The 55,204-nt window shown below is 63.9% G+C and carries 51 protein-coding genes, 2 tRNA genes, 2 pseudogenes and 1 riboswitch (1 of these 56 cut by a window edge); of the genes and pseudogenes, 18 read left to right on the plus strand and 37 right to left on the minus strand.

The annotated features are described in order from the left end of the window. Window positions 1-13: 13 nt before the first annotated feature. Both ACFY68_RS23995 and ACFY68_RS24000 read right to left on the minus strand, forming a co-directional pair. Window positions 14-90 (minus strand) — tRNA-Asp (locus ACFY68_RS23995). A gap of 13 nt (window positions 91-103) precedes the next feature. Continuing rightward, window positions 104-179: transfer RNA gene (locus ACFY68_RS24000), tRNA-Val, on the minus strand. Window positions 180-394: 215 nt separating this feature from the next. Between ACFY68_RS24000 and rdgC the strand changes: the two genes are divergently transcribed. The 3 genes from rdgC (at window position 395) to sugE (ending at window position 2,818) form a co-directional block, all read left to right on the plus strand. Then, window positions 395-1,315, plus strand: a complete 921-nt coding sequence (gene rdgC, locus ACFY68_RS24005; protein ID WP_387532594.1) for a recombination-associated protein RdgC — start codon at window positions 395-397, stop codon at window positions 1,313-1,315. 104 nt (window positions 1,316-1,419) lie between these two features. Then, window positions 1,420-2,385 carry a bile acid:sodium symporter family protein gene (locus tag ACFY68_RS24010; RefSeq protein WP_387532597.1) on the plus strand — a complete coding sequence of 322 codons (966 nt, stop codon included), beginning with the start codon at window positions 1,420-1,422 and terminating at the stop codon, window positions 2,383-2,385. A gap of 115 nt (window positions 2,386-2,500) precedes the next feature. Further along, entirely contained in the window at window positions 2,501-2,818 is a 318-nt protein-coding gene (gene sugE, locus ACFY68_RS24015; protein ID WP_054900524.1) for a quaternary ammonium compound efflux SMR transporter SugE, read from the plus strand. A 13-nt stretch (window positions 2,819-2,831) separates the two neighbouring features. Here the strand turns inward: sugE and ACFY68_RS24020 are convergent, their stop codons facing one another. After that, window positions 2,832-4,709: an MFS transporter gene (locus tag ACFY68_RS24020; protein WP_387532600.1), complete on the minus strand. Its 1,878-nt coding sequence runs from the start codon at window positions 4,707-4,709 to the stop codon at window positions 2,832-2,834. Window positions 4,710-4,966: 257 nt separating this feature from the next. On the opposite strand from ACFY68_RS24020, the pseudogene ACFY68_RS24025 reads away from it, so the two are divergent. Both ACFY68_RS24025 and ACFY68_RS24030 read left to right on the plus strand, forming a co-directional pair. Further along, window positions 4,967-6,031: pseudogene (locus ACFY68_RS24025) on the plus strand (methyl-accepting chemotaxis protein); the annotation flags it as partial. Then, the gene (locus ACFY68_RS24030) at window positions 6,023-6,886 is read left to right on the plus strand and encodes a methyl-accepting chemotaxis protein (protein ID WP_387532749.1); all 864 of its coding nucleotides are present in this window, start codon (window positions 6,023-6,025) and stop codon (window positions 6,884-6,886) included. The pseudogene ACFY68_RS24025 and the gene ACFY68_RS24030, both read left to right, overlap by 9 nt. Window positions 6,887-6,993: 107 nt before the next feature. On the opposite strand, the gene ACFY68_RS24035 is transcribed toward ACFY68_RS24030, so the two are convergent. The 3 genes from ACFY68_RS24035 to ACFY68_RS24045 all read right to left on the minus strand — a co-directional run bounded on the left by ACFY68_RS24035 (window position 6,994) and on the right by ACFY68_RS24045 (window position 9,994). Next, window positions 6,994-7,827, minus strand: coding sequence for an amidohydrolase family protein (locus tag ACFY68_RS24035; RefSeq protein WP_387532752.1), 834 nt, complete (start codon window positions 7,825-7,827; stop codon window positions 6,994-6,996). A gap of 27 nt (window positions 7,828-7,854) precedes the next feature. Continuing rightward, the gene (locus tag ACFY68_RS24040; RefSeq protein ID WP_346615750.1) at window positions 7,855-9,129 is read right to left on the minus strand and encodes an MFS transporter; all 1,275 of its coding nucleotides are present in this window, start codon (window positions 9,127-9,129) and stop codon (window positions 7,855-7,857) included. 133 nt (window positions 9,130-9,262) lie between these two features. Continuing rightward, window positions 9,263-9,994: a GntR family transcriptional regulator gene (locus ACFY68_RS24045; protein WP_387532603.1), complete on the minus strand. Its 732-nt coding sequence runs from the start codon at window positions 9,992-9,994 to the stop codon at window positions 9,263-9,265. 226 nt (window positions 9,995-10,220) lie between these two features. On the opposite strand from ACFY68_RS24045, the gene ACFY68_RS24050 reads away from it, so the two are divergent. Further along, complete coding sequence (locus ACFY68_RS24050; protein WP_387532606.1) at window positions 10,221-13,697, plus strand: NahK/ErcS family hybrid sensor histidine kinase/response regulator; 3,477 nt, start codon at window positions 10,221-10,223, stop codon at window positions 13,695-13,697. Here ACFY68_RS24050 and rmuC read toward each other — a convergent pair. Together rmuC and ACFY68_RS24060 are read right to left on the minus strand one after the other, a co-directional pair. After that, window positions 13,669-15,042: a DNA recombination protein RmuC gene (gene rmuC / locus ACFY68_RS24055; protein ID WP_346615778.1), complete on the minus strand. Its 1,374-nt coding sequence runs from the start codon at window positions 15,040-15,042 to the stop codon at window positions 13,669-13,671. The two genes, ACFY68_RS24050 and rmuC, sit on opposite strands and share 29 nt — an antisense overlap. Window positions 15,043-15,214: 172 nt before the next feature. Next, a pseudogene (locus ACFY68_RS24060) lies at window positions 15,215-15,556 on the minus strand (sel1 repeat family protein); the annotation flags it as partial. On the opposite strand from ACFY68_RS24060, the gene ACFY68_RS24065 reads away from it, so the two are divergent. The 4 genes from ACFY68_RS24065 to ACFY68_RS24080 all read left to right on the plus strand — a co-directional run bounded on the left by ACFY68_RS24065 (window position 15,483) and on the right by ACFY68_RS24080 (window position 18,878). After that, on the plus strand, window positions 15,483-15,683 hold the full coding sequence (locus ACFY68_RS24065) for a hypothetical protein (protein WP_387532755.1): 201 nt from the start codon (window positions 15,483-15,485) through the stop codon (window positions 15,681-15,683). The pseudogene ACFY68_RS24060 and the gene ACFY68_RS24065 sit on opposite strands and share 74 nt — an antisense overlap. Before the next feature lie 827 nt (window positions 15,684-16,510). Next, complete coding sequence (locus ACFY68_RS24070) at window positions 16,511-16,735, plus strand: hypothetical protein (protein ID WP_346615753.1); 225 nt, start codon at window positions 16,511-16,513, stop codon at window positions 16,733-16,735. Between the two features lie 248 nt (window positions 16,736-16,983). Further along, the gene (locus ACFY68_RS24075; RefSeq protein WP_387532609.1) at window positions 16,984-17,466 is read left to right on the plus strand and encodes a hypothetical protein; all 483 of its coding nucleotides are present in this window, start codon (window positions 16,984-16,986) and stop codon (window positions 17,464-17,466) included. Between the two features lie 146 nt (window positions 17,467-17,612). Further along, window positions 17,613-18,878: an OmpP1/FadL family transporter gene (locus ACFY68_RS24080; RefSeq protein WP_387532612.1), complete on the plus strand. Its 1,266-nt coding sequence runs from the start codon at window positions 17,613-17,615 to the stop codon at window positions 18,876-18,878. A gap of 121 nt (window positions 18,879-18,999) precedes the next feature. Here ACFY68_RS24080 and ACFY68_RS24085 read toward each other — a convergent pair whose 3' ends face one another. Continuing rightward, window positions 19,000-19,929: a LysR family transcriptional regulator gene (locus ACFY68_RS24085; RefSeq protein ID WP_387532615.1), complete on the minus strand. Its 930-nt coding sequence runs from the start codon at window positions 19,927-19,929 to the stop codon at window positions 19,000-19,002. Window positions 19,930-20,043: 114 nt separating this feature from the next. Here ACFY68_RS24085 and ACFY68_RS24090 point away from each other — a divergent pair, with 114 nt between their 5' ends. Further along, a complete protein-coding gene (locus ACFY68_RS24090) occupies window positions 20,044-20,304 on the plus strand; it encodes a DUF2798 domain-containing protein (protein WP_346615757.1) in 261 nt (86 codons plus the stop codon). A gap of 90 nt (window positions 20,305-20,394) precedes the next feature. Here the strand turns inward: ACFY68_RS24090 and ACFY68_RS24095 are convergent, their stop codons facing one another. From ACFY68_RS24095 to ACFY68_RS24170, 16 genes are all read right to left on the minus strand, one after another. After that, entirely contained in the window at window positions 20,395-20,946 is a 552-nt protein-coding gene (locus ACFY68_RS24095) for a glutathione peroxidase (RefSeq protein ID WP_387532618.1), read from the minus strand. 46 nt (window positions 20,947-20,992) lie between these two features. Continuing rightward, window positions 20,993-21,115 carry a hypothetical protein gene (locus ACFY68_RS24100; protein ID WP_346615759.1) on the minus strand — a complete coding sequence of 41 codons (123 nt, stop codon included), beginning with the start codon at window positions 21,113-21,115 and terminating at the stop codon, window positions 20,993-20,995. Then, a complete protein-coding gene (locus ACFY68_RS24105; RefSeq protein ID WP_387532621.1) occupies window positions 21,112-22,314 on the minus strand; it encodes an MFS transporter in 1,203 nt (400 codons plus the stop codon). The genes ACFY68_RS24100 and ACFY68_RS24105 overlap by 4 nt, the downstream gene beginning before the upstream one ends. A 62-nt stretch (window positions 22,315-22,376) precedes the next feature. Further along, window positions 22,377-22,781: a MarR family winged helix-turn-helix transcriptional regulator gene (locus ACFY68_RS24110; RefSeq protein ID WP_346615761.1), complete on the minus strand. Its 405-nt coding sequence runs from the start codon at window positions 22,779-22,781 to the stop codon at window positions 22,377-22,379. Between the two features lie 42 nt (window positions 22,782-22,823). Next, a complete protein-coding gene (locus ACFY68_RS24115; protein WP_387532625.1) occupies window positions 22,824-24,011 on the minus strand; it encodes a glycoside hydrolase family 5 protein in 1,188 nt (395 codons plus the stop codon). 105 nt (window positions 24,012-24,116) lie between these two features. After that, window positions 24,117-24,851: an adenosylcobinamide-GDP ribazoletransferase gene (locus ACFY68_RS24120; protein WP_387532628.1), complete on the minus strand. Its 735-nt coding sequence runs from the start codon at window positions 24,849-24,851 to the stop codon at window positions 24,117-24,119. 1 nt (window position 24,852) lies between these two features. Next, entirely contained in the window at window positions 24,853-25,422 is a 570-nt protein-coding gene (cobC, locus tag ACFY68_RS24125) for an alpha-ribazole phosphatase family protein (protein ID WP_387532631.1), read from the minus strand. Continuing rightward, window positions 25,419-26,474 (minus strand): nicotinate-nucleotide--dimethylbenzimidazole phosphoribosyltransferase, encoded by a 1,056-nt coding sequence (cobT, locus tag ACFY68_RS24130; protein ID WP_387532634.1) that lies wholly within the window; start codon window positions 26,472-26,474, stop codon window positions 25,419-25,421. Before cobT ends, cobC begins: the two co-directional genes overlap by 4 nt. Beyond that, on the minus strand, window positions 26,471-26,992 hold the full coding sequence (gene cobU, locus ACFY68_RS24135; RefSeq protein ID WP_387532637.1) for a bifunctional adenosylcobinamide kinase/adenosylcobinamide-phosphate guanylyltransferase: 522 nt from the start codon (window positions 26,990-26,992) through the stop codon (window positions 26,471-26,473). Before cobU ends, cobT begins: the two co-directional genes overlap by 4 nt. Window position 26,993: 1 nt before the next feature. Further along, complete coding sequence (locus ACFY68_RS24140) at window positions 26,994-28,448, minus strand: cobyric acid synthase (protein ID WP_387532640.1); 1,455 nt, start codon at window positions 28,446-28,448, stop codon at window positions 26,994-26,996. Beyond that, entirely contained in the window at window positions 28,445-29,437 is a 993-nt protein-coding gene (cobD, locus tag ACFY68_RS24145) for a threonine-phosphate decarboxylase CobD (RefSeq protein ID WP_387532643.1), read from the minus strand. The genes ACFY68_RS24140 and cobD overlap by 4 nt, the downstream gene beginning before the upstream one ends. Continuing rightward, complete coding sequence (cbiB, locus tag ACFY68_RS24150) at window positions 29,430-30,338, minus strand: adenosylcobinamide-phosphate synthase CbiB (RefSeq protein ID WP_387532646.1); 909 nt, start codon at window positions 30,336-30,338, stop codon at window positions 29,430-29,432. Before cbiB ends, cobD begins: the two co-directional genes overlap by 8 nt. Then, window positions 30,335-30,985, minus strand: coding sequence for a 5,6-dimethylbenzimidazole synthase (gene bluB / locus ACFY68_RS24155; RefSeq protein ID WP_387532649.1), 651 nt, complete (start codon window positions 30,983-30,985; stop codon window positions 30,335-30,337). The genes cbiB and bluB overlap by 4 nt, the downstream gene beginning before the upstream one ends. Further along, on the minus strand, window positions 30,982-32,277 hold the full coding sequence (locus ACFY68_RS24160) for a cobyrinate a,c-diamide synthase (protein WP_387532652.1): 1,296 nt from the start codon (window positions 32,275-32,277) through the stop codon (window positions 30,982-30,984). Before ACFY68_RS24160 ends, bluB begins: the two co-directional genes overlap by 4 nt. Continuing rightward, window positions 32,274-32,885 (minus strand): cob(I)yrinic acid a,c-diamide adenosyltransferase, encoded by a 612-nt coding sequence (cobO, locus tag ACFY68_RS24165; protein ID WP_387532655.1) that lies wholly within the window; start codon window positions 32,883-32,885, stop codon window positions 32,274-32,276. The genes ACFY68_RS24160 and cobO overlap by 4 nt, the downstream gene beginning before the upstream one ends. A 123-nt stretch (window positions 32,886-33,008) precedes the next feature. After that, window positions 33,009-33,230, minus strand: a riboswitch (cobalamin riboswitch). Between the two features lie 84 nt (window positions 33,231-33,314). Then, window positions 33,315-34,373, minus strand: coding sequence for a tartrate dehydrogenase (locus ACFY68_RS24170; protein ID WP_387532658.1), 1,059 nt, complete (start codon window positions 34,371-34,373; stop codon window positions 33,315-33,317). A 124-nt stretch (window positions 34,374-34,497) separates the two neighbouring features. On the opposite strand from ACFY68_RS24170, the gene ACFY68_RS24175 reads away from it, so the two are divergent. Together ACFY68_RS24175 and ACFY68_RS24180 are read left to right on the plus strand one after the other, a co-directional pair. Beyond that, window positions 34,498-35,415 (plus strand): LysR family transcriptional regulator, encoded by a 918-nt coding sequence (locus ACFY68_RS24175; protein ID WP_387532661.1) that lies wholly within the window; start codon window positions 34,498-34,500, stop codon window positions 35,413-35,415. A gap of 58 nt (window positions 35,416-35,473) precedes the next feature. Further along, a complete protein-coding gene (locus ACFY68_RS24180; RefSeq protein ID WP_387532664.1) occupies window positions 35,474-36,790 on the plus strand; it encodes a PQQ-dependent sugar dehydrogenase in 1,317 nt (438 codons plus the stop codon). A gap of 12 nt (window positions 36,791-36,802) precedes the next feature. On the opposite strand, the gene ACFY68_RS24185 is transcribed toward ACFY68_RS24180, so the two are convergent. The 5 genes from ACFY68_RS24185 to ACFY68_RS24205 form a co-directional block, all read right to left on the minus strand. Further along, window positions 36,803-37,336, minus strand: coding sequence for a C40 family peptidase (locus ACFY68_RS24185; protein WP_387532667.1), 534 nt, complete (start codon window positions 37,334-37,336; stop codon window positions 36,803-36,805). Window positions 37,337-37,476: 140 nt separating this feature from the next. Next, the gene (locus ACFY68_RS24190) at window positions 37,477-38,121 is read right to left on the minus strand and encodes a C40 family peptidase (RefSeq protein WP_346615776.1); all 645 of its coding nucleotides are present in this window, start codon (window positions 38,119-38,121) and stop codon (window positions 37,477-37,479) included. 126 nt (window positions 38,122-38,247) lie between these two features. After that, window positions 38,248-38,955, minus strand: a complete 708-nt coding sequence (gene hda / locus ACFY68_RS24195; RefSeq protein WP_346615777.1) for a DnaA regulatory inactivator Hda — start codon at window positions 38,953-38,955, stop codon at window positions 38,248-38,250. Window positions 38,956-39,280: 325 nt separating this feature from the next. Further along, window positions 39,281-40,354, minus strand: a complete 1,074-nt coding sequence (locus ACFY68_RS24200; protein ID WP_387532672.1) for an AI-2E family transporter — start codon at window positions 40,352-40,354, stop codon at window positions 39,281-39,283. A 12-nt stretch (window positions 40,355-40,366) separates the two neighbouring features. Further along, the gene (locus ACFY68_RS24205) at window positions 40,367-41,431 is read right to left on the minus strand and encodes a DUF2066 domain-containing protein (RefSeq protein WP_387532675.1); all 1,065 of its coding nucleotides are present in this window, start codon (window positions 41,429-41,431) and stop codon (window positions 40,367-40,369) included. A 411-nt stretch (window positions 41,432-41,842) separates the two neighbouring features. On the opposite strand from ACFY68_RS24205, the gene purM reads away from it, so the two are divergent. From purM to ACFY68_RS24225, 4 genes are all read left to right on the plus strand, one after another. Further along, the gene (gene purM, locus ACFY68_RS24210; protein WP_008092173.1) at window positions 41,843-42,901 is read left to right on the plus strand and encodes a phosphoribosylformylglycinamidine cyclo-ligase; all 1,059 of its coding nucleotides are present in this window, start codon (window positions 41,843-41,845) and stop codon (window positions 42,899-42,901) included. Next, window positions 42,901-43,554 (plus strand): phosphoribosylglycinamide formyltransferase, encoded by a 654-nt coding sequence (gene purN, locus ACFY68_RS24215; protein ID WP_387532678.1) that lies wholly within the window; start codon window positions 42,901-42,903, stop codon window positions 43,552-43,554. Before purM ends, purN begins: the two co-directional genes overlap by 1 nt. A gap of 8 nt (window positions 43,555-43,562) precedes the next feature. Then, a complete protein-coding gene (locus ACFY68_RS24220; RefSeq protein ID WP_346616095.1) occupies window positions 43,563-44,273 on the plus strand; it encodes a DUF3108 domain-containing protein in 711 nt (236 codons plus the stop codon). A gap of 249 nt (window positions 44,274-44,522) precedes the next feature. Next, window positions 44,523-44,705, plus strand: coding sequence for a hypothetical protein (locus ACFY68_RS24225; protein ID WP_027595853.1), 183 nt, complete (start codon window positions 44,523-44,525; stop codon window positions 44,703-44,705). A 44-nt stretch (window positions 44,706-44,749) separates the two neighbouring features. Here the strand turns inward: ACFY68_RS24225 and ACFY68_RS24230 are convergent, their stop codons facing one another. The 7 genes from ACFY68_RS24230 to ACFY68_RS24260 form a co-directional block, all read right to left on the minus strand. Beyond that, entirely contained in the window at window positions 44,750-45,289 is a 540-nt protein-coding gene (locus tag ACFY68_RS24230; protein WP_346616096.1) for a DUF2058 domain-containing protein, read from the minus strand. 26 nt (window positions 45,290-45,315) lie between these two features. After that, on the minus strand, window positions 45,316-46,149 hold the full coding sequence (gene mazG, locus ACFY68_RS24235) for a nucleoside triphosphate pyrophosphohydrolase (RefSeq protein WP_387532683.1): 834 nt from the start codon (window positions 46,147-46,149) through the stop codon (window positions 45,316-45,318). 106 nt (window positions 46,150-46,255) lie between these two features. Further along, the gene (gene relA, locus ACFY68_RS24240) at window positions 46,256-48,496 is read right to left on the minus strand and encodes a GTP diphosphokinase (RefSeq protein WP_346616098.1); all 2,241 of its coding nucleotides are present in this window, start codon (window positions 48,494-48,496) and stop codon (window positions 46,256-46,258) included. 96 nt (window positions 48,497-48,592) lie between these two features. Next, window positions 48,593-49,951 (minus strand): 23S rRNA (uracil(1939)-C(5))-methyltransferase RlmD, encoded by a 1,359-nt coding sequence (gene rlmD, locus ACFY68_RS24245; protein WP_387532686.1) that lies wholly within the window; start codon window positions 49,949-49,951, stop codon window positions 48,593-48,595. After that, complete coding sequence (gene cysM / locus ACFY68_RS24250; protein ID WP_346616100.1) at window positions 49,952-50,851, minus strand: cysteine synthase CysM; 900 nt, start codon at window positions 50,849-50,851, stop codon at window positions 49,952-49,954. It lies immediately after the preceding gene. 87 nt (window positions 50,852-50,938) lie between these two features. Further along, window positions 50,939-52,333, minus strand: a complete 1,395-nt coding sequence (locus ACFY68_RS24255; RefSeq protein WP_387532689.1) for a histidine kinase sensor domain-containing protein — start codon at window positions 52,331-52,333, stop codon at window positions 50,939-50,941. 3 nt (window positions 52,334-52,336) lie between these two features. Further along, window positions 52,337-53,053 carry a response regulator transcription factor gene (locus ACFY68_RS24260; RefSeq protein WP_387532692.1) on the minus strand — a complete coding sequence of 239 codons (717 nt, stop codon included), beginning with the start codon at window positions 53,051-53,053 and terminating at the stop codon, window positions 52,337-52,339. 194 nt (window positions 53,054-53,247) lie between these two features. On the opposite strand from ACFY68_RS24260, the gene ACFY68_RS24265 reads away from it, so the two are divergent. Further along, window positions 53,248-55,204 carry the 5' portion of a response regulator gene (locus ACFY68_RS24265; protein ID WP_387532695.1) on the plus strand. It continues 803 nt past the right edge of the window, so 1,957 of the gene's 2,760 nt are visible here — the first part of the coding sequence; its start codon is at window positions 53,248-53,250; its stop codon lies off the right edge, out of view.

Here is a 55,204-nt window from a genome sequence, read left to right on the forward strand (position 1 = left end):
TGGAAGTTGAATATGGCGCAGCGGACGGGACTCGAACCCGCGACCCCCGGCGTGACAGGCCGGTATTCTAACCGACTGAACTACCGCTGCGCTATACATCGAGTGGTGGGTGATGACGGGATCGAACCGCCGACCCTCTGCTTGTAAGGCAGATGCTCTCCCGGCTGAGCTAATCACCCTTCGTCTCGGTGTGGCGCGCATTCTACGGAGGGAGTGCCACCCTGGCAAGCACATTTTTCAACTTTTCTAAAAAAAATTCCCAGGCCTTTCAAAGACCTAGCGTAATCAGCCGTTTCCTGCCGCTTTACCGCTGCTGGCCCTGTGACAGGGCTGGCCTGGAACGGCCGCTCGGAGAATAATGCCCCCCTTATGCATTAAGGAGAGACTCACCCTCATGTGGTTCAAGAACCTGCTGTCCTACCGCCTCACCCAGGAAGTGCCGTTCGAGGCTGAAGCACTGGAAGCCGCCCTGGCCAGCAAGCCGGCCCGCCCCTGCGCCAGTCAGGAGCTGACCACCTATGGTTTCGTCGCGCCGTTCGGCAAAGGCGAAGACGCTCCCCTGGTGCATGTCAGCGGCGAATTCCTGCTGATTGCCGCACGCAAGGAAGAACGCATCCTGCCAAGCAGTGTCGTCAACGATGCGGTTAAAGAGAAAGTCGAAGAGATCGAGACCGAGCAGATGCGCAAGGTCTATAAAAAGGAACGCGACCAGATCAAGGACGAGATCATCCAGGCGTTCTTGCCGCGTGCGTTCATCCGCCGCTCGATGATCTTCGCGGCCATCGCCCCGCGCCTGGGCATGATCCTGGTCAACTCGGCCAGCGCCAAGCGTGCCGAAGACCTGCTGTCGACCCTGCGCGAAGTGATGGGCTCGCTGCCGGTGCGCCCGGCCACCGTGAAAATCGCGCCGGTCGCAACCATGACCGACTGGGTCAAGTCGCAACAGGCCGCCGAAGGCTTCTATGTACTGGACGAATGCGAACTGCGCGACACTGCAGAAGACGGCGGCATCGTGCGCTGCAAGCGCCAGGACCTCACCGGCGAGGAAATCCAGCTGCACCTGAGCACCGGCAAGGTGGTGACCCAGCTTGCCCTGGCCTGGCAGGACAAACTGTCGTTCGTGCTGGACGACAAGATGGTCATCAAGCGCCTGAAGTTCGAGGAACTGCTGCAGGAGCAGGCCGAACAGGATGGTGGTGATGAAGCCGCGCAGCAGTTCGATGCCAGCTTCCTGCTGATGATGATGACCTTCAGCGAATTCCTGCCGGTGCTGTTCGAAGCACTGGGTGGGGAAGAGATTCCGCAAGGCGTCTGAGCAGGATGATCGACCGGTGCTGGCCTTGAAGCATGCTGCGCCAGCACCGGCCTTTCGCGGGCAAGTGAAAATAAGCCGGAAACAACTATAAAAGGACCTCTGCCATGCGCGCCCTCGCCGCCTTCAGCCGCTTCGTCGGCAACACCTTCGCGCTATGGGTGCTGGTGTTCGCCTGCCTGGCCTTCCTCCAACCGCAATGGTTCATCGCGCTCAAGGTGGCCATCGTGCCGCTGCTGGGCCTGGTGATGTTCGGCATGGGCCTGACCCTCAAACTCGACGACTTCGCCGCCCTCGCCCGCCAGCCCTGGCGCGTGGCGCTCGGGGTGGTCGCGCACTTCGTGATCATGCCCGGCATGGCCTGGCTGCTCTGCCAGTTGTTCCAGCTGCCAGCGGAAATCGCCGTGGGCGTGATCCTGGTCGGCTGTTGCCCGAGCGGCACGGCATCGAACGTCATGGTGTGGCTGTCCAAGGGCGACCTGGCGCTGGCAGTGGCGATCGCTGCGGTGACCACCCTGCTGGCACCACTGTTGACCCCGACGCTGATCTGGTTCCTGGCCTCGGCCTGGCTGCCGGTGTCCTTCATGGACATGTTCTGGTCGATCTTGCAGCTGGTGATGCTGCCGATCGTGCTCGGCGTGCTGGCCCAGCGCCTGCTGGGTGCGCGGGTGCAGCTGGCAGTGCAGGTGCTGCCGCTGGTGTCGGTGGTGAGCATCGTCATGATCGTTTGCGCGGTGGTGGCAGCCAGCCAGGCGAAGATCGCCGAATCGGGGCTGCTGATCATGGCGGTGGTGGTGCTGCACAACAGCTTTGGTTACCTGCTGGGCTACCTCACCGGCAAGTTCTGCAAGCTGCCACTGGCGCAGCGCAAATCGCTGGCACTGGAGGTGGGCATGCAGAACTCGGGGTTGGGGGCGGCGCTGGCAGCGGCGCACTTCTCGCCGCTGGCGGCAGTGCCGAGTGCGTTGTTCAGCGTTTGGCACAATATTTCCGGGGCGCTGCTTTCGACCTGGTTCCGGCGCATGGAGGCGCCTTCACCTGAAGCTGAAAACGGCGAGCCTGTGCGCCACTGACTTGCCATCTCACCTGCGAATGGGCACTCTGGTGCCCACTGTGAGGACGGCCTCACGACGCACCGCGTGACCATTCCGGGGACGGCCCCATCATTGAAACGATGGAGACACACTCATGTCCTGGATCATCCTGTTCTTCGCCGGCCTGTTCGAGGTTGGCTGGGCTGTCGGCCTCAAATACACCGACGGCTTCACCCGCCCACTCCCCACCGTGCTCACCGTCGGTGCCATGGTCATCAGCCTGGGCCTGCTGGGCCTTGCCATGAAAGAACTGCCACTGGGCACCGCCTATGCCATCTGGACCGGCGTGGGCGCAGTGGGCACGGTGATCGCGGGGATCATCCTGTTCGGCGAATCCATGGCCCTGGTGCGGCTGGTCAGTGTGGCGCTGATCGTCTGCGGCCTGATCGGCCTGAAAGTCAGCGCCAGCTGACCCCACCCCCCGCTTAGCGCAGGTCGCCGCGCAAGCGGCTGACTTGCTCACGCAACAGCTCTGGCTGCGCAGCCTCCACCGGGATGGCGGCACCCGCCACGATGGTCACGCGTGACCACAAGCGCTTGAAGAAGCCCTTGCCGGGATCGCGGCTGAAGAAACTCCCCCACAGCCCCCGCAGCGCCAACGGGATCACCGGCACAGGGGTTTCTTCCAGAATGCGGCTGACACCGCCCCTGAATACATCGATCTCGCCATCGCCGGTCAGCTTGCCTTCCGGGAAGATGCACACCACCTCCCCCGCCGCCAGGTATTGGGCGATGCGGGCGAACGCGCGTTCATAAATGGCAGCGTCCTCATTGCGCCCGGCAATCGGAATGGCGCCTGCGGTGCGGAACACGAAGTTGAGCACCGGCAGGTTGTAGATTTTGTAGTACATGACGAAACGGATCGGCCGGCGAATCGCCCCGCCGAGCAGCAGCGCATCGACGAACGACACATGGTTGCACACCAGCAGCGCGGCGCCTTCGTCCGGGATGCGCTCGAGGTCACGGTGCTCCACGCGGTACATCGAATGGCTGAGCAGCCAGATCAGGAAGCGCATGGTGAATTCGGGCACGATCCTGAAGATATAGGCGTTGACCAGGATATTGAGCAGCGACACCACCAGGAACAGCTGCGGGATGCTCAAGTCGGCGAGGCCCATCAACACGATGGTAAGGACCGCCGACACCACCATGAACAAGGCATTGAGGATGTTGTTAGCCGCGATCACTCGGGCCCGCTGGTCTTCGGCGGTACGCGCCTGGATCAGCGCATACAGCGGCACGATATAGAAGCCGCCGAACACCCCCAACCCGACGATCGACACGAGGATCCACCAGGCCTGGCCCATGCCTAGCAACTGCAACCAGTCGTGCGGCACTGCCGCAGCCGGCACATCGCCGGAATGCCACCACCAGAGCAGGCCGAACAGGGTCAGGCCAAACGAGCCAAACGGCACCAGGCCGATCTCGACCTTGCGCCCACTGAGGCGTTCGCACAGCAGCGAGCCCAGGGCGATGCCGACCGAAAACAGGGTCAGCACCAATGTCACTACGGTGCCGTCACCGTGCAGCCAGTCCTTGGCGTAGGCCGGGATCTGGGTCAGGTAGATGGCGCCGACAAACCAGAACCATGAGTTGCCGACGATCGAACGCGACACCGCTGGCGGCTGGCCAAGGCCCATGCGCAGGATCACCCAGGACTGCTTGAAGATGTTCCAGTCCAGCGGCATCTGCGGTGATACCGCTGCGGCGCGGGGGATCCAGCGGCTGGCCAGGTAGCCCAGCACTGCGGTGCCGACCACCCCGCCCGCCACCACCGTGGCATAGCTGTCGCTGGCCATCATCACCCCAGCGCCGATGGTGCCGGCCAGGATGGCAAGGAAGGTACCCATCTCCACCAGGCCATTGCCGCCAACCAGCTCTTCTTCACGCAGGGCCTGGGGCAGGATCGAGTATTTCACCGGGCCGAACAACGCCGAGTGGGTGCCCATGCCGAACAGGGCCACCAGCATCAGCGCCAGGTGGTTGGTGACAAAGCCCAGCGCGCCGATGGCCATGATGGCGATTTCGGCCAGCTTGATCGCGCGGATCAGCGCGTCCTTGGCGAACTTCTCGCCAAACTGGCCACCCAGCGCCGAGAACAGGAAAAACGGCAGGATAAACAGCAAGGCGCAGAGGTTGACCCAGATCGAACGGTCGCCATCGCCAAGGCTGAGCTTGAACAGGATCGCCAAAATCAGCGACTGCTTGAACAGGTTGTCGTTGAAGGCACCCAGTGACTGGGTGATGAAAAACGGCAGGAAGCGCCGTTTGCCGAGCAATGTGAATTGCGAGGAATGACTCATCGTCCTTGTTCCCTGAGGGGCTTTAGTCATTGGAGGCCCGTAGGCCGCAAGAAGCCACAAATCTGCACGGGAAACCCTGGCGATGGCAAGCAGTGCGCGCCGGGGCCAACAATCCCTGGACGGCCTGATGGCAGATTGCCCCAAATTGATTACAGATTTTGTTACATCTGCCGATAATTCATATAGATGACTATATCTGACAGAAGTAACGGACCTACGGTCTCCTCCAACGCATAAGAAAAGGAGCTCAGCAGTATATGTTTACCTGGTTCGGCGACGTGAAAATCGCCCACAAACTTTTCCTCGGTTTCGGCCTGGTGCTGTGCCTGACCTTGATCCAGTCGCTGATCGGTTGGAATGGCCTCGGTAGCCTGGTGCGGCGCAGTGAAGTGGTCAGCGACGTCTCGCGCCTCAACGATGCACTCGGCGACCTGCGCGAAGCCCGCCTGCGCCATGCCTTGGCCAACGGCGGGGAAAACGAAGGCAAGGCATTGCAACAGGCACTGCAGGCATTTCAGGCGCCGCTGGCGCAATTGCGCGGGACGCTGGTCAAGCCACAAAGCCTCGCGCTGGTCGGCAAGGCCGAGCAGACGCTGAACAGTTATGCCGCCGACCAGGCACGCAGCTTCCAGTCGTACCAGAAGATGCGCGCAGCGCAGAAGGAAATGGGCACCCTCGCCAGCAATGCGTTCGCCAGCATCGAGGCAATTCGCAAGCAGGTCCGCGCCCTGCCCGACGCCGAGCAGCGCTTTGTGCGCAGCGAAGCGATCAACCAGATCCGCGAAAACCTGATCCTGCTGCGCTACCACGTGCGCGGCTACACGGGTAATACCAACGCTGACACCGAACAGCTGATGAACGCGCAGATCGCCACCACGGTGAACGACCTGCCCGGCCTGGTGGCGCGGTTCAATGGCGGCTTCGCCGAGCAATTCACCACGATGAACCAGCAGGTGCGCGCTTATGCCGAAGCGGTAGAGGCGTTTCGTGGTGAAGTCAGCAAACTGGTCGAGTACCGCGCCGCCATGGCTGCAGGCATCGACACGCTTAACGGCCTGATCGGCCAACTGCTCGATGCCCAGGCGGTGTCGGTGGTCAGCGACAGCCAGTTCGCCAGGAACCTGCAGATCATCACCACGGTATTGGCGCTGTTGATCGGCATCCTCGCCGCCGTGGTCATCGCCCGGCAAATCAGCACCCCGCTGCAACAAGCCTTGCGCGCCATGCAGCAGGTGGCTGCAGGCGACCTCAGCGAGCAACCTGCCAGCCGCCGCCGCGACGAAGTCGGGCAGTTGCAGAATGCCCTGCAGGGCATGACCCGCAACCTGCGCGAGCTGATCGCCCAAGTGCGCGACGGCATTTCGCAGATTGCCAGTGCCACCGAGGAGCTGTCGGCGATCACCGAGCAGACCAGCGCCGGGGCCAACAACCAGAAGGTCGAAACCGACCAGGTGGCCACCGCCATGCAGGAAATGGCCGCCACCGTGCACGAGGTGGCGCGCAATGCCGGCGAGGCCTCGCTCGCGGCCAGTGCCACGGATGAAGAAGCCCGCGAAGGCGACAGCGTGGTCAACCGCGCCGTCGCGCAGATCGGCCGCCTGGCCAGCCAGGTGGACGCCACCGGCGAAGCCATGGGTGCACTGCGCAGCGAAAGCCAGCGCATCGGCAAGGTGATGGACGTGATCAAGGCCGTGGCCGAGCAGACCAACCTGCTGGCGCTCAATGCCGCGATCGAGGCGGCCCGTGCTGGTGAGGCAGGCCGGGGCTTTGCCGTGGTGGCGGATGAAGTGCGCAGCCTGGCCCAGCGCACCCAGGCGTCGACCCTGGAGATCGAGTCGGCGATCGGCAGCCTGGAGCAAGGCACCCGCTCGGTGAGCGAGCTGATGGAACAGAGCCAGAGCCTGACCGAGAGCAGCGTGACACTGGTGCGTGAAGCGGGTGTGGCGCTGGAGGGGATTACCCAACGGGTGTCGGGGATCCAGCTGATGAACCAGCAAATTGCTGCAGCCTCGGAGCAGCAAAGTGCGGTGGCCGAAGAGATCAGCCGCAGCGTGGTGACGGTGAGGGATATTTCAGAGCAGACGGCTGAGGCCAGCCAGCAGACTTCTGCGTCCAGTGTCGAGCTGGCGCGCCTCGGTGGGCAGTTGCAGCAGATGATCAGCCGGTTCCGGTTCTGATAGTGGGCGGGCAGTAACGGCCCTATCGCGGGCAAGCCCGCTCCTACAGGCTGCGCGATACCTGTAGGAGCGGGCTTGCCCGCGATAAGGCCAGCACTGACGCTGCATCACTCGAACCCGAACAACCCCCGCGCCGTATCCACCAACAGCGCCCGACGCAGTTCGGCCGAACACCCCAGCGCCTCGAACTGCTCGACCACCGCGGCAAAGCTCACCGCCGATTCATGCTGGGTATGCGGCCAGTCACTGCCCCACATCAAACGCTCGGCACCATAGTGCGCCTCAAGGGCCCCCAGCGCCTGGCGCGCAAACGCCAGGTTCTGCTCCGGCGAACCCTCCAGGCGATAGATGCCGGACACCTTGACCCAGACCTTGCCCTTGCCACCCAGTGTCAGCAGCTCGGCGAACCCTGGCTGCCCCAAGCCCAGGCGTGCGTCGGGCCGGCCAAAATGGTCGACGACGAGGTTCAGGCCATACGGCTCCAGCGCCCGAACCAGCCCCGGAATATCCGCCACATGGCGGTGCAGCTCCACGTGCCAGCCCTGCTCGCCGATGCGCTCCAGCAAGGTTTGCCATTGCCTGGCACGCAGATCAGGCAAGGCCTGGCCCATGAGGTTCAGGCGCACGCCCCTGACCCCAAGGCCGGCCATTTCTTCCAGGGTTTCGCGCTCGACGTCCTGCTCCAGCATCACCACCCCGCGCAACTGCCCCGGCACGGTCTGCAGGGCGCTGAGCAGGTAACGGTTGTCGGTGCCCAGGAAACTAGGCTGCACCAGCACGCCATGGCTGAAGCCATGGCCCTGCAACTGGCCCAGGTAATCGCCCAGCGGCGCGTCGTAGCTCGGCGCGTAGCGGCGCTCGCTGGCCAGGTTCAGGCCACGGCTGAAGACGTGGGCGTGGCTGTCGATGGCGGTAATCAATGAAGGTGGAACGTCGGGCATGGTTTTCAGTCGGGACAAGGGTCAAGGTTACTTGGCGGCAGCGCCGGCCAGGTGGGGCGCGGGGGTGGCCTCAAGGTTGCGGCCGCGGGTTTCCGGCAGGCACAGTGCGGCGATCATGGCTACGCCGTAGGCGATGCCAGCGTCGATGCCGATCGCGCTGCCCAGCGACATGGACTCGCTCATGTGGCCGACCAGAAACGGGAACACTGCCGACAGCACACGGCCGAAGTTGTAGCAGAAGCCAACACCGGCGCCGCGCACATCGGCCGGGTACAGCTCGTTGAAGAACGACCCCAGGCTGGCCGGAATACCGGCGGCGAAGAAGCCCAGCGGGAAGCCCAGGAACAGCATCTGGGTGTTGGTCAGCGGGAAGAACACATAAGCCTGCACAGTCAGCACGCAGCACAGGGCGAACAGCAGGATGTTCTTGCGTCGGCCGATGCGGTCGATCAGCAGGCCGCTGATCACGCAACCGCACCAGAAGGCGAAGATGATCACCGCCAGGTAGCCGCCGGAGTTCAGCACCGAAAGGTTGCGTTCAGTCTTGAGGAAGGTCGGCAACCAGGTCATCACCGCGTGGTAGCCGCCGTGAGCACCCAGCCCCAACAGGCCGCCAAGCAGGGTCACACGCAGCAGCTCGGGGCGGAAGATGCCCGCCATCGATTTGAAGAAGCTGACCGGAATGGCCTTTTCCTTCTGCAGGCGTTGGAAGCTGTCTGGCTCTTCCACGTTGCGGCGCACCCAGATAATCAGCAGCGACGGCAGCAGGCCGACGAAGAACATCACCCGCCAGGCGTATTCCGCCGGCACCAGCGAATAGATCAGCGTGAACAGTGCTACCGCCAGCCCCCAGCCCACGGCCCAGGCGCTCTGCACCGTGCCCATGACCTTGCCGCGGTATTTCGGGTTGATGGTCTCGGCCATCAACACCGCCCCCGCCGCCCACTCACCACCAATGCCAAAGCCTTGCATGGCCTTGACGAACAGCAGCGGGTAGAAGCCGGTAACGAATGCCGACAGGAAGGTAAAGAAGGAGAACCACAGGATCATCCACTGCAGGGTGCGCACGCGGCCATAACGGTCCGACAGGGTGCCGCCGAGCCAGCCACCGATGGCCGAGGTGACCAGGGTGAGGCCGCTGATCAGGCCGGCGTCGCCCTTGGTCAGGGAGAACGCGGCAATCAGCGCCGGGATGGCCAGGCCGAACATCTGCACTTCCAGCGCATCGAGCGACCAGCCGCCGAAGCAGGCCCAGAACGTCTTGCGTTCCCTTGAGGTGATCTGGCGGTACCAGCTGAACATGATTTTTATCCTTCTTGGTCGTGTGTGTGACGGCCGGGCGCACCGAAGCTCTGGCACGCTGGCGACCGGGCAGGCGAAGCCACCGCGCCGTGGCAGAACGGCGCAGACGGGTAACAGGGCGAAACAGCCGTGGTCAGCGAATGTCGATGCGGTACCGGAAGTGCTGGGCATGGCCACGCGAGCGGCGCCATTCCAACGGTTTGCCGGCGTAGTCACGGGCCAGGCGCTCGATTACCACCACCGGGCTGTCGGCCGGCAGTTGCAACAAGCGCCCATGCGCCGCATCCACCGCCTCGGCGGTCAGGGTTTCCTCGGCGTAGGCGACCACCTGGCCGCACAGTTCTTCGTAGATCGGGTAAAGCAGCGGGCCCTTGCTCTGCAGCTCGACCTCGAGCAGCGGCTGGAAAGTCTGGCGCGGCAGCCAGATTTCTTCAGCCAGCACTGGCTGGGCGCCGAGCAGACGGGTACGGACGATGCGAATCACCTCGGCCTCGGCCGCCAGCCCCAACGCCTCGGCCACCGCTGACGGTGCCGGTACGGGCTCGATGGAGAGGATGCGGCTTTGCGGCATCACCCGTTCGCCGTTGGCGGTTTCGAAACGGAAGAAGCGGAACAGCGAAGACTGGAACTGCGGGCGGCGGATAAAGGTGCCACGGCCTTGCTGGCGTTCCAGCACCCCTTCGGCCACCAGCACGTCGACGGCCTTGCGCACAGTGCCGACGGACATGTCGAACTCGGTCGCCAGTGCCGCTTCGGTGGGGATCGCTTCGCCGGGGCGCCAGCGGTTATTGGCAATCTGCTCGATCAGGTGGTCGCGCAGTTGCTGGTAGCGGGGTAGTCGAGCATCACCGGACAATGGGGGCATGGTCGCTCTCGTCTTGTTATATAAACATATATATGAATTTTTCCGAGAGTATTCCCGCTGGATGTCAGGGTGTCAATCCTCCGCTGGTCGCCTGTGCAGGCTCTTCACCGGCCAGCCGCAGCGCCGCACCGGTGCACCTACAACCAACGTCTGCGCTGACGAACGCTGAGCTGCGTGCCAAACTGGTTGATCGGGACCGCGTTATCTTTCTTGCTTCGGAGTTTTCATGTCGTTGTCCAGCGGGCTGATCGCCGTGGTCGCCCTGGCCTATATGGCCGTCATGTTCGCCATCGCCTTCTATGGCGACCGCCGCAGCACGCCGCTGCCGCCGCGCCTGCGCGCCTGGGTGTACAGCCTGTCACTGGCTGTGTACTGCACCAGCTGGACGTTCTTTGGCGCGGTCGGCCAGGCGGCCGAACAGCTCTGGGCGTTCCTGCCGATCTACCTGGGCCCGATCCTGCTGCTGCTGTTCGCACCCTGGGTGCTGCAGAAGATGGTGCTGATCAGCAAGCAACAGAACATCACCTCGATCGCCGACTTCATCGCCGCCCGCTATGGCAAGTCACAGACGCTGGCAGTAGTGGTGGCGCTGATCTGCCTGGTGGGCGTGTTGCCCTACATCGCCCTGCAGCTCAAGGGCATCGTGCTCGGCGTCAACCTGCTGATCGGCGCCAATGCCGACGCCACCGGCACCCGGGTGCAGGATACCGCGCTGGTGGTGTCGCTGGTGCTGGCGCTGTTCGCCATCGTCTTCGGCACCCGCAGCCTGGACGTCACCGAGCACCACCGCGGCATGGTCCTGGCGATTGCCTTCGAGTCGCTGATCAAGCTGCTGGCCTTCCTTGCGGTCGGCGTGTTCGTGGTGTTCAACCTGTATGACGGCTTTGATGACCTGTTCACCCAGGCTCGCCAGTCGATCCACCTGGAAAGCTACTGGCAGGAGACCATCAACTGGCCGTCGATGGTGGTGCAGACCGCCGTGGCGATGATGGCGATCATCTGCCTGCCGCGGCAGTTCCACGTGACCGTGGTGGAGAACATCGAGCCGCAGGACATGCGCCTAGCGCGCTGGGTGTTCCCGATGTACCTGGCCCTGGCCGCGCTGTTCGTGGTGCCGATTGCCCTGGCCGGGCAGATGCTGCTGCCCGGTACGGTGATTTCCGATTCGTTCGTGATCAGCCTGCCGCTGGCCGAAGCGCACCCGAGCCTGGCCTTGCTGGCCTTCATTGGCGGCGCCTCGGCCGCCACCGGCATGGTCATCGTCGAGGCTGTGGCGCTGTCGACCATGGTGTCCAACGACATGCTTCTGCCTTGGCTGCTGCGCCGCAACAACGCCGAACGGCCGTTCGAGGTGTTCCGCCACTGGATGCTGTCGGTGCGCCGGGTGACCATCGTGGTGATCCTGCTGCTGGCCTACGTCAGCTATCGCCTGCTTGGCTCCACCGCAAGCCTGGCGACCATCGGCCAGATTGCCTTCGCCGCCGTGACCCAACTGACCCCAGCCATGCTCGGCGCGCTGTACTGGAAGCAGGCCAACCGCCGCGGCGTGTTCGCCGGCCTGGCTGCGGGCATTTTCCTGTGGTTCTACACCCTGGTGCTGCCGATCACCGCCCACAGCCTCGGCTGGTCGCTGGAGCTGTTCCCAGGCCTTGCCTGGCTGCATGGCAACCCACTGAGCCTGCCGATCACGCCCCTCACGCAGGGCGTGGTGCTGTCGCTGGCGGGCAACTTCACCTTGTTCGCTTGGGTCTCGATGCTGTCACGCACCCGCGTATCGGAGCACTGGCAGGCCGGGCGGTTCATCGGCCAGCAGACCAGCGCGCGGCCCAATGGCAAACCGCTGCTGGCGGTGCAGATCGATGACCTGCTGACCCTGGCTTCGCGCTTTGTCGGCGAGGAACGTGCACGGCAAAGTTTTATCCGTTTCGCCTACCGCCAGGGCAAGGGCTTCAACCCCAACCAGAACGCCGACGGCGACTGGATCGAACACACCGAACGCCTGCTGGCCGGCGTGCTCGGCAGCTCCTCGACCCGCGCCGTGGTCAAGGCGGCCATCGAAGGCCGCGACATGCAGCTGGAAGATGTGGTGCGTATCGCCGACGAAGCCAGCGAGGTGCTGCAGTTCAACCGCGCACTGCTGCAAGGCGCCATCGAGAACATCAACCAGGGCATCAGCGTGGTCGACCAAAACCTTCACTTGGTCGCCTGGAACCGCCGTTACCTGGAACTGTTCAACTACCCAGATGGGCTGATCAGCGTCGGCCGGCCGATTGCCGACATCATCCGCTACAACGCCGAACGCGGCCTGTGTGGCCCGGGCGAGGCACAGGTGCATGTGGCCCGGCGGCTGCACTGGATGCGTCAGGGCCGTGCGCATTCGTCCGAGCGATTGTTCCCCAATGGCCGGGTGATCGAGCTGATCGGCAACCCGATGCCCGGGGGTGGTTTCGTCATGAGTTTCACCGACATTACCCCCTTCCGCGAGGCCGAACAGGCATTGCGCGACGCCAACGAGGGGCTGGAGCAGCGCGTGGCCGAGCGCACCCATGAACTGTCGCAGCTCAACCAGGCGCTGTCTGAAGCCAAGAGCCAGGCAGAAGCGGTCAGCAAGTCCAAGACCCGCTTCCTGGCAGCGGTCAGCCACGACCTGATGCAACCCCTCAATGCCGCACGGCTGTTCTCCGCCGCCCTGTCGCAGCACGCCGAGGGCCTGAACGATGAAGCCCAGCAGCTGGTCCAGCACATGGACAGCTCGCTGCGTTCGGCCGAGGAACTGATCAGCGACTTGCTGGATATCTCGCGCCTGGAAAACGGCAAGATCACCCCGGACGCCAAGCCGTTCGCCCTCAACGACCTGTTCGACACGCTGGGCGCCGAATTCAAGGTGCTGGCCGCCGAGAAAGGGTTGGAGTTCCGCCTGCGCGGCAGCCGCTTGCGGGTAGACAGCGACATGAAACTGCTGCGCCGGGTGCTGCAGAACTTCCTTACCAATGCCCTGCGCTATGGCAAGAGCCCGATATTGCTGGGTGCACGCCGCCAGGGTGAGCAGCTGTGGCTGGAAGTGTGGGACCGCGGCCCGGGTATTGCCGACGACAAGCTGCAGGTGATTTTCCAGGAATTCAAACGCCTGGACAGCCACCAGACCCGCGCTGAAAAAGGCCTGGGGCTGGGCCTGGCGATTGCCGACGGCCTGTGCCGGGTGCTTGGCCACCCACTACAAGTGCGCTCATGGCCTGGCAAAGGCACGGTGTTCCGCGTCAGCGTGCCAATCGCCCGCCAGGCAGCCGTCGCGCCGACAGCACCGGTGGAACAGGCCAGCCAGCCGCTGGGCGGCCTGCAGGTGCTGTGCATCGACAATGAAGACAGCATCCTGATCGGCATGAACAGCTTGCTCAGCCGCTGGGGCTGCACGGTATGGACAGCGCGCAACCGCGCCGAATGCGAGGCCTTGCTGAGCGAGGGCATGCGCCCGCACCTGGCGCTGGTGGACTACCACCTGGATGACGGCGATACCGGCACCGCGCTGATGGGCTGGCTACGTGCCCGTTTGGGTGAGCCGGTGCCAGGCGTGGTGATCAGTGCCGACGGCAGCAAGGAAACCCTGGCCACGGTGCACGCCGCCGGCCTGGACTACCTAGCCAAGCCGGTCAAGCCGGCGGCCTTGCGCGCCCTGCTCAATCGCCATCTGAGCCTGGTTCAGTAACGGCCTCGTCCGGCAGCTTTTCATCCGTCAGTGCCCGTTCCAGCAGGTCGGCCGGCAGGCTTTTGCTGGCACGGGCGCCGAGCAGCTTGAGCTGTTCGCTGCGGCTGACCAGGTTGCCGCGCCCTTCGCAGAGTTTGTTGCGCGCCGCAGCGTAGGCCTTGTCGACCTGCTGCAGGCGGCTGCCCAGCTCGTCCAGGTCCTGGATGAACAGCACGAACTTGTCGTATAGCCAGCCGGCGCGCTCGGCGATCTCGCGGGCGTTCTGCCCTTGGCGCTCCTGCTTCCACAGGCTGTCGATCACCCGTAACGTGGCGAGCAAGGTGGTTGGGCTGACAATCACGATCTGCCGGTCGAACGCTTCCTGGAACAGGTTCGGCTCGGCCTGCAAGGCTGCCGAAAACGCCGCTTCGATGGGTACGAACAGCAGCACGAAATCCAGGCTGTGCAGCCCTTCGAGGCGGCTGTAGTCCTTGCTCGACAAGCCTTTGACGTGGCTGCGCAGCGACTGCACGTGCTGCTTGAGCGCGTTCTCGTCGCTGCTGCTGACATACTGCTGGTAGGCGGTCAGGCTGACCTTGGCGTCGACCACCACCTGTTTGTCGCCCGGCAGCAGGATCAGCACGTCAGGCTGGAAGCGCTCACCATCGGCGCTCTTCAGGCTGACCTGGGTCTGGTACTCGCGGCCCTTCTCCAGGCCGGCATGTTCCAGCACGCGCTCGAGGATCAGTTCGCCCCAGTTGCCCTGGGTCTTCTGGCCTTTGAGCGCCTGGGTGAGGTTGGTGGCTTCGTCGGACAGGCGCTGGTTGAGCTGCTGCAGGCGCTCCAGCTCCTTGCCCAGCGAGAAACGCTCACGCGCTTCTTGCTGGTAGCTTTCCTCGACGCGCTTTTCAAAGGCGTGGATGCGTTCCTTGAGCGGGTCGAGCAACTGGCCCAGGTGCTGCTGGCTGGTCTGGGCAAAGCGTTGCTCGCGCTCGTCGAAGATTTTCGTGGCCAGGTCGGCAAACTGGGCGCGCAGGGTATCGCGGGCTTCCTGCAGGTCTTCCAGGCGTTGCTGGTGGCTGTCCTGCTGCTCGCGCAATTCAGCCTCCAGCCGTGCGCCCTGAGCCTCCAGGCGGCGCAATTCGGCTTCGCGGCTGGCCCGTTCCAGGTGCCAGGCGTGGGCTGCGTCACGGGCATTGTCGCGGTCGACCTGCAACAACTCCAGCTCACGGCCCTGGGCGGCCAGCTGAGCCTGCTTGACGGCGTTGGCTTCACTGAGGTCGCTGACCTCGTCACGGCTGGCATCCAGCTGCGCCTGCAGGCCAGCCTGCGCCAGCTGGGCGCCATTGAGGCGCTCTTCGAGCAAGGCCTGCTCGCCCTGCCGGGCGCTATGGCGACGCTGCACGTGCATGACCCACCCCAGGCAAGGCAAGGCGCCTGCCACCAAGCCCAGCAGAATGCTGGTCAGATCCACTGCCATGCTTACCCCGAACGAACCGTTGCAAATGAGCTGCAGCTTATCAGTCTGCTTGCTCTGGCGCCTGCTCCGGCGCATCGGCCTGGCACAGCCGCGCATACTCCACTTGCGCCCGCTGATCACCGGCCCGCGCAGCCTGGCGCAGCAGGTCCTGGCCAATACGCCGGTCGCGGGCATTGCCGCAATCGCGGCAGAGCATCTGCCCCAAGCGGCTCTGGGCCACCACTACACCCTGGCGCGCCGGCTGCTTGAGCAGCCGGCCGGCCAAATGCTTGACCTGAGGCTTGTCGCCCAGGCGCGGGTTATCGAGCAGCCATAAAGCCACTTTCATGGAAAAGCGTTTGGGCGAAGGGGCTGGTTGCGCCACAGTGGGGCTGGCGAGGTGTTTACCGCGAAATTTCATCACAAACAGGGAATGGCAACTCGAAAGGCGCGCCACTCTACTCTTTTTTGTGCCGGATGGCCTGTCGATTTTTGGAGGGTTGAAAAAAAATTTCACCGATCTTTTCTTGACGTTTCCAAGTGGATGACCAACCGGTCTGCTGGTGCCTGAAGATTGTCGGACAGTTCTGATATTTGCTGGCACACCCGTCCTAGAGCAAGCGCTCGGGACAATCCACAGTTCCTGTGGATAACTCGGTGGACAACCCCCTTATTGCCCCCGCAAACCCCTATGAAATGGGGCTTACAGTCAAACTGTCGATTTTTTCACCAGCTAAAATTAGTGTTTTTTTTCATTGACTTAAGATGCCAGTCAAGGCATTGGCGAGCTTCTGCAGGGCTGTTGCCGGGCTGTTACAACCCCCGCCTCGAATGTGAACAAGTGCACCGAAAACCCGCATTCGAATGCACGAAATTGGTACATCCGGCCAGTTGCAGGCCACTTGCCCCCTCTTCCCACGGCGCGAAAGAAGCGCCATACTGCTCGGCTACTTGAGGGAGTGACGCAAGGCTTGCAAAGCCCGCCGAGTTCCGGTAAGGTGCCCCTCGTTAGTACCAAGCTGAAAGTCAATTCTGGCCAGAAGCGTCCTTGCAGTAGAGCTCCCCCCAAGAGCATCACTGCTGAAACCAGGACCGGCCCTTTCGATGATTCACTCGCCAGCCCCGCGCTGTTCAAGCACGAATCACGTGACAGATTGATCAGGATTCCATACCGATGGCCTAGAACCTTGGCCCCGGCATGCTGCCTGCCCTCTGAAGTACCTACCAGTCAGCCCAAGCGCCCACTTTTGATTGCGCCCCCTCTGGCTGCCCTGTTCCAGTCAGGTTCGTTCGTCCCTTAATAAAGGCGTCACTGGAACGTTTCTATCATGCACGGATCATAACTCCCGTGTTTAAAGCAGGAACATCCAACAATATGCATACTCATCATCAAATTCAGGCTGCCATTGGCACCCTTTCCCAGGCCTTCTCCCCGTTGAAGTGCCTGATCACTGCCCCACGCAAGGGCAATTTCAGCTTCACCCTGGTGGACGAGCACGGCATCGCCTGTCACACCGAACGCCTGTACCCAGAACAGTACAGCCGCTCGGAACCGCTGCAAGCTGTCATCGCCCGGACCCGTCAGTCGCTCACCGCGTGAGCGGCGAATACCGGTGCATTCAAGCGCTGAATCTACCGAGTCGCACGCTACCTGTTCGTTCTTTGCTTAAGTGCCGCAAGGCATATAGCGCAGAACGTCAGGCAGCAATCGATTTAAAAACAGCCCTTTACACCATGATTATCACACTACACTTCAACTCGAGCGGTGCTTACCGCTTCCGGCGGGCCTGAACACTCACCAGCTGCCAAGCTCCAGCGCCCGTCGGTCCCTTACTGCTCGAGGGCATCATGGGTATTGCGGCGAATGAATTGTGTCAGTATGTGATTCGACCAACCTTGGTCTACCTTGATCGTCACTGTGCCAGTGCCGAAGCCCTTTTGCTCGGCATCGCAGCCAGCCAATCCGCGCTCGGCTCCGCCCTGCATGACCGCCGTGGCCACGGCCTCTACCGCATCGGCGAGCATCGCCATCAAGCCGTCTGGGATGATTTCCTCGCCCGTGATCCGGAGCTAGCCAGCCTGGTACGCGGCCTGGCGAGCCAGCACGCGTTTCTGGGTGGGCCGCACCTGGAACTTGCAGTCAACCTGCGCTACTCCACCGCCATTGCCTGGATGCTCATCGAGGCGCAATCAACGCCCTTGCCTGCCGCCGACGATCTGCTGGGCCAGGCGCGCATCTGGCGGCAAATTTTCCACCCCCAAGGTCGCTTGCGCGACTTCACTCAGGCCTGGCATCTGTGTATTGATCAGAAGTTTCCACAGGCATCTTAAGAAACGCCCTACACGTTTACCGGAAAAAAAGGAATTTTGGTCGGATTGTCCTACAAAACCGCTCTATCTCCTGTGATTGAGGCTATAGCGCGGCGCGTGATTTGTTGGTAGCTTTTCGCCCCGGAGATCCCAAGGAGTTTCTAATAATGAAAAAAGTAATGCTCAAAACCTCCCTCGGCTTAGCCGTTGCTTTCGCTTCCAGCCAACTGTTCGCTGCCGGCTTCGCACTCAACGAACAAAGCATCAGCAGCATGGGGACAGGTTTCGCGGGACGTTCTTCTTCTGCCGAAGATGCCAGCACCGTGTTTGGCAACCCAGCAGGCATGTCCCGCCTCAAGCGCGAACAAATCACCGTGGGCGGCGCAGCCGTCATCGCCAAGTCTGATATCTCAGGCCCTGGCAGCAACCTCGGGGGGGAAACCGACGGTGACATGGTGCCTGTGGTCGGCGTACCGATGGGCTACTACGTCAAGCCGATCGATGATCACTGGAGTGTCGGTTTCGGCATCTACGTGCCCTTCGGCCTGGTCACCGACTACGGTAGCGACGATGCCGCGCGCTACTGGGGCAAGAAGAGCCACGTCGAGGTGGTCACCTTCCAGCCGACCATCAGCTACGCCTTCAACGACAAGGTTTCGATCGGTTTCGGCCCGACCATCAACCGTATCAAGGGCGAACTGGGTTCGAGCCTGATCAACCCGTTCACGCCTGGCCGCAACGATGGTGAAGTCAAGATCAAGGGTGACGATACCGCCGTTGGTTACAACATCGGTATCCTGGTACAGGCCACCGACAGCACCCGTGTCGGCCTGACCTACCATTCCATGGTCGACTACAAGCTCGAGGGCAAGACCCGCGTCAGCACCCCGCTGATCGGGCCATTCAACGGCAACAAGTTTGACGCCAGCCTGAAGATCAAGACGCCGGAATCGGTTGACCTTTCGATCACTCATGAGCTCGATGACCAGTGGACCCTGTACGCAGGCAGCACCTGGACCCGCTGGAGCCGCCTGAAAGACATCACCGTGCAGAACGATGTGCCGGCACCGCTGGCTGGCTCGGCGTTCCAGACCATCTCTGAAGAGCAGAACTGGCACGACACCTGGGCACACGCCATTGGCGCGTCCTACAAGGTGAACAAGGAATGGGTACTGCGCACAGGCTTCACCGTCGACCAGTCGCCAACCAATAACCACGACCGTTCACCACGCATCCCCACTGGCGATCGCAAGGTGTTCAGCCTGGGTGCAGGTTGGAGCCCGAGCGACGACATGACCATCGACGTGGCTTACTCCTATCTGTGGGAAGAAGACACCAAGGTCAACCAGGTCAGCGCCACCAAAGGCAGCTACCAAGCCAAGTACGAAAACAGCGCGCACGGTGTCGGTGCATCCCTCACCTACCGTTTCTGATTCGTATCGCTGCATGAAAGAAACCGCCCTCGAGGTAGTGCTTTTCACTTGAGAATGCCGGGGCCGCTCTGCGGCCCCGCTACTCACAAGTGACCAGCATTACGCCCGCGTGGCGTTTTTTTTACGCCTGGACCTGCCAGCTGTCACCCAGCGAATCGCGCAAATAGTCCATGAATGCCCGCACCTTCGGCGTCATGGCGAAGCGGTCGGCCAAGCACATGTAGATGTCCATCGGCTCGGTCTGGGCATACGCCTGGCGGTTGTCGCGGTATTCGAACAATGGCACCAGCGCACCGCAAGCCAGGTGCGGTGTGACCATGAATTCCGCCAGCCGGGTGATGCCACCGTCGTTGAGCGCCATCTGGGTCAGGGCATCGATATCGTCACTGATCAACACCGAGCCGAACTCCGCCTCGAAACGCAGGCCGTCACGCATGAACCCCCAACGCAGGAAGCGGCCATCTACCGGGTAGCGGAACACCAGGCAGCGATGCTCGCGTAGCGCCTCGGGCGTGGCCGGCAAGCCTGCGCTCGCCAGGTAGCCGGGGGACGCGCAGCAGATGAATGGGATACGCGCGATATGCCGCGCCAGCAACTGGTCCTCCAGTTGCGGGGCGATGCGCAGGCTGACGTCAATGTCTTCACGGGCGTGATTGACCCGTCGGTCGGTCGTTACCAACTCTATCGAAAGCAACGGGTAACGTGCGCTGAACGCCGGAATCAGCGGCGCCAGCACGTGGCGCCCGAATGCCGAAGTGGAGGCAATGCACAGCCGCCCCTGGGGCTCGCTGTCGGGGGTGGTGACAGCCTGTTCGGCCTGGGCAAGGTCGCGCTCTACCAACCTGACCCGCTCGTAATAAAGCGAACCGGCAGGCGTCAACGCCATGCTGCGAGTGGTGCGGCTGAGCAGGCGCACTTGCAGATGGCCTTCGAGGCGGGCGATGTTCTGACTGACCGCTGCAGGGCTGATCCCCAGGCTCCGCGCCCCGCCGGCAATACTGCCGGCCTCGACCACCTTGATGAAACTACGGATGGTATTGAGCAAATCCATGCCGAGCCCTTTGATTCGTAAGAATCTCTTTATAAAGAACTCAGCATTGCCGGTCTACAGCCGTGGCCCACTGCATTGCTAACCTGCGCCTCCAGCCATTTTTCAGGAGTTCGCATGAGCAACCTGTCCCAAGCCCGCAGCCGGCGCAAACTACGCCCCAGTGCCACGCCCTATGTGTTCGCGTTCTACATGTCGTCGATCATGGCGCTGTTGATGTGCTTCGTGATCACTGCTGCCAATGCTGGCGTCAACCCGCAGTACCTGAACAACGTGCTCAAGGCTTACCAACTGGCCATGCCCGTGGCGTTCGTGTGCGTGCTGATGGTGAGGCCTGTGGTGTTGCGCCTGGTTGCACTGACCGTACACCCACACTGACGAAACCCGCGCCGGTAAGCGCGTCGGCCCATGGATGGGCCGTTGCCGGGGGAGCAAGGCCGCAGTGAGGCAACCTCGAAGCGGCGCGTCTCAAGGTTGCGAAGCGATAGCCTTTTCGATCGCCGCCCTGAACGCCGGGTCATCCGGCTTCGTCAGGCTGGAGAAATTGCCGATCACCTTACCCTTGCGATCCACCACATACTTGTAGAAATTCCACTTCGGCGCACTGCTCTGCTGCGCCAACTCCACGAACAGCGGAGTCGCATCCTTGCCCCGCACCGCCTGGGTCTTGGTCATGGTGAAGGTCACACCATAATTGGCGTAACAGACTTTGGCTGTCTTCTCGCTGTCAGCGTCTTCCTGCTTGAAATCATTGGATGGCACACCGAGCATTTCCAGCCCCTGCTCGTGGTACTCCTTGTAGGTACTCTCGAGCCCCTCGAACTGCGGCGCAAACCCGCAGTAGCTGGCGGTGTTGACCACCACCAACGGCTTGCCGGCAAAGCGCTGGCACAGGTCGACCTGCCCCTTGCCACGCAACTCGGGCAAGCTACCCTGCAACAACGCCGGGCAATCCGCAGCCCAGGCAGAGCTGGCGGCGAAGAGGGCCAGCAACGGCATTATCAACCTATGTGCACGCATCGTTCGGTTCTCCTGCAAGACATTCCTTGAACTTGCAGGGTAGCGCCTAACAAACGCCCATGCCCAGCTGCATCAACGCCATGCCGCCCTGATGCCAGCCCCACCACGCCAACACCAGCAGCAGGGCGGCGGCGAGGGCCAGCAGGCCGCGGGCCAGGTAGCGCTTCATGCGGCCTGGGCCTGCAGGCGGGCGACCGGGCGTTCGCTCACCGGCCAGTTGAGCGCCGCAGCCAACAGGCTCAGCAGGATTGAGATCTGCCAGACCAGGTCGTAGTTGCCGGTGCGGTCATACACCACCCCGCCCAGCCAGCCGCCGAGGAAGGCGCCCAACTGATGGAACAGGAAGACGATGCCGCCCAGCATCGATAGATTGCGCACACCGAACACGGAGGCCACGGTGCCATTGGTCAACGGCACGGTCGAGAGCCACAACAGGCCCATGGCGATACCAAACAGGTAGGCGCTGTACTGGGTGACCGGCGCCCAGAGGAACAACACGATTACCACTGCGCGCAGCAGGTACAACGCCGTCAGCAGGCGCGGCTTGGACATGCGCCCACCCAACCAGCCTGCCGTGTAGGTACCGACGATATTGAAAAGCCCGACCAGCGCCAGCACGGTAGTGCCGGTAGTGGCAGGCAGGTGCTGGTCGACAAGGTAGGCCGGCAAGTGCACACCGATGAACACCACCTGAAAGCCGCAGACGAAAAAGCCCAGGGCCAGCAGCCAGAACCCGGAGTGCGAGCAGGCTTCGTGCAGCGCCTGGCCCAGCGTCTGCTCGGCACCGTGGCTGGGCAGCGGGCGGTCACGCAGCATACCGACAAAAGGCACGATCAACGCCACCAGCAGGCCAAGCACCAGCAAGGCGGCCGACCAGCCCAGCCACTCGATCAGGCCGAGGGTGCCGGGCAACATGGCGAACTGGCCGAACGAACCGGCCGCACTGGCGATACCCATGGCCATGCTGCGTTTTTCTGCCGGAACAGCCCGGCCGACCACACCCAGAATGACCGAGAACGAAGTGCCGGACAGGCCGATGCCGATCAGCAGGCCGGCGCTGAGCGACAGCGACCATGCCGAGTCGGCGGTGCTCATCAGCAGCAACCCGGCGGCATACAGAATGCCGCCAATGATGACCACCTTGGCAGCGCCGAGGCGGTCGGCCAGCGCGCCGGCAAACGGCTGCGCCAGGCCCCAGATGAGGTTCTGCAGGGCGATGGCGAAGGCGAACACCTCGCGCCCCCAACCGAAATCGGCGCTCATCGGCGCCAGGAACAGGCCAAAGCCGTGCCGAACACCGAGTGACAACGCCAGGATCAGCGCCGCCCCTGTCAGTACCCACCCGCTGGTTCGCCAAACCGAAGTCATTGTCGTTATCTCCAGCACATCGCAAGGTTATACGGGTATATACCCGCTTATAATCGTAAGAATCACGCCAGTTGCCCCAGCAGACGCACCAACTCGTCACGCTGCCCTTCACCCAGTTGCTCTACCAGCAGGCGCTGGGCCTGTTCCCATGCCGGGTACGCCGCTTGCAGACGTTCTGCCCCAGCCGCCGTCAACAGCACCACGCGGTTGCGTTGGTCGTCCCCGTCGGCCAGCGCCACCAGGCCCTCGGCCTCGAGCACCCGCAGGTTGCGGCCCAGGGTGCTGCGCTCAAGGCCCATGGCTTCAGCCAGGCTGGTGATACTCGGGCGGTCGAGCCGCTGCAGATGGCGCAGCAGGGAAAACTGGGCGACATTAATGCCGAAGCCGACAAGGGCTTCGTCGTAATGCCGGCTCACCCCACGGGCGGCGCGACGCAGATGGGTGCAGATGCATTCACTGGTCAACATGGATACGTGTATATACCCGCGATATGGATGTTGCAAGAAGTTTCACTGATCACTCTGGGCCAACCGCCGGCGGATTGGCTCGAATTCGTTCGTCGCCTGGCGGGCCAGCGGGTCGGCTGCGCCCTTCTCAATAGCCTGCCAATAGCGCCAAGGGACTTTGGCCGACCCCAACTCGTAATCCATGCCATCCCAGCTGTCTTCACGAAAGCTGTAGAAGGCCCAGTGCAACTGGTTGTGATCAAGCACCGTGAGCACGTCTTCCAGGTATTGCTGACAACCTGGCAACCGACGCATGCAGCCAAACTCGCCAACCACCAGCCGCGTGCTGGGGACCTTCATGGCCGCCATCCACGCCAGCGGCTGCTCCAGGTATTGCGCCACGCGCCGGCCATCCCACTGCTCGCTCTGCCCGGCGAAAGGTACAGTACCCGGATAGGCCAGCGGCTGTTTGCGGGTCATGTTCGGCGCGCTTGTGGCGGCGTAGGGCTCGTACATATGGATGCTGTAAAGCACACGATCATCCTGCAACGGCTCAGGCCAGTAGCTGAATGCATCGGCTGCAGCGTACCAGCCAGCGTCGACCATGACCGGAGTGACCTCATCCACTTCACGAACTGCCGAAAGCAGCTGGCGATACAACCCCGGCAGGTCGCGTGCGCCGCCCTTCTCACGCTCATACCATCGCTGCATCAGGGGGGCAGCCGCATGCTCGGCAAGCCCGCCCTGCATTTCCGGTGCCGGTTCGTTGATCAGGTTGTAGGCGGCAATGGCCGGGTGCCCCTTCAGCTCGCGAGCCAGGTCACGCCAGAAGTCCGCAGCCTGCGACCAGTAGCGTTTGTCCTGCCACAAACGGTCATCGAACTGGCCATCGTTGTTCTGCGACCAGCGCATGCCTGGCAGGGACAAGGGCGTGATCACCACCTTCAGGCCTGCCTGGTGAGCGCGGTCGAGCACAACGCGCAGTTGCTCAAGGTCTGCCTTGGGCAAGCCCTGGTACTGGTCGGCATCGCCCAGCAGAAAATCGCGTTGCGCCGGCCGCCATTTGTCGTAGGAAAGCCGCACCCACGTCGCGCCATAACCGCGCAAGGCCTCGAAGTAGGCCTGATCAGGGGGTAGCCGGTTGAAACTGTTGCCGCCGTGGCGCGGCGTGCCCCAGAAATCGATAAGGTCGGCGGCGCTGGCCGACACTGAGTGCAGCCCGAGCAGACAGGCAAGGATCCAGTAATGCATGAAGGCCACCCCGGTCGGAATTTTCGAAGCGCCGAGCGTACGCCCCTTCTGTGCGGGAATCAGTTGCCCATGCTTTGCGGGATATTGCCGCTGCCCGTCAGCGGCTCAGAATGCCAACGCCAGCGCCAACACGACCGCGAGCTCGAGCAACTCCAGCAGCGCCCCGGCCGTATCCCCGGTGGCCCCGCCCAGCCGCTGGCACATCAGCCGTCGCAGCCAGAGGAACACACCAAGTGCCACCGCCATGGGCCAGACAGCGCGCAGGCCACCCAGTAGCAGGCACAGCAGCACGCTACCCAGCAGCACCCAGCCCGCCGCGCGCCGCGGCAGGTGCTCGGCCAGTGCCTGCCCCAAACCACCCGGGCGCACGTAGGGCGTCCCGAGGAACAGCCCCAGCATCGCCGCCCGCCCCACCACCGGCGCCAGTACCAATAACGCCCCTGCGCCGCGCTCGACCAGCACCCACAACGCACAGAACTTCAGCAGCAACACCAACACCAGGGTCACCACCGCAATTGGCCCGCTGCGCGGATCTTTCATGATCTGCAGCGTACGCTCACGGTCGCCGAACCCGCCCAGCCAGGCATCGGCGCTGTCGGCCAGGCCGTCCAGGTGCAGCGCTCCACTTAGCAGTACCCACAACGCCAGCAACAAGGCCGCATGCAACGGGGCGGCCGTGCCTTGCAGCAGGTGGCTGGCCAGCCACAGCAACACGCCGAACAGCAGGCCCACCAGTGGATAGCACAGCAGCGAGCGCCCCACTTCGCGCGGCTCGGGCATCCCCGGCAAGCGTACCGGCAGGCTGCTCAGGAACTGCAGGGCAATCCAGAACGGCAGCACCTCAGCGTACCTCTTCCACGAGCCCGTCTTCATTCATCAGCATGCGCACCAACGCGCCGTGCCCCACTTCGACTTGCAGCAATTGCTCTTTCGGCAGACCACGGGCGCGCGCCAACAGCAAGCGCATGACACCGCCGTGGGTGACCAGCAGTACCCGTTTGCCGGCATGCTGCTGGTACAGCCGAGCAACCGCAGCGAGCACGCGCTCGGCGAACGCACTCACAGGCTCGCCGGCAGGCGGTGTATAGCCGTAGGGGTCAGCCCAGAAACGCCCCAGTTCATCGGCCTGGGTCTGCATGATCTGCAAGGCGCTGCGCCCTTCCCACTCACCGAAATGCAGCTCCTGAAGGCCCGCCTCGCGCTGCACCGGCAAACCCAGGCGCGCCCCCAGCTCGTCGGCAAACCGCGCGCAGCGCTGCAAGGGCGAGCTGACCAGCACCTGCCAAGGCCCACCCTCACGCACAGCCCCGCGCATCTGCGCCCAGCCCTGTTCGGTCAAGGCGTCGTCAAGGCTGCCACGCAAGCCGCCGCCCTGTTCGGTTTCACCGTGGCGCAGCAGGTCGAGGATCATGTCGGCCGGTCCGCCACGGCCGCTTCGGCGAAGGTCGCCATCTGCCCGTGCAGCACACAGGCCAGGCGCATCAGCGGCACGGCCAGGGCGGCACCACTGCCCTCACCCAGGCGCAGGCCCAGGGCTAGCAGCGGCTCAGCCTGCAGCGCTTCGAGCAAGGCCTGGTGCCCTGGCTCGGCGCCCTGGTGGGCGAACAGCAGCCAGGCGCGGCAGTGCGGGTTGAGGCGCACTGCAACCAGCGCGGCGACACTGCAGATGAAGCCGTCCACCAACACGGCAATGCCCTGCTGCGCGCAGGCCAGGTAGGCCCCAGCCAGCGCAGCGATCTCGAAGCCGCCGACACAGCCCAGCGCCTGCAGCGGGTCGTCGGCGCGCAGGCCGTGTAGTACCAAGGCGCGCTCGATCACCTCAGCCTTGTGCCGCACGCCGGCAGCGTCCAGGCCGGTGCCCGGGCCGCTCAGGTCACCCGCCGCGCAGGCCAGTAGCGTGCTGGCCAGTGCCGCAGCTGCGGTGGTGTTGCCGATGCCCATCTCGCCGCCGATGAACAGCTGCGCGCCGTTAGCCGCAGCGCGCTGAGCGCTGTCGCGGCCGGCCTGCAAGGCGGCATGCAGTTGCGCGTCGGTCATCGCTGGCTGGCGGGCGAAGTTGGCGGTCCCCGCGCCCAGACGCAAATGGCGGACACCCGGCAGCTCGAGCGCCGGGTAGACGGTGCCCAGGTCGACCACTTCGAGGCTGGCTTGCAGCTGGCGCGCCAGCACGCTGATCGCCGCGCCGCCGCCGACGAAGTTGCGCAGCATCTGCCCGGTCACCGCTTGCGGGTAAGCCGAGACGCCCTCCTCCACCACGCCATGATCACCGGCGAAAATAGTGATGGCGACCTGGTCCAGGGTCGGCCGCTCACGCCCTTGCAGGCCGGCCAGGTGCACGGCCAGGCCTTCCAGCTGGCCGAGCGACCCGGCAGGTTTGGTTAGCTGCTGCTGACGGGCGCGGGCCTGGTCCATGGCGGCGGTGTCGAGAGGTTGGCAGGCGTCACGCCACCAGGTCGGGTTCATAGTGCAGGTCCTTTCAGCATCAGGGGCAGGCCAGCGACGGTCAGTACCACCCGCTGGCAGCGTTCGGCGACGGCCTGGTGCAGCCAGCCGGCCTGGTCGACATAGCGCCGGGTCAGCTCGCCCATGGGCACCACGCCCAGGCCGGTTTCGTTGCTGACCAGGAGGATCGTGCCGGGCAACTGCACAAGGCAGTCGAGCAGCGCGTCGCGTTCCTCGGCCAGGCGCTGTTCGTCTTCGAGCATCAGCAAATTGGTCAGCCACAGGGTCAGGCAGTCCACCAGCAGGCAGCGCCCTTCGGCGGCCTCGGCGCGCAGCACGGCGGCCAGGGCCAGGGGTTGCTCGATCAGCCCCCAGTCGCTTGGCCGACGCTGGCGGTGCAGGCGCACGCGTTCGTTCATTTCGCCATCGAGCGGTTGGCTGGTGGCGATGTAGGTCACCGGCAGCCCGCTTTCGGCAGCCAGTCGTTCAGCCAGGCGGCTTTTGCCCGAGCGGGCGCCGCCGAGGATGAGGTTGAGCATGTCAGGCGACTCCACAGAGCTGGCGCAGGTGCGCGGTATCCAGGTGTTTTTCCACCAGGTCGGCCAGGCGCTCGATATCGCGCTCGCGCAGGGCCTCGTAGTCAACCTGCTGCACGCCCTCCAGGCCCGCCCAGCGCAGCAGTGCGGCGCACGACTGGCTGCCTTCGAACAGGCCATGCAGGTAGGTGGCAAGGACCTGGCCGTCGGCGCTGATGGCGCCATCATTGCGGCCATCGGCCAACTGCACGGCCGGGCATTGCAGCGCAGCGCCGTGGGTGACACCGGCATGAATTTCGTACCCCGCCACGGGTGCTTGCTCAAGGCTCAACGCCCCGGCCACGTTACGCAGTTGCTTCTCGGCTTCGAGGGAAGTGGTGTAATCGAGCAGCCCCAGGCCCGGGCTGGAGCCTGCAGCCCCTTCCAGGCCAAGCGGGTCGTGCACGTGGTGGCCGAGCATCTGCAGCCCACCGCAAATACCGATGAGCTTGCCGCCATAGCGCAGGTGCCGGGCGATGGCCGTGTCCCAGCCGCGCGCGCGCAGTTGCGCCAGGTCGCCGCGCACGCTCTTGGAACCCGGCAGGATGATCAGGTCGGCCGGCGGAATCGGCTGGCCAGGGCCGATGAACTGAAGGTCCACCTGCGGGTGCAGGCGCAGCGGATCGAAGTCGGTGTGGTTGCTGATGCGCGGCAACACCGGAACGATCACCTTGAGCACGCGCTCATCCTTGGCCGCCTGGCGCACATCGATACCGTCCTCGGCCTCCAGGTGCAGGTCGGTGACATACGGCAGCACGCCCAGCACCGGTTTGCCGGTGCGCTGCTGCAGCCAGTCCAGGCCCGGCTGCAGCAAGGCGATGTCGCCACGGAAGCGGTTGATGACGAAGCCCTTGACCCGCGCCTGCTCGCTCGGCGACAGCAGTTCGAGGGTGCCGACCAGGTGAGCGAAAACCCCGCCCCGGTTGATGTCGGCCACCAGGATTACCGGGCAGTCGACCGCTTCGGCAAAGCCCATGTTGGCGATGTCACCGGCGCGCAGGTTGATCTCGGCAGGCGAGCCCGCCCCTTCGACCATCACCACCGGGTATTCAGCGCTCAGGCGCTGGTGTGACGCCAGTACCGCCTGCATGGCGATGGCTTTGTAGTCGTGATAGGCCACCGCATTCATGCTGGTGACTGCGCGGCCATGGATGATCACCTGGGCACCGGTGTCGCTGTTGGGCTTGAGCAGCACCGGGTTCATGTCGGTGTGCGGCGCCAGCCGGCAGGCCTGGGCCTGTACGGCCTGGGCGCGGCCGATTTCGCCACCGTCGGCGGTCACTGCGCTGTTGAGCGCCATGTTCTGCGGCTTGAACGGCACCACGGCCACGCCTTGGCGCAACAGCCAGCGGCACAGCGCGGTGACCAGCGTGCTCTTGCCGGCATCGGAGGTGGTGCCTTGCACCATGAGGGTGGTCATGCCGTTTCCTTCTGATAATCGGCCAGGGCTTGTGCCAGGCGCTGTTCATCGGCCCCGCTGGCGGGCAGGCCCAGGCGCACGGCTGGCGGGTACTCGAACAGGCGGACGAGGATGCCCCGGCGGGCGAGAAAGTCATGCAGGTGCGCGGCACGGTCGCTGCGCACGTACTGGAATAGGTCGCAGCTGCCGGTAGGCGCAAGGCCGCTGCGTTCCAGAAGCACGGCCAACCGCTGGCTGGCCTGGGCGCAGCGTTCGATCTGCGCCGGGTGCGCTGCCTGGTCGGCGAAACAGGCTTGGGCCACTACTCGGGTCGGGCCGCTGACGGTCCAAGGGCCAAGCAGGTCGGCGAGGCGCTGCAGCAGTGGCAGTTCGGCTGCCACGCAGCCAAGCCGCACACCGGCCAGGCCGAAGAATTTGCCGAACGAACGCAGCACGATCAGCCCGGGGCGCTCGGCACACTCCACCACGCTGTGTTCGGGGGTGTTATCCATGAACGCTTCATCGACCACCAGCCAGCCGCCCCGCTCGGCCAGGCGGGCATGCCAGGCAAGCAGCTGCTCGCGGGGTATACGGCGGCCGGTGGGGTTGTTCGGATTGACCAGCACCAGCACATCGAGGCTGTCGAGTGTGCCCTCGACCTGCGCTTCATCCAGCTCGATCAGCAGGTGCCCTGCCCGCTGCCAGGCCTGCGGATGCTCCGCGTAGCACGGCGAAATGACGCCAACCCGACCCGTCGGGCGCAACTGCGGCAAGGCCTGGATCGCCGCCTGCGAGCCGGCCACTGCCAGCAACTGGCGAGCGCCGTAATAAGCGCGAGCAGCCGCTTCGAGGCCATCCTCCGTTTCCGGCAGGCGGGCCCAGGCATCCACCGGGATCGGCGGGATCGGGTACGGCCACGGCGCGATGCCGCTGGACAGGTCGAGCCAGGCCTCACGGGCAATGCCGTACTGCCGTACCGCCCGCAACAGGCGGCCTCCGTGCTCAAGCATTCAGGTACGCTCCCAGGCAAATCAGCAGCAACCACAGCCACACGCCACGTTGCACCAGGCTCCAGCCACGCTCGATAGCGTCGGCGCCGGCCATCGGCCCTTCGCCCAAACGCGGGCGCTCGTGCAACTCGCCGTGGTACACGGCCGGGCCGCCGAGTTCGACGCCCAGCGCCCCGGCACCTGCTGCCATCACCGGCCCGGCGTTAGGGCTGTCCCACAACGGCGCCTGTTTGCGCCAGCAGGTCAGCGCCAGGCGGGTCTTGCCGAGCAGCGCGTAGGTCAGCGCCACCAGCCTTGCGGGAATATAGTTGAGCACATCGTCGATGCGCGCCGCGCACCAGCCAAAGCGCTCGAAACGTTCGTTGCGATAGCCCCACATGGCGTCGAGGGTATTGCTCAGGCGGTACAGCACCACGCCCGGCGCACCGGCGATGATGAACCAGAACAGCGCGGCGAACACCGCATCGCTGCCGTTCTCCAGCACCGATTCGGTGGCGGCCCGGGCCACGGCGGGCTCATCGAGCTCGCGGGTTTCGCGGCTGACCAGGTAGCCGACACGCCGCCGTGCTTCTTCCAGGTCGCCCTGGCGCAGGGCACTGGCAACGGGCAGCACGTGCTCGCCCAGGCTGCGCAGGCCCAGCGCGCAATACAGCGCCAGCACGTCCACCAGCCAGCCCACATACGGCAGCCAGGACAGGATCAGCGCGACCAGCATCAAGGGCACCACGGCCAGGAACCAGGCACTCACGCCGTGGCTGCGCCAGCCTCGCCCACCGGCATTCAGGCGCCGCTCCAGGTTCGATGCCAGGTTGCCAAAGGCCACCAGCGGGTGGCGCCGCTGCGGCTCGCCCAGCAACGCATCCAGGGCCACACCGGCCACGGTCAGCAAGGCCACGCTCATTGGCGCTCTCCCCATTGATTCTCGAACAGCATGTCACTCAAGGGCCGCTCTTCGGCCCAGTTTTCCATCACCAACATGGGTGCCGGATAAAATTCGGTTACCGGCCCAAGGCACAGTACTGCGACCGGCTTGGCGCCGGCAGGCATACCCAGCAGCTCGGCCAGTGCCTGGGGCTCGAACAGCGAAACCCAGCCCATGCCAAGGCCTTCGGCACGGGCCGCCAGCCAGAGGTTCTGAATCGCGCAGGCCAGCGAGGCCAGGTCCATTTCCGGTAAGGTTCGGCGGCCGAAAATGTGTGGCTCACGGTTGTCCATCAACGCCGCCACCCACAGTTCGGCGCAATCGTTGATGCCTTCGACCTTGAGCTTCATGAAGGCGTCGGTACGCTCGCCCAAGGCCTCGGCGGTGCGCAACCGCTCTTCCTCCACCAGCGCCTTGATGCGCCCGCGCAGTTCGCCTTGGGTGATGCGAATGAAACGCCACGGCTGCATCAGGCCAACGCTGGGGGCCTGATGCGCGGCGCCGAGCAGGCGGCCGAGCACCTCGGGGGCCACCGTGCCGCCGGCAAAGTGGCGCATGTCGCGGCGCTCGCCGATGGCCCGGTAGACCGCGGCGCGCTCGGCGTCACTGAAGGCGTGTTCGCTCATGGCCGCAACAGCGCCGCCGCCGCCTCGGGGTTGGACGGGAAATAAAAGTGCACGTATGACGCGGTGAGCCGGCCCAGGCGGTAGACCGCTTCGTTGCCGCGCCCACCATTGGGGCTCAGGCCTCGGGCAATCGGTTCCAGTACGGTGCTGGTCAGCGAGTGGTGGTAGGTATGCCCGCGCAGGGTACCCTCGGGCAGCTCGACGGCCTGCAGAGCAAGCGCTGCCAGGCGTTTCTGCATGGTCGCCTCGCCCGGCAGCAGGCCGAGCAGCGCCGCACGTTCACCGGCAACGTCGGTCAAGGCATCGAGCAGGTAGAGCATGCCGCCGCATTCGGCCAGCAGGGGCTTGCCGGCGGCGTGGTGGGCACGGATGGCTTCAGTCAGCGGCGCGTTGGCAGCCAGGGCACGGTGGTGCAGCTCGGGATAGCCGCCCGGCAGGTACAAACTGTCCACATCGGGCAGCGCCTGATCGTGAACAGGCGAGAAGAATGCCAGCTGGGCGCCCAGGTTGCGCAGCAGGTCGAGGTTGGCGCCATAGGTGAAGGCAAACGCTTCGTCCTTCGCCACGCCGATGCGCACGCCAGCCAGCGACGCGGCGCAGGGCTGCGGCGCGGGTTCGGCGAAGGCCACCGGCGGCGGCAATGCTGCATCGCAGCTGCTGCCCAGGGCTTGGGCGGCAGCGTCCAGGCGCGCATCCAGGTCATTCAGCTCACTGGCCTGCACCAACCCCAGGTGGCGGCTGGGCAGCTCGATGCCGCGCTCGCGCGACAGCCCGCCGTACCAGCGCAGCCCCTCGGTAAGGCTGCCTTCAAGCAGTTGCGCATGGCGCAGGCTGCCGACCCGGTTGGCCAGCACACCAGCGAACGGCAGGTCGGCCTGATAGCGCGCCAGGCCCAAGGCCAGGGCGCCAAAGGTCTGGGCCATGGCGGTGCCATCGATCACCGCCAGTACCGGTACGCCGAAATGGCGCGCCAGGTCGGCGCTGGACGGGGTACCGTCGAACAACCCCATGACCCCTTCGATCAGGATCAGGTCAGCCTCGCCCGCCGCTTCCCACAGCAGGCGGCGGCTCTCTTCGGCGCCGATCATCCATAGGTCGAGCTGGTACACCGGCGCACCGCTGGCGCGCTCGAGGATCATCGGGTCGAGAAAATCAGGCCCGCACTTGAACACCCGGACTTTACGCCCGAGGTTGCGGTGCAGGCGGGCCAGGGCCGCAGTCACGGTGGTCTTGCCCTGGCCAGAAGCCGGGGCCGCGATCAGTACGGCCGGGCAGTGTCGCGTGTGGCTCACAGTTCGACGCCCTTCTGCGCGCGGATGCCCGCCTGGAACGCATGCTTGAGCATGCCCATCTCGGTGACCGTGTCGGCAAGCTCGATCATTTCCGGCTTGGCCGCGCGGCCCGTGACGATCACATGCTGCATGGGGGGACGCGCCTGGATGTCGCAGAGCACCTGGTCGAGGTCGAGGTAGCCATGCTTGAGCGCGATGTTCAGTTCATCGAGCACCACAAACTGCACGGTCGGGTCTTGCAGCAATTGGCGCGAAACCGCCCAAGCCGCTTCGGCGGCGGCGATGTCGCGCTGACGGTCCTGGGTTTCCCAGGTAAAGCCCTCGCCCATCACGTGGTAGCGCACCTGCTCGGGGAAGCGCCGGAAGAACAGCTCCTCACCGGTGCTGTTGCGGCCCTTGATGAACTGCACCACGCCGCATTGCATGCCATGGCCCAGAGCGCGCGCGAGCATGCCGAAGGCCGAGCTGCTCTTGCCCTTGCCGTTGCCGGTGAGTACCAGCAACAGGCCGCATTCATTGGGGGAATTGGCGATGCGCTCGTCGATGACCGCCTTCTTGCGCTGCATGCGCGCCAGGTGGCGTTCGTCGCGTTCGGTGGGTTCGCTCATGTGGGGGGTACTCCGCAGGCTGACGCCACGCGAAGAAGCGGCGACAGGTCGATAGACAGGCAGGCGGAGAGCGCGCAGGAGCCGTGGCCAGACGCCACAGTGCACCGCGCATCACCCTCCGTGATGCCGTTGGCAGTGACAGGCCGGTCTCCGGGCTTGTGAGCGGGCGCCGGCCCGGCCTGCGCGCCTTCCCGGATGCTGGCATCCAGTGGCCCTGCGCGGCCTTTGACTCACCTACCGTTGCGGGGGCAGCGCCGGACTCGCGCCGTTTATGGCGCCCACCGGCTTCCCAGTTTCACCCCACCCAGACAAGGCTGGCAGGGCACCTGAAACACGCGCGAAGGTTAGAGGGTTGAATGGGGAGCGTCAATCGAACGGGGGTGATTTCACATAGCCTATCGCCGGCTTGCCGACGATGGGCTTTGAGCTTTAGCGACGAATCAGCGCCAACACTGCATCGGTCACTTCACGGGTGGTCGCCTTGCCGCCCAGGTCAGGCGTGTGCAGGCCACTTTCGGTGACCGCTTCGATCGCGGCCATCAGCTCGCGCGCGGCAGCGTGTTCGCCCAGATGCTCCAGCATCATCACCGCGGTCCAGAAAGTAGCGATGGGGTTGGCAACGCCCTTGCCGGTGATATCGAACGCCGAGCCGTGGATGGGCTCGAACATCGACGGGAAGTCACGGCCGGGGTTGAGGTTGGCGGTGGGCGCGATGCCCAGGCTGCCGGACAGCGCGGCAGCCAGGTCGGACAGGATGTCGGCATGCAGGTTGGTGGCCACCACCACATCCAACTGCTCGGGCTTGAGCACCATGGTGGTGGTCACTGCGTCCACCAGCTCGCGGGTGGTGCGCACATCGGGGTAATCCTTGGCCACCTCCTCGAACACCTCGTCCCACAGCACCATGCCATGGCGCTGCGCGTTGGACTTGGTTACCAGGGTCAGGTGTTTTGCCGGGCGAGTGCGGGCCAGCTCGAAAGCGAAGCGGTGGATGCGCTCGACGCCAACGCGGGTGAAGGTCGAGACCTCGGTGGCCACTTCGATCGGCAAGCCCTGGTGGACACGGCCGCCACTGCCGGAGTATTCCCCTTCGGAGTTCTCCCGCACGATCACCCAGTCAATTGCCTTGCCCTTGGCCAGCGGGCTGGTCACCCCTGGCAACACGCGGGCGGGGCGTACATTGGCGAACTGATCAAAGCCCTGGCAGATCGGCAGGCGCAGGCCCCACAGCGACACATGGTCCGGTACGTCCTGGCTGCCCACGGCGCCGAAGAAGATGGCATCGAAGGTTTTCAGCCGTTCCAGGCCGCCCTCGGGAATGTATTGGCCTTCGCGCAGGTAACGCTCCGAGCCCCAATCGAAATGTTCGAAATCGATGCCGAAGTTGCCGCGCTTGGCAGCCAGTGCCTGCAGTACCTCGACACCCGCGGCGATCACCTCGACACCAATGCCATCACCCGGAATTGCCGCGATCTTGTAGTTGCTCATGCCTCGACTCCCATGCTTGTTGTGGCCCGCCGGGCTTGTGCTGGCGGGTATGAGCCGAGTATATGTAGTGAACCCAGGGCAGCAGTTAACCCTGAATTACCTCTTAAGTAACCATGGGTTAATGATGAATCCAACACAGGACCTGGGCTTTTTTCACCTACTGGCCAAGCAAGGCAGCCTGGCTGCCACCGCACGCGAGCTGGGTGTGACGCCGCCGGCGGTGAGCAAGCGCCTGGCAGCACTGGAGGCACGCCTGGGCGTGCGCCTGGTCAACCGCACCACCCGCTCCATGAGCCTGACGGCCGAGGGCGAGCTGTACTTCGCTCACGCAGCACGCATCCTCGTCCAGGTCGATGAAGTGGAACAATTGATCGGCCGCCACCGCGCCGAGCCCAAGGGCTTGATCCGGGTAAACGCTTCGCTGGGTTTTGGCCGCCGCTACATCGGCCCGGCACTGGCCGACTTCTATGCGCGCTACCCGGACATCGAAGTGCAGCTGGAAATCAGCGACCACCCGCTGGACCTCGCCAGCCACGGCTTCGACCTGGGGATTCGCTTCGGCAGCCTGCCGGACGCCTCCTTCCATGCCCGCAAGATCGCGTCCAACCGCCGCCTGCTGTGCGCTTCACCGCTGTACCTGGAAAAGCACGGCACCCCGCTGAAACTGGCAGACCTGGCCCAGCACAACTGCATTTTCCTGCGCCAGAATGAATCGCCCTATGGCGTGTGGAGCTTCACCAACGGCGGGCGCACGCAGAACATCAAGGTGCAGGGAGCACTGAGCTGCAACGACGGTGAGGTGGCACTGAACTGGGCGCTGCAGGGCCACGGCATCTTGCTGCGCGCCGAGTGGGACATCGCCCGCTACGTGCGTAGCGGGCGTTTGCGGCTGTTGCTGGAAGATCAGACGCCAACCCGTGCTGACGTCTACGCGGTGTACCCGCAGCAGTTGCACCTGTCGGCGCGGGTGCGCAGGCTGATCGACTTTTTGATCGAGCGTTTCGAGCGCATCGACCACCTGGACCTTGAAGAAGTTGGATGAACTGGCATGCCTGGCCGCGCTCTGAATACTGAGAGACCTACTCAGGAGCGCGGCGTCCATGAATCGCATCGGCATTCTCTTACCCTGGGCGCTGGGCGCCTTTCTGGCGGGATGCGGCGATACCGCATTACTGGGCGTCGATGCAGGCAGCGGGCCTGCACCGCAATTGCCTGCGCCCAATCCGACATTGATCCCCACCGTCAACATCGCACCCGCCATCGGCTGGCCTAGCGGCGGCAAGCCCAAGGCTGCAGCGGGCACTCAAGTGGCAGCCTTCGCCGACAAACTAGCCCATCCGCGCTGGCTGTATGTGCTGCCCAATGGCGACGTGCTGGTCGCCGAGACCAACGCCCCGCCCAAGCCCGAGGATGGCAAGGGCATCCGCGGCTGGCTGATGGGCAAGGCGATGAAGCGCGCAGGCGCCGGGGTGCCTAGCGCCAACCGCATCACGTTGCTGCGGGACGCCGACCATGACGGCGTTGCCGAACTGCGCACCACCTTTATCGAGGGGCTCAACTCACCGTTCGGCATGGCTTTGGTGGGCAATGACTTCTATGTCGCCGACACCGACCGACTGCTGCGTTTCAAGTACTCGCCAGGGGCCACGCAGATTCGCGAGCTCGGCAAGGCAGTTGTCGATTTGCCCGGCGGGACGCTCAACCACCACTGGACCAAGAACGTGATTGCCAGCGCTGATGGCAAGAAGCTGTATGTAACCGTGGGCTCGAACAGCAATGTCGGCGAGAACGGCCTGGACCAGGAGCAGGGTCGCGCGGCGATCTGGGAAGTCGATGCCGCCAGCGGCACGCACAGGATTTTTGCCTCAGGCTTGCGCAACCCCAACGGCCTGGCCTGGGAGCCGCATACGGGCGCCTTGTGGACAGCGGTCAACGAGCGTGACGAGATTGGCAGTGACCTGGTGCCGGACTACATCACCTCGGTCAAGGATGGCGGATTCTATGGGTGGCCTTACAGCTACTACGGGCAGCATGTCGATGAACGCGTCAAACCGCAGGATCCGCAGAAAGTAGCCCGCGCGTTGGTGCCAGATTATGCAGTAGGCCCACACACCGCCTCGTTGGGGCTGGCGTTCGCGCAACCTGGCGTGCTGCCACCGCCGTTTGATCACGGCGCATTGGTCGGCCAGCATGGTTCGTGGAACCGCAAACCACACAGCGGCTACAAGGTCATCCTGGTGCCGTTCGACAGCACCGGCAAACCCATGGGTAAACCGGTCGATTTGCTCACCGGCTTTCTCGACAGCGATGGCAAGGCCATGGGGCGACCGGTCGGGGTAGTCAACGACCAGCGCGGCGGCGTGCTGGTGGCGGACGATGTCGGCAATGTGGTGTGGCGGGTCAGCAAGGCGCCGTAGCGCCTGGCTTGATCAGGGGTTCTGCGCCAGGTGGCCTTGAGGAATAACCCGTTTGGCCTGCAGGTAGGCCTTGGACCAGTAGCTGTTGGAGAGGTAGTCCAGGCGCACTGTGCCGCCAGTGGATGGCGCATGCACAAAGCGCCCCTCACCCACATAGATACCGGCGTGGCTGACCTGCGAGCCACCACTGGTGGCAAAGAACACCAAGTCACCGGATTGCAGTGAGTTCATATCCACGGTCGGCGCACGCATGACGATCATCTCCCGCGTCGAGCGCGGCAGGCTGATACCGGCGGCATCGCGGTAGACATAGCCGATCAGGCCGCTGCAATCGAAACCGGAATCCGGCGTGTTGCCCCCCCAACGGTACGGCGTACCGACCAGGCCGATCGCGCGGATCAGCACATCGTCGGCAATGGGCGAACCATCGGGCTGGCTAAAGGTGATCTTGGGTTGCACAACCGGTGCCGGTGCAGGCGCACGGCTGGAGCAGGCGGCAAGCAATGCCACCAAGGAAAGGAATGCGAAGCGCGCCATCATCTTCATGGCCAGAACATCCTGTCTGAGACCGCAGGCCGCAGCCGAAAAGTGTTGAGAATTTAGATTAGACGCTTTCTGTAAATGCGCACGGCGGCGAGCTTTTTTTATCAAGCATCGCCGCCGCGGCAAGATACATCATTTTGATATCAGTTGCGCGCGATATTGGTGGTCGGCGCCATGGCCAAGGCACGCTTGGCTTCAATGAAGGTCTTGCTCCAGTAGCGGTCACCGAGGTTGTCGATGCGCACACCACCGCTGCGGCGGCTGCTGGAGTGGATGAACTGGTTGTCACCCAGGTAGATGCCGGCATGGCTGACCCGGCCACGGCCGTTGGTGCTGAAGAACAGCAGGTCGCCTGGCTTGAGCTTGTTGCGGGCTACCTTGGGTGCATCGACGTTGATCATTTCGCGGGTCGAACGCGGCAGGTTCATGCCGGCCTCTTCACGGAACAGATAACCGATGAAACCACTGCAGTCGAAGCCAGAGGCCTCCGAGGTACCACCGAAGCGGTAGCGGGTGCCGATCAGCGACATACCGCGCTCGAGAATGCTGTCTGCCAGCACTGGCAGTTGGTAAGGTTTGCTGCCGCTGGAGAACGCTTGCAGATCATCTTCGGTGGCCAGTTCTTCCTGTTCGCCGAAGACGGAGGATGCCGAAGCTTTGGCCTTGGTCACCGATTGCGAGGCAACCGGGGTGTGATCCTGGGGCTGGGAAACCGGGCTTTGTGCCGCACAGCCAATCAACAGGGTCACGAGTGCGAGGGGCACGAGGGGTGCGAAGCGCTTTAGCATGGGCACGACCGTGTCTGTAATCCTTTAGAAGGGGGAAACTATGCCTTCTATCGGGACCATTTGCAAATTTTATCGAAAAAGATGTGACTTTTTCGTTTTGCCGCTCAAAGCCCCGTATTTACGGGCTTACCAGCCGAGTGTTTCCTTCAGGAACGGGATGGTCAGTTTGCGTTGCGCCTGCAACGAAGCCTGGTCGAGGCGTTCGAGCAGGTCGAACAGCGCACTCATGCTGCGGGTGCCACGGGTGAGGATAAAGTGGCCGACTTCGTCGGTCAGGTGCAGGCCGCGGCGCGAGGCACGCAGTTGCAGGGCGCGGAGCTTGTCTTCATCGGACAGGCCGCGCATCTGGAAGACCAGCGCGAGGGTCAGGCGCGATTTGAGGTCAGGGAGTTTGATGGGCAGTTCACGGGGGGACGCCGAGGCGGCCAGCAGCAGGCGCCGGCCGCTGTCGCGCAGGCGGTTGAACAGGTGGAACATTGCCTCTTCCCAATCGGCCTTGCCGGCGATCACGTGCAAGTCGTCGATGCACACCAGCTCGTACTGCGCCAGGTAGTCGAGCAGCCCGACGCCCCGGTCAAGCAGTTGCGCCAGGGGCAGGTACACGGCGGCTTCGCCGCGCTGCTGGAAGCGGTGCGTCGCGGCCTGCAACAGGTGACTGCGGCCGACACCCTGCTTGCCCCACAGGTAGATGAGGCTCTCGGTCCAGCCGGCGTCGGCTTCGCATAGCCGCTCGACGTAGCCCAATGCCGCAGCATTGGCGCCCGGATAGTAGTTGATGAAGGTGGCGTCATCGCGCAGGCGCACACCCAGGGGCAACTGGATCGGTGGTTTCATGCTCGCGGGCGGTCGGGAGGACCACAGGGGGCCTAGGGTGATCGGTGTGCAAAGTCTATACCTGCATTGCAGGGTACACAATCACGTAGGCGGATAGCCCAAGCAAAATCAATAAGTTGCAGAGCAAAAACTCATGCTTGGCTGTGGCTGTGGCTGTGGCTGTGGCTTTTGATCTTGCTTTCAGTACGCGAAGGTCCAGCCACCACCGATTGCGACCTCCGTTCGGCCTCCTGAAGTCGCAATCTGCGTCGCCTGTGCTACCGCGCGCTAAAAGCAAAAGCAGATCAAGAGCAGATCAACAACAACCGCAATCTCGATATCTGACTTATAAATCCGGGTCGATCTCCCCGTCGTACATGTCCGACTCCTTGTACATGTCGTGCACATGCCGCAGCAGCACCATGATCACGGCCGCCACGGGCAGTGCCAGCAGCACGCCGGTAAAGCCGAACAGTTCGCCACCGGCGAGGATGGCAAAAATCACCGCCACCGGGTGCAGGCCGATGCGGTCCCCCACCAGCAGCGGCGTCAGCACCATGCCTTCAAGGGCCTGGCCGACCATGAACACCGCGACGATGCCGAGCATCGGATAAAGATCGCCACCAAACTGGAACAGCCCCGCCACCAGCGCCGCACCGATGCCGATGATGAAACCCATGTACGGCACGATGGCCGCCAGCCCCGCCAGCATGCCGATCAACAGCCCCAGCTCCAGCCCTACCAGCATCAACCCGGCGGAATAGATGACGCCCAGCGCGAGCATGACCATCAACTGGCCACGCACGAACGCCCCCAGCACCTCGTGGCACTCATTCGCCAACCCAACAATCTGCGACTCGCGATTGCGCGGCAACAGGCTGCGCAGCTTGGCCATCATCAGGTCCCAGTCGCGCAGCAGATAGAAACCCACCACCGGGATCAGCACCAGGTTCGCCAGCCAGGCCAACAGCGCCAGGCTCGACGCGGTGGCCTGGGACAGCAGCATGCCGACGATGTCGGTGGTCTGGCTCATGTGCTCGCTGACGGCGGCCTTGATCTTGTCGAATTTCCAGAACCCGTCGGCCAGCCCCAGGCGGTGCTGAACCCACGGCAACGCCACGTGCTGCAGCCAGTCGAGCATCTGCGGGGCCAGTTCGTACAGGCGCACCAATTGCTTGGCCAGCATGGGGATCAAGACCAGCAGCAAGGCCAGCAGAATCAGGGTGAACAGGCTGAACACCACCACCACGCCCCAGGTGCGGGACAAACCCAGGCGCTCCAGCCGATCGACCAGGGGGTCGGCCAGGTAAGCCAGCAGAATACCCACCAGAAACGGCGAGAGAATGTTGTGCAGGCTATAGAGAAGCACGGCAATCAGCAGGCCAGCGCCCAACCAGATCCAACGACGCATATCAGTCATTATTACGGTTCCTTACCAGCGAAAACGCAGGCCGTCGAACGGCTTGGGCGCTGGGGCTGCGGCCGGTTGGTCGGGCGTGGTGCTGGTACCCGGTGCAGGCGCAACCGGGGCGGCAACAGGCGCGTCTGCCGGCAGCTCCTGCAGCTTGGCCAGGCCGAGCTGGGCGCGCAGCTGGTCGCGGTTGGCGGTGACGCCGTAGGTCAGCGTTTTACCGTCGGCCACCTGCAGCCGCGGGCCATAGGGTTCGAGTACGCGGCTCAGTTCGGCATAGCGCTGCAGGGTCATGCCTTGCACTTGCAGCTGCAACTGGCTGCTGGCACCCGGGCGGGTCACGTAGCGTGGCGCCAGGCGGTTGCTCACCGCCAGCATCACGGCATCGGCCAGGGCAGCCTGGTCGGCGCCTTCGGCAGTGCCTTGCTCACGCTTGTCGCCCAGCCATAGCTGCCATTTGCCTTGCCACTTGCCGTCCGCTTCCTGGGCATGCACGGCCAGCAGGGCGTCCGCCCCGTAACGCTCGGAGGCTTCGCGCAGGGCCGCCGGGTCGCTGCCTTCCAGCTGCTTGGCGTTGGCCACCAGTTGCTCCTGCAGGTCAGCCAGCGGCAAGCGCAGCGGCAGGCCGCGGTGCTGAGCGGCAAGACGCAGGGGTTGTGCACTGCCCTGGCCATCGCCGATCAGGTTGTTGCCTTCGACACTGTCGTTGAGCCACCAGCCGAGAATCGATGGCCGGTTGCTCCCCCACAACGCCAACCCAGCCTTGCGCAAGGCCCGCTCAGTGCTGCCAGGGTCGAACTCGACGAGTACCGACTCGGGCGGGCCGGCTTCGGTGCCCACCTGGTTGATGATCTGCTGCGGATCCTTGCGCAGCTCGGCCAGTGCGGGGCTTTGCGCTGCCTTGGTGTCGCCGGTCAGGCGCAGCACCAGGGTGTCGAGCGCCTTGGCGGTCGCGGCGGTCCTGGCTTCGGCGCCCTGCCCTTCGAGCGGCTCGCGCACTTGATAAAGCCCGGAGACGTTTTCGGCCTGGGCCACCGAAGCGATCAGGGTAAGTGAGGCTGCTGCCAGTGTTTTGAAAAGAGGCATGAAGGATTCCTGTCCATATACAACGGGAGCGCAGGGGCTTGGGATAGATGGCGCTCTCGAGACCGAGCGGCGCTAGCGCCAGCCGAGCAATCTCGTCGTACCCACAAGGCTGGCAACCATGGTCTATCAGGCCATGGCACGTTGCAACAAATGTAGGAGCGGATTTATCCGCGATGCGCCGCGCGGGCGGCGCTCGATCTGATGGGCGCCGCAAATGTGATGGCAGGCACAACACGGTTTTTCACCATTTACTGCCCTGCCCGTCGGCCTGAGGATGGCCGCTGCACGGCAACCCTGATAAAATCGCGCGCCTTCACAGACCTCTGACGTTTCAGGCAGCCGCCGCTCCCCAGCCGGCCTTGGCCGTCACGGTCGTTTTTACGAATCCCTCCCTCTTAAAGGCCTGGATCAATGAGCAAGCAACCCTCCCTGAGCTACAAGGACGCCGGTGTAGACATCGACGCCGGCGAAGCACTGGTCGAACGCATCAAGGGCGTGGCAAAACGCACCGCACGCCCTGAAGTCATGGGTGGCCTGGGTGGCTTCGGCGCCCTTTGCGAGATCCCGGCCGGCTACAAACAGCCGGTGCTGGTCTCCGGCACCGACGGCGTCGGCACCAAGCTGCGCCTGGCGCTGAACCTGAACAAGCACGACAGCATCGGCCAGGACCTGGTCGCCATGTGCGTCAACGACCTGGTGGTCTGCGGTGCCGAGCCGCTGTTCTTCCTCGACTACTACGCTACCGGCAAGCTCAACGTCGATGTCGCCGCCACCGTGGTCACCGGCATCGGCGCTGGCTGTGAACTGGCTGGCTGCTCCCTGGTGGGCGGCGAAACCGCCGAAATGCCGGGCATGTACGAAGGCGAAGACTACGACCTGGCCGGCTTCTGCGTCGGCGTGGTGGAAAAAGCCGAAATCATCGACGGCTCCAAAGTCGCGACCGGTGACGCGCTGATCGCCCTGCCGTCCTCCGGCCCGCACTCCAACGGCTACTCGCTGATCCGCAAGATCCTCGAAGTGTCGGGCACCGACATCGAGAACACCCAGCTCGACGGCAAGCCGCTGACCGACCTGCTGATGGCCCCGACCCGCATCTACGTCAAGCCACTGCTGCAACTGATCAAGCAGACCGGCGCCGTCAAGGCCATGGCCCACATCACCGGTGGCGGCCTGCTGGACAACATCCCGCGGGTACTGCCGAAAAACGCCCAGGCCGTGGTTGACGTGGCCAGCTGGCAGCGCCCGGTGGTGTTCGACTTCCTGCAGGAAAAAGGCAACGTCGACGAACATGAAATGCACCGCGTATTGAACTGCGGCGTCGGCATGGTCATCTGCGTAGCCCAGGACCAGGTCGAAGCTGCCCTGAACGTACTGCGTGCAGAAGGCGAGCAGCCGTGGGTCATCGGCCGCATCGAACAAGCTGCCGAGGGCGCTGCCCAGGTTGAATTGCAGAACCTCAAGGCACACTGATGCCGAGCAAGCCCTGCAATGTTGTAGTACTGCTGTCGGGTTCCGGCAGCAACCTGCAAGCCTTGATCGACAGCAGCCGCGGTGAACACAGCCCGGTACGTATCGCGGCGGTGGTTTCCAACCGCGCCGACGCCTACGGCCTGCAGCGTGCAGCGGCGGCGGGCATCCCCACCGCCGTGCTGGACCATACCGGCTTTGACGGCCGTGAAGCCTTCGATGCAGCGCTGATGGCGCGCATCGACGGCTTCGCCCCCGACCTGGTCGTGCTGGCCGGCTTCATGCGTATCCTCAGTGGCGGCTTCGTGCGCCACTACCAGGGCCGCCTGCTCAACATCCACCCGTCTTTGCTGCCCAAGTACAAGGGCCTGCATACCCACCGACGGGCACTGGAGGCAGGCGACGCCGAGCATGGCTGCAGCGTGCACTTCGTCACCGAGGAACTCGATGGCGGCCCTCTGGTCGTACAGGCTGTGGTACCGGTAGCGCCTGGCGATACGGAAACAAGCCTGGCCCAACGGGTTCACCACCAGGAACACCATGTCTACCCGCTGGCAGTGCACTGGTTTGCCGAAGGGCGCTTGCGCTTGGGCGAACAGGGTGCATTACTGGATGGCCAGCCACTGCCGGCCAGTGGTCATCTGATTCGACCCTAGGAGAACTTATGCGTCGCGCCCTGCTCTTGGCTCTAGCCGTGCTCGCCCTGCCCCTCCAGGCAGCTGACCTGAAGCCTTTCTCGGCTAGCTACACCGCCGACTGGAAGCAACTCCCCATGAGCGGCACTGCCGAGCGCAGCCTGGTCAAAAAAGCCGACGGCACCTGGGACCTTAACTTCAAGGCCTCCATGATGATCGCCAGCCTGACCGAGCAAAGCACCCTGCGCATGGACAACGACACCCTGTTGCCGCAGCAGTATCACTTCGAGCGGGGCGGCCTGGGCAAAGCCAAGAAAGTCGACCTGACCTTCGACTGGACTGGCAAGAAAATCACCGGCAGCGACCGCGGCGATGCCGTCAGCCTGCCGCTCAACCGCGGTGTGCTGGACAAGTCCTCCTACCAGTTGGCACTGCAGCACGACGTGGCTGCCGGCAAGAAGAGCATGACCTACCAGGTGGTCGACGGTGACGAGATCGACACCTACGACTTCCGTGTGCTCGGCACCGAAAAAGTCACCACCAAGACCGGCCAGGTCGATGCGGTGAAGGTCGAGCGCGTGCGCGACCCGAGCCAAAGCAAGCGCATCACCGAGCTGTGGTTCGCAAAGCAGTGGGACTACCTGCTGGTGCAACTGCGTCAGGTTGAGACCGATGGCAAGGAATACGTGATCGTGCTGCAGGATGGCACGGTCGACGGCAAACCGGTGAAGGGCAACTGATCTGCAAGTTGTGAGCGGCCTTGCGTCGCGAAAAGGCTGCGTAGCGGCCCCAGCGATCCTGCAGCAACACTCGAGAACCTGGGGGCGCTGTGCGCCCCTTTCGCGACACAAGGCCGCTCCCACAGTTGGCCAGCCTTGGCGAACATGAAACTTGTTTCATGGCCGTTTTATTTACTTAGCCTGCTAACAAACTCTATAAAGGAGGTGTGCGACACAATGTCGCAACCAACCTAGCAGTGGAGTTTACCGATGACAGTCCAAGTAACCGAACGCGACGAATCGAAAATGTCCCACGAAGGCCTGGCCGCTGGCGTGCGGATCTGGGATGTGCACCAGCAGGGCCAATTGGTGGGGATGTTCCACAATGAACACGAAGCCCACCAGTACCGGGTAGAGCTTGAAGACCTGGAAAGCCAACGCACCACGCAATGACCCCATCTTTAAAAAAAACCCCGCCTAGGCGGGGTTTTTGCTGCTTACCACATCAGATCATCAGGGATCTTGTAGGCCGCGTACGGGTCATCTTCGTCCGCTTCCTCGACATGGGTGTTGAGCAACAGGATGCGATGCGGGTCGCGCTCCTGAATCTTCACCGCCGCCTCGCGCGGGATCACTTCATAGCCACCGGCATGCGACACGATGGCCAGCGCGCCATTGCTCAGCTTGCTGCGCATCAGGGCGTTGACGGCCAGGCGCTTGACCTTCTTGTCATCGACGAAGTTGAAATAGTCCTCGGTGGTGAGCTTGGGCAGGCGGGTCGCTTCGATCAACTGCTTGATCTGCGCGGCGCGGGCTTTCTGCTCGGCCTTTTCCTGCTGCTGACGGTTCAGCTCCTGGTCACGCTTGGCCTTCTCGGCCATGGCTTCCTTGGCCAGGCGCTGCTGGGTGTCGTCTACCTCGACCTGGCCCTTGTGTTCCAGGCGTTTCTGTTTTTTCTCGGCCTTGTTGGTCTGGGAAACCTGTTTCTGGTTGACCAGACCGGCCTTGAGCAATTGATCGCGAAGGGAAAGACTCATGGATGTTCACTCACTTATGCAGCCACTCAGCCGCAGCTGGGCAGGTTCTTTTCCTGACGTTTGGCTTCCCCCCAAAGGGCATCCAGTTCGTCAAGGTTACAATCTTCTATGGGCCGACCGCTGTCACGCAAGGCCTGTTCGATGAAGCGAAAACGCCGTTCGAACTTGCGGTTGGCGCGGCGCAGGGCGTTTTCCGGGTCGTGCTTGAGGTGGCGGGCCAGGTTGACGGTGGCAAACAGCAAGTCACCGATTTCATCCTCGAGGGCATCGGCATCGCCGTCAGCCATGGCCTGCAGCACTTCGTCGAGTTCTTCGCGGACCTTGTCCAGTACCGGCAAAGCGTCTGGCCAGTCGAAACCGACCGTGGCCGCACGCTTCTGCAGTTTGGCCGCCCGAGACAATGCCGGCAATGCCGACGGCACGTCATCGAGCAGCGACAGCTGTTCAGGTTCGCTCTTCTCGGCGCGCTCTTCGGCTTTGATCTCCTCCCAGCGCGACTTGACCTCGGCCTCGCTCAGGCTGGGGGTGTCCAGCGGCGCGTACAGTTCGCCGGTCGGGAATACATGCGGGTGGCGGCGGATCAGCTTGCGGGTGATGGCATCGACCACGCCGCCGAACTCGAAACGCCCCTCCTCGCGGGCCAGCTGGCTGTAGTAGACCACCTGGAACAGCAGGTCGCCGAGTTCGCCCTGCAGGTGCTCGAAATCACCGCGTTCGATGGTGTCGGCAACCTCGTAGGCTTCCTCGATGGTGTGCGGGACGATACTCGCGTAGTTCTGCTTGAGGTCCCACGGGCAGCCGTACTGCGGGTCACGTAGGCGGGCCATGAGGTGCAGCAGGTCTTCGAGGGTGTAGGTCATTCAATCAGGTCCTTCGGCGGTGCGCCCTTCGCGGGCAAGCCCGCTCCCACATACCTTGCGCCATTATTGTGGGAGCGGGCTTGCCCGCGAAGCAGCCACCTCGGTCTCAAGGGGTACGATTACGCCGCGTTTCGATGATGTTCGGCAACTGCGAGATCCTGCCCAGCAGACGCCCCAGCGCATCCAGGCCTGGAATTTCGATGGTCAGCGACATCAGCGCGGTGTTGTCTTCCTTGTTCGAGCGGGTGTTGACCGCCAGCACGTTGATCTTCTCGTTGAGCAGCACCTGCGACACGTCACGCAGCAGGCCTGGGCGGTCATAGGCACGGATGACGATGTCGACCGGGTAGGTCTGCACCGGTATCGGGCCCCAATTGACCTGGATCATCCGCTCCGGCTCACGCCCCGACAGTTGCAGCACCGAGGCGCAGTCCTGGCGGTGAATGCTCACGCCGCGGCCCTGGGTGATATAGCCGACGATGGCATCGCCCGGCAGCGGCTGGCAGCAGCCGGCCATCTGCGTGAGCAGGTTGCCGACGCCCTGGATCTGGATGTCGCCACGCTTGCCGGTACGCGTGCCGGTTGGCTTGCGCGGCACCAGTTCGATCTGCTCGATACGGTCGGGTTCGAGCAGTTGCTGGGCAGCGTTGACCAAGTGCGCCAGGCGCAGGTCGCCAGCACCGAGCGAGGCGAACATGTCCTCGGCGGTCTTGACGTTGGTCTTCTCGGCCAGGCGCTCGAAGTCCACCTGCGGCAAGCCCAGGCGGCTGAGCTCGCGCTCGAGCAGGCTCTTGCCTGCGGCAACGTTCTGGTCGCGCGCCTGCAGCTTGAACCAGTGGACGATCTTGGCCCGCGCCCGCGAAGTCGTGACATAGCCCAGGTTGGAGTTCAGCCAGTCACGGCTCGGGCTGCCGTGCTTGCTGGTGATGATCTCCACCTGCTCGCCGGTCTGCAGGCTGTAGTTGAGCGGCACGATGCGCCCGTTGATCTTGGCGCCACGGCAGTTGTGGCCGATCTCGGTGTGCACGCGGTAAGCGAAGTCCAGCGGCGTGGCGCCCTTGGGCAGGTCGATGGCGTGGCCGTCAGGGGTGAAGATGTACACCCGGTCAGGCTCGATATCGACTCGCAGCTGTTCGGCCAGGCCGCCAATATCCCCCAGTTCTTCGTGCCATTCGAGCACCTGGCGCAGCCAGGAAATCTTCTCTTCATAGTGGTTGGAGCTGGGCTTGACGTCGGTGCCCTTGTAGCGCCAGTGGGCGCAGACGCCGAGCTCGGCTTCCTCGTGCATGCCGTGGGTACGGATCTGCACTTCCAGCACCTTGCCTTCGGGGCCGATGACCGCGGTGTGCAGCGAGCGGTAACCGTTCTCCTTGGGGTTGGCGATGTAGTCGTCGAACTCTTTGGGGATGTGCCGCCAGAGTGTGTGCACGATACCCAGCGCGGTGTAGCAATCGCGCACCTCCGGCACCAGCACACGCACCGCGCGCACATCGTAGATCTGGCTGAACTCCAGGCCTTTGCGCTGCATCTTGCGCCAGATCGAATAAATATGTTTCGCCCGGCCGCTGATGTCGGCGTTGACCCCGGTGGCCAGCAGCTCGTTCTGGAGTTGGTTCATCACGTCGCTGATGAAGCGCTCGCGGTCCAGCCGGCGCTCATGCAGCAGCTTGGCGATCTGCTTGTACTGCTCGGGCTCGAGGTAGCGGAAGGACAGGTCTTCCAGCTCCCACTTGATGTGGCCGATGCCCAGGCGATGGGCCAGCGGGGCATAGATGTCGGCCACCTCGCGCGCGACGCGCAGGCGCTTTTCGTCATCGGCGGACTTCACCGCACGGATCGCGCAGGTACGCTCGGCCAGCTTGATCAATGCCACGCGCACATCGTCGACCATCGCCACCAGCATCTTGCGCAGGTTCTCGACCTGCGCCTGGGAGCCCAGCACCAGCGACTGGCGCGGGCTGAGGCTAGCGCTGATGGCAGCCATGCGCAGCACGCCGTCAATCAGCTTGGACACCACCGGGCCGAACCGCTGCCCCACCTCGGCCAGGGTCACCTTGCCCTCACGCACCGAACGGTAGATGACCGCCGCCACCAGGGAATCCTGGTCCAGCTTGAGGTCGGCGAGGATTTCGGCGATTTCCAGGCCTGCCTGAAAACTGGAGGTACCATCGGCCCACGAATGCTTGGCCGGGTTGCCCTTTTTCTCGATTTCCTGGGCGAACTCGCAGGCCTCTTTGAGTGCCACGCGATCCAATGCCGAATCGACGCTCACCACGTGATCCAGCCATGCTTCGAGATTGATACTGCCGTCGGTGTTGACCGGCTGGTGCACTCTCACCTGTACCATCTTTGCTTTACCTTTCCATACAGCGCACCACGCGGGTGCGCTGGCTATCACCGTGTGGCCTCCATTCCATGGAAACCGCACCAAGGGGCCAGTTGGCTAGCCCGCTTCGAATAACGCCATGGCTTCGACATGCGCCGTCTGAGGAAACATGTCGAGAATCCCGGCCCTTTTTAACCGGTACCCTTGGCCGACCAGCACCTGCGCATCTCGCGCCAGCGTGGCCGGGTTGCACGATACGTAAACCAGCCGCTTGGCCTTGAGCCGTGCGATGCCTTGCACGACTTCGAAAGCACCGTCGCGTGGTGGATCCAAGAGTACCGCAGAAAAGCCCTCGGCGGCCCATCCGGCGCCTGCCAAAGGCTGCGATAAATCGGCCTGAAAAAACTGCGCGTTATGCACATTGTTGTTTCGGGCATTGGCCGCGGCCCGATCGACCATGGCCTGCACACCTTCCACCGCCACCACCTCACGCGCCTGCCGGGCCAGCGGCAGGGCGAAGTTGCCCAGGCCGCAGAACAGGTCCAGCACGCGTTCGTCAGCCTGCGGTGCGAGCCAGGCCAGGGCCTGCTCGATCATCGCCGTGTTGACCTGGGCGTTGACCTGGACGAAGTCGCCTGGGCGCCAGGCCAGCTGCAGTTGCCAGGGCTCCAGCGCGAAGCCCAGTTCAGCGTCGCTATCTACCGGCGCTGGCTCGCCCTCACCTTGCAGCCACAGCTGTGCCCTGGCCTCGCTGCAAAATGCCTGCAGCTTGGCCAGGTCTTCAGCTGGCAACGGCGCCACATGCCGCACCAACAAGGCCTCGGCTGTGCCGCTGAACAACTCGACATGGCCGATGACCTGCGGCTTGCTCAGCGAACGCAGCACCGTGGGCAGGTGACGCAGAATGGACTGCAAGGGCTGTACCAGCACGGCGCACTCGTCGATGGCAACGATGGCCTGGCTGGCCTCGGCACGGAAGCCGACCTCCAGCTGCCGGGCTTTCACATCCCAGCGCACCGCTACTCGCGCCCGCCGCCGGTAGCCGAACTCCGGCCCGCTCAAAGGCGCGGCCCACTCTTCAGGTTGCACGCCAGCAACCCGTTGCAGCTGTTCGGCCAGAGTGCGCTGCTTGAGCGCCAGCTGGCCCTCGTGCGGCAGGTGCTGCAGGTTGCAGCCACCGCAGCGGGCGTAGTAGCGGCACGGCGCTTCGCGGCGCTCGGGGCTGGCTTGCAGCACACGCTCAAGGCGTGCCTCCACTACCTTGCCGCGGGCATTGAGCACGCGCGCCTCTACCGCTTCGCCCGCCAGGGCACCGCTGACAAACCAGGTGCGCCCGTCGTGGAAGGCGATGCCCCGGCCGTCACCGGCCAGGCGCTCGATGTCCAGGCGCTGTTTTTTACCCACGGGTACCTGGGGTGCGCGGTCGCCGCCGGCCGGCTGGAAGCGCAGGCCGCTGTTGCTTTTCTTTCTGGACATTTAGCTCGGGTCAAACAGGCCGGTGGACAGGTAACGGTCGCCACGGTCACAAATGATCGCGACCATTACCGCGTTTTCAACTTCACGGGACAAGCGCAGCATAGCCGCCACCGCACCACCGGAAGACACACCGCAGAAAATGCCCTCTTCACGGGCAAGGCGGCGAGTGGTGTCCTCAGCCTCTTGCTGGGACATGTCCACCACGCGGTCAACCCGGGTGGCGTCGAAGATTTTCGGCAGGTATTCCTCGGGCCAGCGGCGAATGCCCGGGATGGCCGAGCCTTCCATCGGCTGCAGGCCGACGATCTGCACGGCCGGGTTCTGCTCCTTGAGGTACTGCGAGCACCCCATGATGGTGCCGGTGGTCCCCATGGAGCTGACGAAATGGGTAATGCTGCCTTGGGTCTGCTGCCAGATTTCCGGGCCGGTGCTGTTGTAATGGGCAATCGGGTTGTCGCCATTGGCGAACTGGTCGAGGACCAGGCCACGGCCTTCGGCCTGCAGCTTTTCGGCCAGGTCGCGGGCGCCTTCCATGCCCTCTTCCTTGGTGACCAGAATCAACTCGGCGCCGTAGGCGGTCATCGCCGCCTTGCGTTCGGCGGTGGAGTTGTCGGGCATGATCAGGATCATCTTGTAGCCCTTGATCGCCGCCGCCATGGCCAGGGCGATGCCGGTGTTACCGGAGGTCGCTTCGATCAGGGTGTCGCCGGGCTTGATCTGGCCGCGCAACTCGGCGCGGGTAATCATTGACAGTGCCGGGCGATCTTTCACGGAGCCGGCAGGATTGTTACCTTCGAGCTTGAGCAGGAGGGTATTGCTGGTTTCGCCAGCGATGCGCTGCAGGCGAACCAGAGGCGTATTGCCGACGCAATCGGCGATGGTTGGGTACTGCAAGGTCATGGCGTATTTCACAATCCGGACGGCAGGGGCGCCTATCATACCGGCAAACACTTCCCCGCCATATCACGCAATCTGTGGAGGATATAGCTACAAGCTATAAGCCATAGGGTTCGCGGGGTGTGCAGCGCCCGTAGGTGCGGCGATATGGGCCGGCAAACGCATACACAAGCGCAGCCCGCGATCGCCGTTTTCAGCCCACAGCGTGCCGCCCTGGCGCTGGATCGCACTGCGGGCGATGCTCAAGCCCAAGCCGAAACCACCGTCGCCGGGCCGCGAGCCATCGAGCCGGGTAAACGGCGCAAAGATTCGCTCCAGATCTTCCTCGGCCACCCCACCGCCTTCATCTTCAAGCCACAAGCGCCAATAACCCCCTTCGCGCAGCCCGGCCAGGCGCACCAGGCCGTTCTTCGGCGAATGGCGGATGGCATTGCGCAGCACGTTCTCCATGGCCTGGGCGAGGTAGTTGAGATTGCCCTGTACCCAGCAGTCGACGGGCAGTTCGCAGCGCAGTTGTTCGTGCGACCACCCGCTTTCGTAACTGGCATCCTCGGCCAGCAGGTCCCAAAGCGCCTGCACCTGGATGGGCTCAAGGTTCATCGGTGCACGCTCGGCATCCTGCCAGGCCAGCTGCAAGGTGTTCTCGACCAGTTGCTGCATGCAGTCCACTTCACGCCCCAGCCGCTCGCGCAACCGCTGCAGGTCGGTTTCGCCGTCGCAGGCCACGCGCAGGCGGCTTAGCGGCGTGCGCATCTCATGGGACAAATCCCGCAGCAACTGTTGCTGCATGGCCACCGTGCCTTGCAGCCGCTCGGCCATCTGGTCGAAGGCACGGGCCAGTTCGCCCAGCTCGTCATGCCGGGCAATAGTGCGTGAATCCAGGCGCGCCGAGAGCTGGTCGGCGCGCCAGGCATTGGCCTGCTCGCGCAACTGGTTGAGCGGCACGATCAGCATGCGGTAAAGGCCAACGCACAGCAGCAAGGTGAACAGGCCGGGGATGATGCCATTGGTCACCACTCGCCACAGCAGGCGGTGCTGGCCGGGGTTGAAACGCTCCGGCAGCTCAATCACCAGCATGCCCTGCTGCGGCGCCCCCGGGAACGGTATGCGTAACCAGGGCTGGTCGACGGTACGCCGGCTCATGGGCCAGTCGACGCCCCGCAGGCGGGTGAGCCGCTGCATGATCTCGGGCCCGAGGGTGGCGCTGTCGAGGGGCCGCAGGTTGATGTCGAGCACGCCCACCCAACCGTGCTCCCGTTGGTGCATGCCCGCGATCCAGTGGTCCAGCCCCGCTCGCCCACCTTTTTGCCAGGCCAGCTCGGCCTCGCTGGCGTAGCCGCGCAGCACCTGGCGGGCAGGCTCGTCGAGAAAGGCGTTCTGGGTTTCCACGTGGCGGCCCCAGGTATAGCTGAGGCCAATCATCAACAGGCAAAAGCCCACCAGCAGGATGGACAGCTTCCAGAACAGCGAGTGGCGATCGAGCATCGTTTACTCCGCCTCGCCGGCGCTGAGCACGTAGCCCTTGCCCCACACGGTGCGGATCTGCCGCTCGAGGTAGCCGATGCCCTTGAGCTTGCGGCGGATCTGGCTGACATGCATGTCCAGGCTGCGATCATGCCGCGAATAGCCGCGCTGCAGCACGTGCTGGTAAAGGAAGGGTTTGCTCAGCACTTCGTCAACGTTGCGGTTGAGGATGTCGAACAGGCGGTACTCGCTCGGTGTCAGGCCTGCGTGCTGGCCGCCGAGGCTGACATCGCACAGCGTTTCGTCAAAACGCAGCTCGCTGCTGGCGGCATCCAACGGCGGCTGATGGCGGCGCTCCAACGCGACGCGGCGCAGGATTGCCTCGATGCGCACCCGCAACTCGACCATGCTGAAAGGCTTGGGCAGATAGTCATCGGCACCGCGCTGGAAACCGCTGATTCGGTCGGCCTCGGCCCCCAGCGCCGACATCAGGATTACCGGGGTGGCGCTGCGCCGACGCAGCTGGGCCAATGCATCCAGGCCGTTGAGCCCGGGCAGCAGGATATCCATCAGCACCACGTCGAAGGCTTGCCGGCCTGCCGTTTCCAGGCCTTCGAGGCCGCTGCGGCACAAGGTCACCTGAAAACCGCCGCGTTGCAGTTCTTCGTGCAGGTAGGCGCCCAGGACTGGATCGTCCTCGATGGCGAGGATCCTGGATGTGTTAATAGCTACGGGATTCATTGGCAACTGCCATGCATTCTCAGTTGCGTGATTATTGAGCATGCTCGGTCTCCAGGCAACCGCCTGGCGACCAATGCCGGGCCGTACCGGTAAAAACCGCTATAAAAGGGTGCATTAGACCAGCAGCCGGAGTAACTTTCCGCTTTGCGCCGTCGCCCCGGTGACGGCATCCAGGCACATCACAGGAGGCGAGTGTGCTCGATCGTTTGGGAATCAGAAGCCGGGTACTGCTGCTGGCGCTGTTGCCTGCCAGCTTGATGGCTCTGGTGCTGGGCAGCTATTTCACCTGGTTGCAGCAAGACCAGTTGCGCACCCAGCTGCTGCAGCGCGGCAAGATGCTCGCCGAGCAACTGGCACCGCTGGCTGCGCCTGCACTGGCCCGGCAGACCCCTGCCCAACTGGAGCGCATTGCCGCGCAGACGCTGGAGCAGGCCGATGTGCGCGCAGTCGCCTTCCTGGCCCCGGACCGTTCCCGCCTGGCCCATGCCGGCCCCAGCATGATCAACCAACCGCCCAGTGGCGGTACCGGCACCCAGCTGCTGCAGCGAACGGGCAACGACGCCACCCGCTACCTGATGCCGGTGTTCGGCCACCACCGCGACCTGGCCACCGATGCCGTGCCGGCCGAAGCCGAGCGCCTGCTGGGCTGGGTCGAGATCGAACTGTCGCACGACGGCACCCTGCTGCGCGGTTACCGCAACCTGTTCACCAGCGTGCTGCTGATTCTCGCCTGCCTGGTGCTCAGCGGCCTGTTGGCGATGCGCATGAGCCGCACCATCAACGACCCGATCGCGCGCATCAAGCACGCGGTCAACCAGTTGAAGGACGGCCACCTCGAAGAACGCCTGCCGGCCATGGGCAGCCACGAACTGGACGAGCTGGCCCGCGGTATCAACCGCATGGCCGAAACCCTGCACAGCGCCCACGAAGAACTGCAGCACAGCATCGACCAGGCCACCGAGGACGTGCGCCAGAACCTTGAAACCATCGAGATCCAGAACATCGAGCTGGACATGGCGCGCAAGGAAGCCCTGGAAGCCAGCCGCATCAAGTCGGAGTTCCTGGCCAACATGAGCCATGAGATCCGCACCCCGCTCAACGGCATCCTCGGCTTTACCCACCTGCTGCAGAAAAGCGAGCTCACCCCGCGCCAACTGGATTACCTGAGCACCATCGAGAAGTCCGCCGACAACCTGCTGGGGATCATCAACGAGATTCTCGACTTTTCGAAGATCGAAGCCGGCAAGCTGGTGCTCGACAGCATACCGTTCAACTTGCGCGACCTGGTCCAGGATACCCTCACCATCCTCGCCCCTGCCGCCCACGCCAAGCAGCTCGAACTGCTCAGCCTGATCTACCGCGATACCCCGTCATCGCTGGTCGGCGACCCGCTGCGGCTCAAGCAGATCCTCACCAACCTGGTGAGCAACGCCATCAAGTTCACCCGCGAAGGCACCATCGTCGTGCGTGCGATGCTCGAAGACGAACACGAAGACAACGCGCAACTGCGCATCAGCGTGCAGGACACGGGGATCGGCCTGTCGCCCCAGGATGTGCGAACGCTGTTTCAGGCCTTCAGCCAGGCCGACAACTCGCTGGCGCGCCAGCCAGGCGGCACCGGCCTGGGGCTGGTGATTTCCAAGCGGCTGATCGAGCAGATGGGTGGCGAGATCGGTGTCGACAGCACGCCGGGTGAAGGCTCGCAGTTCTGGATCAGCCTGAGCCTGCCCAAGGCCCACGACGATATCGAACAGCAGCCGCCGCAACCGCTGCTGGGCCGCCGCGCGGCCATCGTCGACGGCCATGAGCTGGCCCGCCAGGCCCTTGAACACCAACTTGAGGACTGCGGCCTGAGCGTCAGCCTGTTCGCCTCCTTCGAGCAACTGCTGCAAGGTGTGCAGGCAGGCTTGCAGGCGGGCATGCCGTTCGATTTCGCCGTGCTCGGCGCCAACCTGGGCAACCTCTCGCCCGAGCAACTGGGGCATTACCACCAGCAACTGGAGCGCTCCCACTGCCAGTGCGTGGTGTTGTGCCCGACCACCGAGCAGGCGCTCTACCACCCCTTCCTGCCCAATGGCCACGGCCAGCTGTTGTCCAAACCCACCTGCACACGCAAGCTGCGCCGCTTGTTGCTGGAGTTGGTGCAGCCAC

Origin of the sequence: Pseudomonas sp. NPDC012596 (assembly GCF_042902325.1) — a bacterium.
Taxonomy (GTDB): Bacteria; Pseudomonadota; Gammaproteobacteria; order Pseudomonadales; family Pseudomonadaceae; genus Aquipseudomonas.

What these genes read in the sequence shown, in the direction of transcription:
- ACFY68_RS24225 (WP_027595853.1), top strand. Translation starts at nt 44,523, where the DNA reads ATGACAGTCCAAGTAACCGAACGCGACGAATCGAAAATGTCCCACGAA.
- sugE (WP_054900524.1), top strand. Translation starts at nt 2,501, where the DNA reads ATGTCCTGGATCATCCTGTTCTTCGCCGGCCTGTTCGAGGTTGGCTGG.
- rlmD (WP_387532686.1), bottom strand. Translation starts at nt 49,951, where the DNA reads ATGTCCAGAAAGAAAAGCAACAGCGGCCTGCGCTTCCAGCCGGCCGGC.
- ACFY68_RS24260 (WP_387532692.1), bottom strand. Translation starts at nt 53,053, where the DNA reads ATGAATCCCGTAGCTATTAACACATCCAGGATCCTCGCCATCGAGGAC.
- ACFY68_RS24205 (WP_387532675.1), bottom strand. Translation starts at nt 41,431, where the DNA reads ATGCCTCTTTTCAAAACACTGGCAGCAGCCTCACTTACCCTGATCGCT.
- cobC (WP_387532631.1), bottom strand. Translation starts at nt 25,422, where the DNA reads ATGATCCTCGACCTGCTGCGCCACGGTGAAACCGAACAGGGCGGCGGC.
- ACFY68_RS24030 (WP_387532749.1), top strand. Translation starts at nt 6,023, where the DNA reads ATGACCCGCAACCTGCGCGAGCTGATCGCCCAAGTGCGCGACGGCATT.
- ACFY68_RS24110 (WP_346615761.1), bottom strand. Translation starts at nt 22,781, where the DNA reads ATGTTGACCAGTGAATGCATCTGCACCCATCTGCGTCGCGCCGCCCGT.
- ACFY68_RS24200 (WP_387532672.1), bottom strand. Translation starts at nt 40,354, where the DNA reads ATGACTGATATGCGTCGTTGGATCTGGTTGGGCGCTGGCCTGCTGATT.
- ACFY68_RS24220 (WP_346616095.1), top strand. Translation starts at nt 43,563, where the DNA reads ATGCGTCGCGCCCTGCTCTTGGCTCTAGCCGTGCTCGCCCTGCCCCTC.
- bluB (WP_387532649.1), bottom strand. Translation starts at nt 30,985, where the DNA reads ATGAGCGAACACGCCTTCAGTGACGCCGAGCGCGCCGCGGTCTACCGG.
- ACFY68_RS24085 (WP_387532615.1), bottom strand. Translation starts at nt 19,929, where the DNA reads ATGGATTTGCTCAATACCATCCGTAGTTTCATCAAGGTGGTCGAGGCC.
- ACFY68_RS24190 (WP_346615776.1), bottom strand. Translation starts at nt 38,121, where the DNA reads ATGCTAAAGCGCTTCGCACCCCTCGTGCCCCTCGCACTCGTGACCCTG.
- cobD (WP_387532643.1), bottom strand. Translation starts at nt 29,437, where the DNA reads ATGCTTGAGCACGGAGGCCGCCTGTTGCGGGCGGTACGGCAGTACGGC.
- ACFY68_RS24070 (WP_346615753.1), top strand. Translation starts at nt 16,511, where the DNA reads ATGCATACTCATCATCAAATTCAGGCTGCCATTGGCACCCTTTCCCAG.
- cobO (WP_387532655.1), bottom strand. Translation starts at nt 32,885, where the DNA reads ATGAGCGAACCCACCGAACGCGACGAACGCCACCTGGCGCGCATGCAG.
- ACFY68_RS24040 (WP_346615750.1), bottom strand. Translation starts at nt 9,129, where the DNA reads ATGTTCAGCTGGTACCGCCAGATCACCTCAAGGGAACGCAAGACGTTC.
- ACFY68_RS24105 (WP_387532621.1), bottom strand. Translation starts at nt 22,314, where the DNA reads ATGACTTCGGTTTGGCGAACCAGCGGGTGGGTACTGACAGGGGCGGCG.
- ACFY68_RS24170 (WP_387532658.1), bottom strand. Translation starts at nt 34,373, where the DNA reads ATGAGCAACTACAAGATCGCGGCAATTCCGGGTGATGGCATTGGTGTC.
- rdgC (WP_387532594.1), top strand. Translation starts at nt 395, where the DNA reads ATGTGGTTCAAGAACCTGCTGTCCTACCGCCTCACCCAGGAAGTGCCG.
- ACFY68_RS24050 (WP_387532606.1), top strand. Translation starts at nt 10,221, where the DNA reads ATGTCGTTGTCCAGCGGGCTGATCGCCGTGGTCGCCCTGGCCTATATG.
- ACFY68_RS24255 (WP_387532689.1), bottom strand. Translation starts at nt 52,333, where the DNA reads ATGCTCGATCGCCACTCGCTGTTCTGGAAGCTGTCCATCCTGCTGGTG.
- ACFY68_RS24045 (WP_387532603.1), bottom strand. Translation starts at nt 9,994, where the DNA reads ATGCCCCCATTGTCCGGTGATGCTCGACTACCCCGCTACCAGCAACTG.
- ACFY68_RS24020 (WP_387532600.1), bottom strand. Translation starts at nt 4,709, where the DNA reads ATGAGTCATTCCTCGCAATTCACATTGCTCGGCAAACGGCGCTTCCTG.
- ACFY68_RS24010 (WP_387532597.1), top strand. Translation starts at nt 1,420, where the DNA reads ATGCGCGCCCTCGCCGCCTTCAGCCGCTTCGTCGGCAACACCTTCGCG.
- purN (WP_387532678.1), top strand. Translation starts at nt 42,901, where the DNA reads ATGCCGAGCAAGCCCTGCAATGTTGTAGTACTGCTGTCGGGTTCCGGC.
- ACFY68_RS24100 (WP_346615759.1), bottom strand. Translation starts at nt 21,115, where the DNA reads ATGAAGCGCTACCTGGCCCGCGGCCTGCTGGCCCTCGCCGCCGCCCTG.
- ACFY68_RS24180 (WP_387532664.1), top strand. Translation starts at nt 35,474, where the DNA reads ATGAATCGCATCGGCATTCTCTTACCCTGGGCGCTGGGCGCCTTTCTG.
- ACFY68_RS24230 (WP_346616096.1), bottom strand. Translation starts at nt 45,289, where the DNA reads ATGAGTCTTTCCCTTCGCGATCAATTGCTCAAGGCCGGTCTGGTCAAC.
- cysM (WP_346616100.1), bottom strand. Translation starts at nt 50,851, where the DNA reads ATGACCTTGCAGTACCCAACCATCGCCGATTGCGTCGGCAATACGCCT.
- ACFY68_RS24185 (WP_387532667.1), bottom strand. Translation starts at nt 37,336, where the DNA reads ATGAAGATGATGGCGCGCTTCGCATTCCTTTCCTTGGTGGCATTGCTT.
- ACFY68_RS24080 (WP_387532612.1), top strand. Translation starts at nt 17,613, where the DNA reads ATGAAAAAAGTAATGCTCAAAACCTCCCTCGGCTTAGCCGTTGCTTTC.
- purM (WP_008092173.1), top strand. Translation starts at nt 41,843, where the DNA reads ATGAGCAAGCAACCCTCCCTGAGCTACAAGGACGCCGGTGTAGACATC.
- ACFY68_RS24035 (WP_387532752.1), bottom strand. Translation starts at nt 7,827, where the DNA reads ATGCCCGACGTTCCACCTTCATTGATTACCGCCATCGACAGCCACGCC.
- ACFY68_RS24140 (WP_387532640.1), bottom strand. Translation starts at nt 28,448, where the DNA reads ATGACCACCCTCATGGTGCAAGGCACCACCTCCGATGCCGGCAAGAGC.
- cobU (WP_387532637.1), bottom strand. Translation starts at nt 26,992, where the DNA reads ATGCTCAACCTCATCCTCGGCGGCGCCCGCTCGGGCAAAAGCCGCCTG.
- ACFY68_RS24095 (WP_387532618.1), bottom strand. Translation starts at nt 20,946, where the DNA reads ATGCGTGCACATAGGTTGATAATGCCGTTGCTGGCCCTCTTCGCCGCC.
- relA (WP_346616098.1), bottom strand. Translation starts at nt 48,496, where the DNA reads ATGGTACAGGTGAGAGTGCACCAGCCGGTCAACACCGACGGCAGTATC.
- hda (WP_346615777.1), bottom strand. Translation starts at nt 38,955, where the DNA reads ATGAAACCACCGATCCAGTTGCCCCTGGGTGTGCGCCTGCGCGATGAC.
- mazG (WP_387532683.1), bottom strand. Translation starts at nt 46,149, where the DNA reads ATGACCTACACCCTCGAAGACCTGCTGCACCTCATGGCCCGCCTACGT.
- cbiB (WP_387532646.1), bottom strand. Translation starts at nt 30,338, where the DNA reads ATGAGCGTGGCCTTGCTGACCGTGGCCGGTGTGGCCCTGGATGCGTTG.
- ACFY68_RS24075 (WP_387532609.1), top strand. Translation starts at nt 16,984, where the DNA reads ATGGGTATTGCGGCGAATGAATTGTGTCAGTATGTGATTCGACCAACC.
- ACFY68_RS24115 (WP_387532625.1), bottom strand. Translation starts at nt 24,011, where the DNA reads ATGCATTACTGGATCCTTGCCTGTCTGCTCGGGCTGCACTCAGTGTCG.
- ACFY68_RS24175 (WP_387532661.1), top strand. Translation starts at nt 34,498, where the DNA reads ATGAATCCAACACAGGACCTGGGCTTTTTTCACCTACTGGCCAAGCAA.
- ACFY68_RS24065 (WP_387532755.1), top strand. Translation starts at nt 15,483, where the DNA reads ATGGAAAAGCGTTTGGGCGAAGGGGCTGGTTGCGCCACAGTGGGGCTG.
- ACFY68_RS24090 (WP_346615757.1), top strand. Translation starts at nt 20,044, where the DNA reads ATGAGCAACCTGTCCCAAGCCCGCAGCCGGCGCAAACTACGCCCCAGT.
- cobT (WP_387532634.1), bottom strand. Translation starts at nt 26,474, where the DNA reads ATGAACCCGACCTGGTGGCGTGACGCCTGCCAACCTCTCGACACCGCC.